Origin of the sequence: Pseudomonas sp. C32 (genome assembly GCF_030417915.1) — a bacterium.
Taxonomy (GTDB): domain Bacteria; phylum Pseudomonadota; class Gammaproteobacteria; order Pseudomonadales; family Pseudomonadaceae; genus Aquipseudomonas.
In genome coordinates, this window is record NZ_JAUHUK010000004.1 from 285430 (window position 1) to 342661 (window position 57232).

Annotated in this window: 54 protein-coding genes (1 of these 54 cut by a window edge); 15 read left to right on the forward strand and 39 right to left on the reverse strand. The window is 59.5% G+C overall.

Translation table 11 applies throughout. The features are described from left to right. Window positions 1-458: 458 nt before the first annotated feature. The 5 genes from QYH43_RS06765 to QYH43_RS06785 all read left to right on the forward strand — a co-directional run bounded on the left by QYH43_RS06765 (window position 459) and on the right by QYH43_RS06785 (window position 7015). Entirely contained in the window at window positions 459-1721 is a 1263-nt protein-coding gene (locus tag QYH43_RS06765) for a TolC family protein (protein WP_301156693.1), read from the forward strand. A gap of 48 nt (window positions 1722-1769) precedes the next feature. After that, window positions 1770-2978 (forward strand): efflux RND transporter periplasmic adaptor subunit, encoded by a 1209-nt coding sequence (locus QYH43_RS06770; RefSeq protein WP_301156694.1) that lies wholly within the window; start codon window positions 1770-1772, stop codon window positions 2976-2978. A gap of 49 nt (window positions 2979-3027) precedes the next feature. Next, window positions 3028-6180 (forward strand): CusA/CzcA family heavy metal efflux RND transporter, encoded by a 3153-nt coding sequence (locus QYH43_RS06775; RefSeq protein WP_301156695.1) that lies wholly within the window; start codon window positions 3028-3030, stop codon window positions 6178-6180. 222 nt (window positions 6181-6402) lie between these two features. Continuing rightward, on the forward strand, window positions 6403-6603 hold the full coding sequence (locus tag QYH43_RS06780; RefSeq protein ID WP_095059551.1) for a co-regulatory protein PtrA N-terminal domain-containing protein: 201 nt from the start codon (window positions 6403-6405) through the stop codon (window positions 6601-6603). A 79-nt stretch (window positions 6604-6682) separates the two neighbouring features. Then, window positions 6683-7015: a DUF2790 domain-containing protein gene (locus tag QYH43_RS06785; protein WP_095151661.1), complete on the forward strand. Its 333-nt coding sequence runs from the start codon at window positions 6683-6685 to the stop codon at window positions 7013-7015. A 132-nt stretch (window positions 7016-7147) separates the two neighbouring features. Here the strand turns inward: QYH43_RS06785 and QYH43_RS06790 are convergent, their stop codons facing one another. From QYH43_RS06790 to QYH43_RS06910, 25 genes are all read right to left on the reverse strand, one after another. Beyond that, window positions 7148-8461, reverse strand: a complete 1314-nt coding sequence (locus tag QYH43_RS06790) for an OprD family porin (RefSeq protein ID WP_301156696.1) — start codon at window positions 8459-8461, stop codon at window positions 7148-7150. Window positions 8462-8744: 283 nt separating this feature from the next. Next, on the reverse strand, window positions 8745-9122 hold the full coding sequence (locus QYH43_RS06795; protein WP_301156697.1) for a type II toxin-antitoxin system VapC family toxin: 378 nt from the start codon (window positions 9120-9122) through the stop codon (window positions 8745-8747). Then, entirely contained in the window at window positions 9119-9400 is a 282-nt protein-coding gene (locus tag QYH43_RS06800) for a type II toxin-antitoxin system Phd/YefM family antitoxin (RefSeq protein WP_256580361.1), read from the reverse strand. The genes QYH43_RS06795 and QYH43_RS06800 overlap by 4 nt, the downstream gene beginning before the upstream one ends. Before the next feature lie 368 nt (window positions 9401-9768). After that, entirely contained in the window at window positions 9769-11232 is a 1464-nt protein-coding gene (gene nuoN, locus QYH43_RS06805) for an NADH-quinone oxidoreductase subunit NuoN (protein ID WP_095059548.1), read from the reverse strand. A gap of 7 nt (window positions 11233-11239) precedes the next feature. Next, window positions 11240-12772, reverse strand: a complete 1533-nt coding sequence (gene nuoM, locus QYH43_RS06810; RefSeq protein WP_095059547.1) for an NADH-quinone oxidoreductase subunit M — start codon at window positions 12770-12772, stop codon at window positions 11240-11242. 39 nt (window positions 12773-12811) lie between these two features. Further along, the gene (gene nuoL / locus QYH43_RS06815; RefSeq protein WP_095059546.1) at window positions 12812-14665 is read right to left on the reverse strand and encodes an NADH-quinone oxidoreductase subunit L; all 1854 of its coding nucleotides are present in this window, start codon (window positions 14663-14665) and stop codon (window positions 12812-12814) included. Next, entirely contained in the window at window positions 14662-14970 is a 309-nt protein-coding gene (gene nuoK / locus QYH43_RS06820) for an NADH-quinone oxidoreductase subunit NuoK (RefSeq protein ID WP_007946416.1), read from the reverse strand. The genes nuoL and nuoK overlap by 4 nt, the downstream gene beginning before the upstream one ends. A 2-nt stretch (window positions 14971-14972) precedes the next feature. Next, the gene (nuoJ, locus tag QYH43_RS06825; protein WP_053161453.1) at window positions 14973-15476 is read right to left on the reverse strand and encodes an NADH-quinone oxidoreductase subunit J; all 504 of its coding nucleotides are present in this window, start codon (window positions 15474-15476) and stop codon (window positions 14973-14975) included. Window positions 15477-15485: 9 nt separating this feature from the next. Further along, window positions 15486-16034: an NADH-quinone oxidoreductase subunit NuoI gene (nuoI, locus tag QYH43_RS06830; RefSeq protein WP_053161452.1), complete on the reverse strand. Its 549-nt coding sequence runs from the start codon at window positions 16032-16034 to the stop codon at window positions 15486-15488. Between the two features lie 9 nt (window positions 16035-16043). After that, window positions 16044-17051, reverse strand: a complete 1008-nt coding sequence (gene nuoH / locus QYH43_RS06835) for an NADH-quinone oxidoreductase subunit NuoH (RefSeq protein WP_053161451.1) — start codon at window positions 17049-17051, stop codon at window positions 16044-16046. After that, window positions 17048-19762: an NADH-quinone oxidoreductase subunit NuoG gene (gene nuoG / locus QYH43_RS06840; protein WP_301156698.1), complete on the reverse strand. Its 2715-nt coding sequence runs from the start codon at window positions 19760-19762 to the stop codon at window positions 17048-17050. The genes nuoH and nuoG overlap by 4 nt, the downstream gene beginning before the upstream one ends. A gap of 136 nt (window positions 19763-19898) precedes the next feature. Continuing rightward, a complete protein-coding gene (gene nuoF, locus QYH43_RS06845; protein ID WP_095059544.1) occupies window positions 19899-21254 on the reverse strand; it encodes an NADH-quinone oxidoreductase subunit NuoF in 1356 nt (451 codons plus the stop codon). Then, window positions 21251-21748 carry an NADH-quinone oxidoreductase subunit NuoE gene (gene nuoE, locus QYH43_RS06850; RefSeq protein ID WP_008020715.1) on the reverse strand — a complete coding sequence of 166 codons (498 nt, stop codon included), beginning with the start codon at window positions 21746-21748 and terminating at the stop codon, window positions 21251-21253. Before nuoE ends, nuoF begins: the two co-directional genes overlap by 4 nt. A 2-nt stretch (window positions 21749-21750) precedes the next feature. Continuing rightward, window positions 21751-23535 carry an NADH-quinone oxidoreductase subunit C/D gene (gene nuoC, locus QYH43_RS06855; RefSeq protein WP_095059543.1) on the reverse strand — a complete coding sequence of 595 codons (1785 nt, stop codon included), beginning with the start codon at window positions 23533-23535 and terminating at the stop codon, window positions 21751-21753. Between the two features lie 72 nt (window positions 23536-23607). Then, the gene (locus QYH43_RS06860) at window positions 23608-24282 is read right to left on the reverse strand and encodes an NADH-quinone oxidoreductase subunit B family protein (protein WP_007946424.1); all 675 of its coding nucleotides are present in this window, start codon (window positions 24280-24282) and stop codon (window positions 23608-23610) included. Between the two features lie 10 nt (window positions 24283-24292). Beyond that, window positions 24293-24706 carry an NADH-quinone oxidoreductase subunit A gene (locus tag QYH43_RS06865; protein WP_003223812.1) on the reverse strand — a complete coding sequence of 138 codons (414 nt, stop codon included), beginning with the start codon at window positions 24704-24706 and terminating at the stop codon, window positions 24293-24295. A gap of 634 nt (window positions 24707-25340) precedes the next feature. After that, window positions 25341-26666, reverse strand: coding sequence for an isocitrate lyase (aceA, locus tag QYH43_RS06870; RefSeq protein WP_034146910.1), 1326 nt, complete (start codon window positions 26664-26666; stop codon window positions 25341-25343). A gap of 475 nt (window positions 26667-27141) precedes the next feature. After that, window positions 27142-27903, reverse strand: a complete 762-nt coding sequence (locus QYH43_RS06875; RefSeq protein WP_301156700.1) for a secretin N-terminal domain-containing protein — start codon at window positions 27901-27903, stop codon at window positions 27142-27144. Between the two features lie 290 nt (window positions 27904-28193). Beyond that, window positions 28194-28619: a GNAT family N-acetyltransferase gene (locus tag QYH43_RS06880; RefSeq protein WP_032829897.1), complete on the reverse strand. Its 426-nt coding sequence runs from the start codon at window positions 28617-28619 to the stop codon at window positions 28194-28196. Beyond that, window positions 28612-29781, reverse strand: coding sequence for a cupin domain-containing protein (locus QYH43_RS06885; protein ID WP_301156701.1), 1170 nt, complete (start codon window positions 29779-29781; stop codon window positions 28612-28614). The genes QYH43_RS06880 and QYH43_RS06885 overlap by 8 nt, the downstream gene beginning before the upstream one ends. A gap of 86 nt (window positions 29782-29867) precedes the next feature. Continuing rightward, on the reverse strand, window positions 29868-31238 hold the full coding sequence (purB, locus tag QYH43_RS06890) for an adenylosuccinate lyase (protein WP_095059539.1): 1371 nt from the start codon (window positions 31236-31238) through the stop codon (window positions 29868-29870). Between the two features lie 124 nt (window positions 31239-31362). Continuing rightward, a complete protein-coding gene (gene hflD / locus QYH43_RS06895; protein WP_301156703.1) occupies window positions 31363-31986 on the reverse strand; it encodes a high frequency lysogenization protein HflD in 624 nt (207 codons plus the stop codon). Next, window positions 31983-33116 (reverse strand): tRNA 2-thiouridine(34) synthase MnmA, encoded by a 1134-nt coding sequence (gene mnmA, locus QYH43_RS06900; protein ID WP_095059537.1) that lies wholly within the window; start codon window positions 33114-33116, stop codon window positions 31983-31985. Before mnmA ends, hflD begins: the two co-directional genes overlap by 4 nt. A gap of 59 nt (window positions 33117-33175) precedes the next feature. Continuing rightward, window positions 33176-33622, reverse strand: a complete 447-nt coding sequence (locus tag QYH43_RS06905) for an NUDIX hydrolase (protein ID WP_095059536.1) — start codon at window positions 33620-33622, stop codon at window positions 33176-33178. A 197-nt stretch (window positions 33623-33819) separates the two neighbouring features. Beyond that, the gene (locus tag QYH43_RS06910; protein WP_095059535.1) at window positions 33820-36045 is read right to left on the reverse strand and encodes an NADP-dependent isocitrate dehydrogenase; all 2226 of its coding nucleotides are present in this window, start codon (window positions 36043-36045) and stop codon (window positions 33820-33822) included. Window positions 36046-36539: 494 nt separating this feature from the next. On the opposite strand from QYH43_RS06910, the gene icd reads away from it, so the two are divergent. Further along, entirely contained in the window at window positions 36540-37796 is a 1257-nt protein-coding gene (gene icd / locus QYH43_RS06915) for an NADP-dependent isocitrate dehydrogenase (protein WP_095059534.1), read from the forward strand. Between the two features lie 80 nt (window positions 37797-37876). Here icd and cspD read toward each other — a convergent pair whose 3' ends face one another. Next, entirely contained in the window at window positions 37877-38143 is a 267-nt protein-coding gene (gene cspD, locus QYH43_RS06920) for a cold shock domain-containing protein CspD (RefSeq protein ID WP_095059533.1), read from the reverse strand. A gap of 224 nt (window positions 38144-38367) precedes the next feature. Here cspD and clpS point away from each other — a divergent pair, with 224 nt between their 5' ends. Continuing rightward, entirely contained in the window at window positions 38368-38730 is a 363-nt protein-coding gene (gene clpS / locus QYH43_RS06925; RefSeq protein ID WP_046032480.1) for an ATP-dependent Clp protease adapter ClpS, read from the forward strand. A 30-nt stretch (window positions 38731-38760) separates the two neighbouring features. Next, window positions 38761-41031 (forward strand): ATP-dependent Clp protease ATP-binding subunit ClpA, encoded by a 2271-nt coding sequence (gene clpA, locus QYH43_RS06930; protein ID WP_095151611.1) that lies wholly within the window; start codon window positions 38761-38763, stop codon window positions 41029-41031. Window positions 41032-41160: 129 nt separating this feature from the next. Here the strand turns inward: clpA and infA are convergent, their stop codons facing one another. The 4 genes from infA to trxB all read right to left on the reverse strand — a co-directional run bounded on the left by infA (window position 41161) and on the right by trxB (window position 43958). Next, entirely contained in the window at window positions 41161-41379 is a 219-nt protein-coding gene (infA, locus tag QYH43_RS06935; RefSeq protein WP_002553999.1) for a translation initiation factor IF-1, read from the reverse strand. A gap of 111 nt (window positions 41380-41490) precedes the next feature. Next, on the reverse strand, window positions 41491-42198 hold the full coding sequence (locus QYH43_RS06940; RefSeq protein ID WP_301156704.1) for an arginyltransferase: 708 nt from the start codon (window positions 42196-42198) through the stop codon (window positions 41491-41493). Window positions 42199-42255: 57 nt separating this feature from the next. After that, window positions 42256-42936: a leucyl/phenylalanyl-tRNA--protein transferase gene (gene aat / locus QYH43_RS06945; RefSeq protein WP_095059531.1), complete on the reverse strand. Its 681-nt coding sequence runs from the start codon at window positions 42934-42936 to the stop codon at window positions 42256-42258. Window positions 42937-42998: 62 nt separating this feature from the next. After that, window positions 42999-43958: a thioredoxin-disulfide reductase gene (gene trxB, locus QYH43_RS06950; protein WP_095059530.1), complete on the reverse strand. Its 960-nt coding sequence runs from the start codon at window positions 43956-43958 to the stop codon at window positions 42999-43001. 305 nt (window positions 43959-44263) lie between these two features. Between trxB and QYH43_RS06955 the strand changes: the two genes are divergently transcribed. The 6 genes from QYH43_RS06955 (at window position 44264) to cysG (ending at window position 51893) form a co-directional block, all read left to right on the forward strand. Then, a complete protein-coding gene (locus tag QYH43_RS06955; RefSeq protein ID WP_095059529.1) occupies window positions 44264-46675 on the forward strand; it encodes a DNA translocase FtsK in 2412 nt (803 codons plus the stop codon). A gap of 66 nt (window positions 46676-46741) precedes the next feature. Continuing rightward, a complete protein-coding gene (gene lolA, locus QYH43_RS06960; RefSeq protein ID WP_095059528.1) occupies window positions 46742-47365 on the forward strand; it encodes an outer membrane lipoprotein chaperone LolA in 624 nt (207 codons plus the stop codon). Between the two features lie 140 nt (window positions 47366-47505). Then, a complete protein-coding gene (locus QYH43_RS06965) occupies window positions 47506-48828 on the forward strand; it encodes a replication-associated recombination protein A (RefSeq protein WP_095059527.1) in 1323 nt (440 codons plus the stop codon). Further along, complete coding sequence (crcB, locus tag QYH43_RS06970; protein ID WP_095059526.1) at window positions 48828-49202, forward strand: fluoride efflux transporter CrcB; 375 nt, start codon at window positions 48828-48830, stop codon at window positions 49200-49202. The genes QYH43_RS06965 and crcB overlap by 1 nt, the downstream gene beginning before the upstream one ends. A 15-nt stretch (window positions 49203-49217) precedes the next feature. Next, complete coding sequence (serS, locus tag QYH43_RS06975; protein WP_095059525.1) at window positions 49218-50498, forward strand: serine--tRNA ligase; 1281 nt, start codon at window positions 49218-49220, stop codon at window positions 50496-50498. Continuing rightward, a complete protein-coding gene (gene cysG / locus QYH43_RS06980) occupies window positions 50499-51893 on the forward strand; it encodes a siroheme synthase CysG (protein WP_301156705.1) in 1395 nt (464 codons plus the stop codon). Window positions 51894-52016: 123 nt separating this feature from the next. On the opposite strand, the gene QYH43_RS06985 is transcribed toward cysG, so the two are convergent. The 9 genes from QYH43_RS06985 to QYH43_RS07025 all read right to left on the reverse strand — a co-directional run bounded on the left by QYH43_RS06985 (window position 52017) and on the right by QYH43_RS07025 (window position 57015). Beyond that, the gene (locus QYH43_RS06985) at window positions 52017-53018 is read right to left on the reverse strand and encodes a glutathione S-transferase family protein (protein WP_301156706.1); all 1002 of its coding nucleotides are present in this window, start codon (window positions 53016-53018) and stop codon (window positions 52017-52019) included. 91 nt (window positions 53019-53109) lie between these two features. After that, complete coding sequence (locus QYH43_RS06990; RefSeq protein ID WP_301156707.1) at window positions 53110-54111, reverse strand: glycosyl transferase family protein; 1002 nt, start codon at window positions 54109-54111, stop codon at window positions 53110-53112. Continuing rightward, on the reverse strand, window positions 54108-54443 hold the full coding sequence (locus QYH43_RS06995; protein ID WP_095059521.1) for a TusE/DsrC/DsvC family sulfur relay protein: 336 nt from the start codon (window positions 54441-54443) through the stop codon (window positions 54108-54110). Before QYH43_RS06995 ends, QYH43_RS06990 begins: the two co-directional genes overlap by 4 nt. Further along, window positions 54440-54733 carry a sulfurtransferase complex subunit TusB gene (gene tusB / locus QYH43_RS07000; RefSeq protein ID WP_095059520.1) on the reverse strand — a complete coding sequence of 98 codons (294 nt, stop codon included), beginning with the start codon at window positions 54731-54733 and terminating at the stop codon, window positions 54440-54442. The genes QYH43_RS06995 and tusB overlap by 4 nt, the downstream gene beginning before the upstream one ends. After that, window positions 54733-55095 (reverse strand): sulfurtransferase complex subunit TusC, encoded by a 363-nt coding sequence (gene tusC / locus QYH43_RS07005; protein WP_095059519.1) that lies wholly within the window; start codon window positions 55093-55095, stop codon window positions 54733-54735. The genes tusB and tusC overlap by 1 nt, the downstream gene beginning before the upstream one ends. Before the next feature lies 1 nt (window position 55096). Further along, window positions 55097-55489, reverse strand: coding sequence for a sulfurtransferase complex subunit TusD (gene tusD / locus QYH43_RS07010; protein WP_095151660.1), 393 nt, complete (start codon window positions 55487-55489; stop codon window positions 55097-55099). 198 nt (window positions 55490-55687) lie between these two features. Next, on the reverse strand, window positions 55688-56392 hold the full coding sequence (locus QYH43_RS07015) for a YoaK family protein (RefSeq protein WP_095061780.1): 705 nt from the start codon (window positions 56390-56392) through the stop codon (window positions 55688-55690). A gap of 24 nt (window positions 56393-56416) precedes the next feature. After that, window positions 56417-56746 (reverse strand): DUF6388 family protein, encoded by a 330-nt coding sequence (locus QYH43_RS07020; protein ID WP_095061779.1) that lies wholly within the window; start codon window positions 56744-56746, stop codon window positions 56417-56419. A gap of 20 nt (window positions 56747-56766) precedes the next feature. Further along, window positions 56767-57015, reverse strand: coding sequence for a hypothetical protein (locus QYH43_RS07025; protein WP_034146936.1), 249 nt, complete (start codon window positions 57013-57015; stop codon window positions 56767-56769). Between the two features lie 147 nt (window positions 57016-57162). On the opposite strand from QYH43_RS07025, the gene QYH43_RS07030 reads away from it, so the two are divergent. Further along, window positions 57163-57232 carry the beginning of a hypothetical protein gene (locus QYH43_RS07030; protein ID WP_301156709.1) on the forward strand. The gene runs 281 nt beyond the window's last position, so the window shows 70 of its 351 coding nt (coding positions 1-70); its start codon is at window positions 57163-57165; the stop codon falls past the right edge of the window.

Genomic DNA, 57232 nt, shown 5'->3' on the forward strand with positions numbered 1-57232 from the left:
ATTTAATGGGTAAGTCACTAAGTCAGTCAGGAAAGTTTGTTGTTTTTGATAGAGCTTCCGAACGGGTTTATTGACGACACTGTGTTGTGGGTTTCAGATTTCCTGTAGAGGATTTCTTTGAGTGAGGGTGCGCAAGGTAAAGGCTGTAGTGGCTACAGAGTCAATGATCGACTGTGTCTCGAGCCCTGAAATCGGCCTTCTGCGACACCCTGACGCAGCGCGCCAGGCCAAAACACTCATTCGATTCATTAGAGGTGAACTGAGGCAAGTGCTGTTTGGCAGATAATGCTCGTGTATTTGTTTCCATGTATTGCTATATCAAGGTGAGCACTTCGCATCCTAGTGCAAAACAACTTCCATAAGCCGTGGATAACGGATTTGTAATCTTCCAGTCACCTTGTCGATAAGTTCAAAACTCTACCGTGGCGACAGTCTTGATTTAAAAAGGAAGTATTCCATTGCCCGGTTTAAGAGAACTGACGGCGCGATCACGCCTGAAAAAAACAGTAAGGGCGGTGACCGCCGGCTGCGCGTTACTGCTGGCGGGTTCGGGACTTGCGCAAGCATCGACACTGACCCTGGAACAAGCCCTGAAAACAGCGTTTGCCGGTAACCCCGACCTCGCGGCAGCCCAGTGGGAAATCGGCATCGCCGAAGGTGACCGCAAGCAGGCCGGGTTGATCCCCAACCCCGAAGTGTCGTGGGAGGCCGAAGACACCCGCCGCGATTCGCGCACGACCACGATGATGCTCAGCCAGCCGATCGAACTGGGCGGTAAACGCGGCGCACGAATCGATGTTGCGAGTCGCGCACAGGACGCGGCCGGAATCGAATTGGAGAACAAGCGCAATGCCCTGCGCGCCGATGTGATCCAGGCGTTCAACAGCGCTCAAACGGCGCAGCAACGCTTGCAGCTGTCCCGCCAATCGCTGCTACTCGCCGAGAACGGTTTGCGCGTGGTCAAGGGGCAGATCGATGCCGGAAAATCATCGCCGGTCGAAGGCACTCGGGCGCAAGTGCAGCTCTCGGAAGTGCGCCTGGAGCTGAGCCGCGCAGAACGTGATCAGGCCAATGCCTATCAGCAATTGGCGCAGGTGATGGGCGCACCGTTGCCGACATCGACCGCCGTGCAAGCCGTCACAAATAGCATGCCCAACGTGCCACCGCCGGCCCGTTTGCTTGCGCGTCTGAATGAAACCGCCGAACTGCGTCTGGCCAAATTGCAGATCGATCAGCGTGAAGCATCGCTGGGGCTGGAGAGGTCGCAACGCATCCCCGATCTGACGGTGAGCGTCGGCAGCCAGTACAGCGAAACCGACCGCGAGCGAGTCAACGTGGTCGGGCTTTCGATGCCGATTCCGTTGTTCAACCGCAATCAGGGCAACATTCTGGCCGCCGCGCGACGCAGCGATCAGGCCCGGGATTTGCGCAACGCCACCGAGCTGCGCCTGCGCACGGAAATTCAGACCACCCTTGAGCAATGGCAGACCGCCAATGACGAAGTCAAAGCGTTCAACCAGACGATTCTGCCCGCCGCACAAAGTGCGGTCGACAGTGCCACCCGCGGATTCGAAATGGGCAAGTTCGGCTTTCTCGACGTGCTCGACGCCCAGCGCACCCTGATCAGTGCCCGCAGCCAATACATCCAGGCAGTCAGTGAAGCGACAGACGCCCGGGTACGCATCGAACGCATCTTCGGCGACCTCGCCGCCAGCCCTTGAATTTCATCTTTTTGATTACTGCGCGGTGATAGGCGCAGAGGAGTTTGCATGGATAAAAAACTGATCGTTGTCGCACTGGCGACAATGGCGTTCGGCATTGGTATCGGTTCGATGTGGCCGGGCAATTCCGCCGTCGACGCCCATGCCGATGAAGCGGCGGAACAGGCGGATCACGCGGATCACGCTGAAGACGGCGCAGCCACTGACGGTGGACATGCCGAAGGCGAAGAAGGGCACCTGGCGTTGAGTGCCGAACAGATCGCTGCCGCCGGCATTCAACTGGTGCAATCGCGGGCGCAGAACATCAGCCTCGGCCTGCCGTTCCCCGGCGAAGTGCGTTTCGATGAGGATCGCACGGCTCACCTGGTGCCGCGCGTTCCTGGTGTTGTCGAGTCGGTATCGGTCAATCTCGGGCAAACCGTGAAGAAAGGCCAGTTGCTGGCAGTCATCAGCAGTCAGCAGATCTCCGATCAGCGCAGCGAACAGGCTGCGGCACAACGGCGCCTGGTGTTGGCTCGCACCACCTACGAGCGCGAGAAGAAACTGTGGCAGGACAAGATCTCAGCCGAGCAGGACCTGCTTCAGGCGCGCCAAGCGCTGGAAGAAGCCGAAATCGCCCTGACCAACGCCCGGCAAAAAATCAGCGTACTCAGCGGAAGCGTGGTTGCCACCGGCGGTAATCGCTACGAATTGCGTGCGCCGTTCGATGGTGTCGTGGTGGAAAAACACCTGACACCGGGGGAGGTCGTCGATGAAACCACCGCTGCCTTTACGCTCTCGGATCTGTCGCGAGTCTGGGTGACTTTCGGCGTTTCGCCCAAGGAACTGAGCAAGGTGCAAGTGGGCAAACCCGTTACCGTCAGCGCTCCGGAATTGAACGCCGAGGTTGCCGGCACCGTCAGCTACGTCGGCAGTCTTTTAGGCGAACAGACCCGCACCGCCACTGTTCGCGTCACCCTGGAAAACCCGCAAGGCTCCTGGCGTCCAGGCCTGTTTGTCACTGCGCTGGTCGCCACCGACAGCCGACAGGCGAACGTCGCCGTACCGGAAACCGCCATCCAGACCATCGAGGACAAACCCACGGTATTCGTGCGCACCGACGACGGCTTCAAAGCGCAAACGGTGGCGCTGGGACGAAGCGCGGCAGGTTTGGTGGAGGTCACCCAAGGGTTGGGGGCCGGCGTGCAAGTCGCGGCTGCCGGCAGCTTCGTTCTCAAGTCGGAAATGGGCAAAGCCTCGGCCGAACACGCTCACTAGCGCCTTCCCGTAAACGCCCACCGATCCGCCCCTCGACGAGACAGTTCTCATGTTCGAACGCCTGATCCAGTTTGCCATTGAGCAGCGCATCATCGTGCTGCTCGCCGTTCTGCTCATGGCCGGCCTCGGCATCGCCAGTTATCAAAAATTGCCGATCGACGCTGTGCCCGACATCACCAACGTCCAGGTCCAGATCAATACCGGCGCCGCCGGGTTCTCGCCCCTGGAAACCGAGCAACGCATCACCTTCCCGATTGAAACCGCCATGGCCGGTTTGCCGGCGCTGGAGCAGACCCGTTCGCTGTCGCGTTCGGGGCTGTCGCAGGTCACGGTGATTTTCAAGGACGGCACAGACCTGTTCTTCGCCCGCCAATTGGTCAACGAGCGTTTGCAGATCGCCAGGGAGCAATTGCCCGAAGGTGCGGAGGCGGTGATGGGGCCGATCTCCACCGGCCTCGGCGAGATTTTCCTGTGGACGGTGGAAGCACAGGAGGGCGCGCTCAAGGACGATGGCACGCCTTACACACCAACTGATCTGCGCGTGATTCAGGACTGGATCATCAAGCCGCAGTTGCGCAACGTCCCCGGTGTGGCCGAGATCAACACCATCGGCGGCTTCGCCAAGGAATACCAGATCGCGCCCGACCCGAAACGGCTGGCGGCGTACAAGCTGACCCTGACGGATCTGGTCACGGCGCTGGAGCGCAACAACGCCAACGTCGGCGCCGGTTACATCGAGCGCAGCGGCGAGCAGTTGCTGATTCGCGCGCCGGGGCAAGTGGCGAGTACCGAGGACATTGCCAACATCGTCATGGCCAATGTCGATGGCACACCGATCCGGGTCCGCAATGTCGCAACCGTGGACATTGGCCGTGAACTGCGCACCGGCGCTGCCACCGAAAACGGTCGTGAAGTGGTGCTCGGCACGGTGTTCATGTTGATCGGCGAAAACAGCCGCACCGTGTCGCAAGCCGTCGCCAGCAAGCTGGAGCAGATCAATCGCTCCTTGCCCAAAGGCGTGATCGCTGTCCCGGTCTACGACCGCACGCACTTGGTCGACAAAGCCATCGCCACGGTGAAGAAGAACCTGGTCGAAGGCGCGATTCTGGTGATCGCGATTCTGTTCCTGTTCCTGGGTAACATCCGTGCGGCGCTGATCACCGCGATGGTGATTCCGCTGTCGATGCTGTTCACCTTCACCGGGATGTTCAGCAACAAGGTCAGCGCCAACCTGATGAGCCTCGGCGCCCTCGATTTCGGCATCATCGTCGACGGCGCGGTGGTGATCGTCGAAAACACCCTGCGCCGATTGGCCCATGCACAGCAACATCACGGCCGATTGCTGACGCGATCCGAGCGTTTCCATGAAGTGTTCGCGGCGGCCAAGGAGGCGCGGCGGCCGCTGATTTTCGGTCAGTTGATCATCATGGTCGTGTACCTGCCGATCTTCGCCTTGAGCGGCGTCGAAGGGAAAATGTTCCATCCGATGGCGTTCACCGTGGTCATCGCATTGCTCGGCGCCATGCTGCTGTCGGTGACCTTTGTCCCGGCCGCGATCGCGCTGTTTGTCACCGGCAAGGTCAAGGAAGAAGAGGGGGCGGTCATGCGCGGCGCACGTCAGGTTTATGCGCCCGCGCTGACCTGGGTGATGTCCCATCGCGCCGTGGCGATGGGCGCGGCACTGGGCGTGATTGTATTGAGCGGCGTGCTGACCAGCCGCATGGGCAGCGAGTTTGTACCGAGCCTCAGCGAAGGCGATTTTGCCCTGCAAGCCTTGCGCGTGCCTGGCACGAGCCTCACACAATCGGTGGACATGCAGCAGCGTCTGGAAACCCTGATCCTCGAAAAAGTGCCGGAGGTCGAGCGGATGTTCGCCCGCACCGGCACCGCCGAAATTGCCTCCGATCCGATGCCGCCAAACATCTCCGACAGCTATGTGATGCTCAAGCCAAAAGACCAGTGGCCGGACCCGGATAAGTCCCGCGAAACCCTGATGGCCGAACTGCAACAAGCTGCCGCGATGCTGCCGGGCAGTAACTATGAGCTGTCGCAGCCGATCCAGTTGCGCTTCAACGAACTGATCTCCGGCGTGCGCAGCGATGTGGCGGTCAAGGTATTCGGGGATGACATGGCGGTGCTCAATGCTACGGCGACGAAAATTGCCGCGGCCATGCAGAAGGTGAAGGGTGCATCCGAGGTGAAGGTCGAGCAAACGACCGGGTTGCCGGTGCTGACCATCAACATCGACCGCGACAAGGCCGCGCGTTACGGGCTCAACGTCGGCGATGTGCAAGACACCATCGCGGTGGCGGTCGGTGGGCAGCAGGCGGGGACGTTGTATGAGGGTGACCGGCGTTTCGACATGGTGGTGCGCTTGTCCGATGCCATGCGCAAGGACATCGACGGCCTGTCGGCGCTGTTGATTCCAGTGCCGGCGCCGCTCAACGCGGCTGCCAACCAGATCGGTTTCATCGCGCTCAAAGACGTCGCCAGCCTCGACCTGGTGCTGGGGCCGAATCAAGTCAGCCGCGAAAACGGCAAACGGCTGGTGATCGTCAGCGCCAACGTGCGCGGACGGGATATCGGTACGTTCGTCGAAGAGGCGGGTGAAAAGATTGAACGCGATGTGCAGATTCCGGCGGGTTACTGGACCAGTTGGGGCGGGCAATTCGAGCAATTGCAGTCGGCGGCCAAGCGCTTGCAGATCGTGGTGCCGGTGGCATTGCTGCTGGTGTTTGGTCTGTTGTTCATGATGTTCAACAACCTCAAGGATGGTCTTCTGGTGTTCACCGGAATCCCGTTCGCGTTGACGGGCGGCGTCATGGCGCTGTGGCTTCGGGACATTCCGCTGTCGATCTCGGCGGGCGTCGGGTTCATCGCGTTGTCGGGGGTGGCGGTGCTCAACGGTCTGGTGATGATCGCGTTTATCCGCAACCTGCGGGAGGAGGGGCGTTCACTCTTTGACGCGATCAACGAAGGCGCGCTGACACGACTGCGGCCGGTGTTGATGACGGCTTTGGTGGCGTCCCTGGGGTTCATTCCCATGGCCCTGGCCACCGGCACCGGGGCGGAAGTGCAGCGTCCGCTGGCGACGGTGGTGATTGGCGGGATTTTGTCTTCGACCATTCTGACGCTGCTGATATTGCCTGCGCTGTATCAGCTCGCCCATCGTCGCGAGGAAGATGAAACCCTCGCCAAATAAGTAATCCGCCTTGTAGGAGCGAGCCTGCTCGCGATAGCGATGGATCAGCCAGCATCATTGTCAGCTGACATTTTGTTATCGCGAGCAGTCTCGTTCCTGCAGTTTTTGTATCCGATCCGTAGAACAGCTCGCACATAACGGATATGTAATTTCGGCGCCACCGTCACGAAAGGTTCAGATTGTTACCTTGATCCCGTTAGTTAATTAAACGAGGAATCAAACATGAAAATTGTACAGATGGGTGCTTTTGTTGTGGCGTTGGCGATGTCTTCCCTGGTCATGGCCGAAGGCGGCGGCGACAGGACGTTCGAAAAAATGATGGCAGCCAATGAGCGTTCGATGGAGCAATTTGTCGCAAGGGAACAGGCGCGAGATTCCGTGGTTTCCAATGAAAAGCAGGACGACAAGAGCAAAGACTTGTAAGCGTGTCGCACTTGAACAAGCCCGTCATTGAGTCTCGATGGTGGGCTTTTTTATGAGCCGGATTTTGCAGGTACAGGGTATGAAGTTGATCAAATTGATTGCGTTCGCAGGGGTGATGTCGATATCCCTGAATGCGCTGGCTGAAGGTGGAGGTGACAGGACGTTCGAGAAAATGCTCGATGCCAACACCAAGGCCATGCAGCAGTACGCCGCCAGCCGGGGCAAGCCGGTACCGGTGGTGCGCGACTATGAATACGGGATGGAACTGGATGTGGTGAAAGTGGTGAGCGTTGTACGGCCTGCGGTGGCGTGTGCTGTGGTGCCGGCGGCGATGACTTATGAGGACTCCCGGGGGCAACTTAATACGATCAAGTACAGCGTGGCGGGAGACTGTCGCAAGCGCGGCGGCTGACACCAAATTTTTGCAGGAGTGTTATTCAGAATGGAATGCGCGAAAAAAAGGCGCCCCGAAGGACGCCAAAAGATTCACCTCTTACCAAAGGAGCCAGGAGCTTCTAAAGGTGAATGGGTATGAACAGCGAAGTCAGAGAACGGCCAACGGATACTCGACAATCACCCGGACTTCATTCAGGTCCGATTCGAACGCCGTGGCGCGGGTAGTGGCCTGACGCAGGCGCAGCGACAGATCTTTCAATGAGCCGCTCTGCACGACGTATTTGACTTCGACGTCGCGCTCCCAGCGCGTCTGATCGGTCAATGGGTTGCCATCGGCATCGCGGCGCATGTACACCGAGTTGGCGTTGGAATAGTCGGCATCGCTGCCACGGGCGTAACGGGTCATGAACGACAGTCCCGGAGTGCCATAGGTGGTCATGTCGAGGTCGTAGCGCGCCATCCAGGAACGCTCTTTGGGCGAGTTGAAGTCGCTGTACTGGATGGAGTTGTCGAGGAAGATCGAATCGGACAGGCGCAGATAGTCGAAGTCGTCATTGCCATTGTTTTGCTGGTGCGACAGCGCGACGGAGTGGGCGCCCAGTTTTACCCCGACCCGGCCGCTCCAGATGTTGTTGTCGAATTCGCCGAGCAGTTGCTTGCCTTCATCGACAGCCTTGTAATAGGTCAAGCCGCCGAACAACGCTAGATCATTGGCAAGCGGGTAAGTCCAAGTAGTGCCTGCGTAATACTGATTCCAGGCATCCTTGAGGCGACTGGAGTACAGGCTGAAGCTGAGGTTTTTGTTCAGCTCGTAGTCGCCACCGAAGTAGGCGATCCAGGGTGAATCGACCGGGCCGCCATAATAGGTCTCGAAATTCTCGTTCATATCACTGGAGTCCGGTTGGCTCATCGCGTGCAGGCGACCGCTCTGTATCGACAATCCATCGATACTGTTGTTGCTCGCGAGGACACCCTGAAAGCTTTGCGGCAACAGCCTGGAATCTCCCGATGCGACGACCGGGGCGGTGGGAAAGACATCACCGATCTTTATTTCCGTATCAAAGGCGCGCACTTTGGCGGCGCCACCCACCTTGGTGTATTCGTCCTGCGCCTGCCCCTCATTATTGACGGGCATAACGTTGCCACCGTTGCGACCGTCGCCGGTATCGAGCTTCATGCCGATCATCGCAAATGCATCGACACCCACCCCGAAAGTGCCTTGGGTATAACCGGATTCGAACTTTGTGATAATCGCGTGCGCCCAGGTTTCGGAATATCCATTACCGGTTGAGGCGGACTGGCCTTTGCGGTAATCACGATTGAAATAGAAGTTGCGGTTGAGCACCGTCAGGCTGCTGCCCTCGATAAAGCCCTCGGCTTTATCTTGCGCAAAGACCATGGACGGCCCGGAGCCGATAACCATCGCTAATGCGGCTATCGACAATTTTGTTCTGTTAACCATCAAACACTCCTTGGGTTCGGCAGAGAGCATGCGTGCCCGGGCGTGAGCTTTATTGTTCGGCGGGAGGCTTGGCACCGCCCACCGGGTCGCCGGGTGACATCGTTGCAATCGGTGGATAACGCCAAGGTGATGAGGGGATTACAATTTCGTCATGTGAGTGGGCGAACTCAGAGGGCAGGGCGGTAACAAATCCCCCAAACGCAAAAACGGCACCCGAAGGTGCCGTTTTGGATGTTTACGCAGTTCCGGAATCGGCAAGCCTCAAATCCATCGGGGCGAGGGGCTAAACCAAAATGGCCAAGGAGGTGTATTGGGTCAATATCGGATCTGCGGTGAGCAACTTCATCGGTTCCGTCATGGCGGTTGCCACAATGAGCCGGTCGAACGGGTCGCGATGATGTGACTCCAGATCTTTCACCGCAATGGCGTGTTCCGCTGAAACAGGCAATTCAATGAATCCGCTTTCAACGCAGTATTGCCGGATTTCCTCCAGATCAACGCTCAGCTTGCCCAGACCTGTCTTTATCGCCATTTCCCAGAAAGAAGCGGTGCTGACATAAACTTCAGCGGCGGTATTAATGAGTTGTCGGGCTTTGCCAGATAATCTCTGATCGTCGGCGAGTGCCCAGAGTAGAACATGGGTATCGAGCAAAATCCTCATGGTTGCTGCCCTTCGAAGGCCTCCAGCAAATCGTCCGGCAGGGCGGTATCGAAGTCGTCGGAAAGGACGAGCTTGCCTTTCATCGCACCAATTCGTTGTCCGCGTGGTCGCTCCACGGGAACCAGTCGGGCAAGTGGCCGGCCGTGTTTGGCGATCGTGATGATTTGGCCGGCGGCAGCGTCATCGACGAGTTTGGACAGATTGTTTTTAGCTTCGGCCAACGGAACGATGATCATGGCTTCTCTCCTGAATTCTGGACAAATATAGCCAGAATTCATGGCGCCGACAAAGGCAAGCTGCTGATAAGTCAAATCGTCATGTGTCGAGTTGGGTGAGTAATCAATCCTGCTGTCACGCAACGTAAAGACTTCCCGTTTCATGGATTGCTCCGAATGGCTTTTCACGCACCATAGCGAACGGTAGCGATGATCGGCAGTCAGCTATTCCATACCGTCGCTCAAGCATTTTCTTAAAATGGGTGGGGAAAAAAGCAAAAAAAATCACAGCCTGCGGCAACTCCTACAGGGTATACACCATCCCGGCGTAGGAGCTTGCCGCAGGCCGCGATCTTTTGATCTTTGATCCCAAACGCAGAAACGGCACCCGAAGGTGCCGTTTCTGTTTGTTACCGAAGTCGCTTAAGCGATCAACCCGCCAGGCCCGATTGCTGAACCAGGGTCAGCAGCGGTTGTGGGTAGACGCCGAGGAAGAACGCGACGAGGGCGATAGCCAGCAGCATCACGCCGCCTGCTTTCTGTTCCCAGTGCAGTTGCGCATCGTGGCGACGCAGGTTCGGTTCGATCAGGAACAGGGTGACCATCACACGCAGGTAGTAGAACACGCCGATGGCGCTGCCCAGTACCAGCGAACCGACCAGCCACCATTGATGCGATTCGACACCGGTGGCGATGATGTAGAACTTGCCGATGAAGCCCGCGGTCAGCGGGATACCGGCCAGGGACAGCATCATCACGGTCAGCACGGCGGTCAGGTACGGACGGCGCCAGAACAGGCCGCGGTATTCGTACAGGGCATCCGCGTCACGGCCGTTGTACGGCGAGGACATCAGGGTGATCACGCCGAAGGCGCCGAGGCTGGTGATCACGTAGGTGACCAGGTACACGCCGATGGCTTCCACGGCCAGACCCTTGCTCGCCACCAGGGCGATCAGCAGGTAACCGAAGTGGGCGATGGACGAGTAACCCAGCAGACGCTTGAGGTTGCTCTGGGTCAGCGCCAGCAGGTTACCGAACAGGATCGACGCGATGGCGATGATGGTCAGCACGTCGCTGAGTACGCCGCTGCTCGCCGCTGGCGAGATCTGGAACAGACGCACCATCACGGCGAACACGGCCACTTTGGATGCGGTTGCCAGGAACGCTGCGACCGGCGCCGGAGCACCCTCGTAAACGTCCGGCGTCCAGAGGTGGAACGGCACCAGCGACAGCTTGAACGCCAGACCGATCAGCATCATGCCCAGGCCCAGTTGTGCCAGCGAGCTTGGCAGACCGGTAGCTGCCAGCGCCTGACCGATACCGACGAAGCTCAGGGAGCCGGAGTCAGCGTAGAGCAGGGCCATACCGAACAACAGGAACGCGGAACCTGCCGCCGACAGCACCATGTACTTGATACCGGCTTCCAGCGAACGCTTGTTGAAGAAGGCGTAAGCCACCAGACCGTAGACCGGCACCGACAGCAGTTCCAGACCGATGAACAACCCGGCCAGGTGCTGCGCGCTGACCAGAACCAGGCCACCGGCGGCAGCCATCAGGATCAGCAGGTACAGTTCTTCACGGTTGCCCGGGTAACCCGAACCGCCATCGCCGAGGTAGGCGTGGGCGAGGGTCACACAGGCGAGGGTGGCGACCAGGATCAGCGCCATGTACAGGCAAGCGAAGGTGTCGATCTGCAGCAATGGCGTCACGGCCAGGGGCGCGACTTTCAGGGCCGGCAGGATCGACAGCAAAGCCAGGTTCAGACCCGCCACCGACAGCAGGAAGGTCTGGGAGTGGTTGCGGCGCCAGGCGATCGCCAGCATCACCACGATGATCGTGGCGCTGGTGATCAACAACGGCGCAAGCGCGATAAAGTGTTGAGTCGTGAATTCCATAGCGCTCTTACCGGGCCGAAGCGAGTTGAGTGAAGGCGGTGCCGAGCCACTGCTGCACGCCATGCATCGTAGCGGCAGAGGTATCGAGGAACGGTTGTGGGTACACGCCGATGTAGATCAGCAGTGCAGCCAGACCGACCACCATGATCAGTTCGCGACCGTCCATGCCATGCAGCACCGCGTCCGATTTGGACGGGCCGAAGTAGGCACGGTGAATCATGATCAGCGAGTAGACCGAACCGAACACCAGGCCGGACGTCGCGATGATGGTGACCAACGGCGCAGCAGGGAAGGTACCGATCAGGATCAGGAACTCACCGACGAAGTTACCGGTGCCCGGCAAGCCCAGCGACGCGGCTGCGAAGAACAGGCTCAGGGCCGGCAGGTAAGCGATCTTCGACCACAGGCCACCCATTTCACGCATGTCGCGGGTGTGGGTGCGTTCGTACAGCTGGCCACTCAGGATAAAGAGTGCGGCTGCCGACAGACCGTGCGCCAGCATCTGCATCACTGCACCTTGCAGTGCCAGTTGGCTGCCGGAGTAGATGCCGATCAGTACGAAGCCCATGTGGGAAACGGACGAGAAGGCAATCAGACGCTTGATGTCGGTTTGCGCGAACGCCAGGAACGCACCGTAGAAGATCCCGATCAGACCCAGGGTCATGGCAATCGGCGCGAACTCGGCCGAAGCGTTCGGGAACAGTGGCAGGGCGAAACGCAGCAGGCCGTAGGCCGCGGTCTTCAGCAAGATACCGGCGAGGTCGACGGAACCTGCGGTCGGCGCCTGGGCGTGAGCGTCAGGCAACCAGGAGTGGAACGGTACGACTGGCAGCTTGACCGCGAAGGCGATGAAGAAGCCGAGCATCAGGATGTACTCGGTGGTCATCGACATCTTGGTCTTCAACAGGTCGGCGTAGTTGAAGGTAATCACGCCGGTGTTGTTGAAGTTGACCAGTACCAGGCCCAGGATCGCCACCAGCATGATCAGGCCGGAAGCCTGAGTGAAGATGAAGAACTTGGTCGCCGCGTAGATCCGGGTTTTCTTGCCGTCCGAAGAACTGTGACCCCAGAGCGCGATGAGGAAATACATCGGCACCAGCATCATTTCCCAGAAGAAGAAGAACATGAACAGATCGAGGGCGAGGAACACGCCGACGACACCGCCCAGGATCCACATCAGGTTCAGGTGGAAGAAGCCAACGTGACGCTGAATTTCTTTCCACGAGCAGAGTACCGACAGGACACCCAGCAGACCGGTCAGCAGGATCATCAGCAGCGACAGGCCGTCGAGGGCCAGGTGCACGCTGATGCCGAAACGCTGGATCCAGACATGCTTGAACTCAAGCACCCAGGTCGGATCGGCGCCAGGCGCCGGAGCAAATGAATAGTCGCCCTGGGCCCACAGCCAGAGGCCGAGTGCGAGTTCCAGGGACATGGTCAACAGCGCAATCCAGCGCGGGAGGGTAGAGCCGAAGCGCTCACCCATCCAGCACAGCAGGCCGCCGATGAAGGGAATCAGGATTAGCCAAGGCAGAATCATGACGGGCTCGTTTCCTTTCGCAAATTCGCAAGGTTCATATCAGACCGCTACCAGCACGACGGCGCCAATGACCAGCACGGCACCCGCAGCCATCGAGGCGGCATACCAACGCAGTTGACCGGTCTCGGTACGGCTCAGGGCGGTGTGACCGCCTTTGGCCATGCGCGGGATCAAACCGATGGTCTGATCGAGCGGGTCATTGCGCAGGATGTGGCTGATCGCCAGGTAAGGTTTGACGAACAGTTTGTCGTAGATCCAGTCGAAGCCCCAGGCAGCGAACCACCAGGCCGAGAGGAAACGGCCGATGCCGCTGTTGGCGATGGCGGTGACGAAGCGACGCTTGCCGAGGAACAGCAGCGCGGCCAGCAGGATACCGGCCAGGGCGATGGCGCCCGAGGCGATTTCCAGACTGTGCTTGGCTTCGCCGCCGGCATGGCCGACGCTTTGCGGCAGCACGCCGTGCAGCGGTGGAACGATCATCGCGCCGATGAAGGTCGACAATACGATCAGCACCGACAGAGGCAGCCAGTGGGCGATGCCGTGACCGGCGTGGGCTTCGGTCTTCGCTTCACCATGGAACGCGATGAAGATCAGGCGGAAGGTGTACAGCGAGGTCATGAACGCGCCGACCAGACCTGCGTAGAGCAGACCGTTGTTGCCGCTGGCGAACGCTTCCCAGAGGATTTCGTCCTTGGAGTAGAAGCCTGCGGTGACCAGAGGCAGGGCCGCTAGGGCCGCGCCGCCGACGATGAAGCTGGCGTAGGCCAGTGGCAGTTTCTTCCACAGACCGCCCATCTTGAAGATGTTCTGCTCGTGGTGGCAGGCAACGATTACCGCACCGGAAGCAAGGAACAACAGCGCCTTGAAGAAGGCGTGGGTCATCAGGTGGAAGATCGCGCCGTCCCAGGCACCAACGCCCAGGGCCAGGAACATGTAGCCGATCTGGCTCATGGTCGAATAGGCGAGGATGCGCTTGATGTCGGTCTGGACCAGGGCAGCGAAGCCCGCCAGAACCAGGGTCACGCCGCCAACGATGCCCACCAGGTGCAGGATTTCCGGCGCCAGGGTGAACAGGCCGTGGGTACGGGCGATCAGGTAGACACCGGCGGTCACCATGGTTGCGGCGTGGATCAGTGCCGAAACCGGGGTAGGACCAGCCATCGCATCCGCCAGCCAGGTTTGCAGCGGCAGTTGTGCGGATTTACCGACAGCACCACCGAGCAGCATCAGGGTGGCCATGACCATCCAGAAGTCGCCGGCCTGGAATTTCTGCGGTGCCAGCACCAGCAGTTCCTGAACGTTCAGCGTGCCCAGCTGGGCAAACAGAATGAACAGGCCGATGGCCATGAACACGTCACCGATACGGGTCACGATGAAGGCTTTGAGTGCGGCGTTACCGTTGTTGCGGTTGCTGTAGTAGAAACCGATCAACAGGTACGAGCACAGGCCCACGCCTTCCCAGCCGAAGTACAGGAACAACAGGTTATCGCCGAGCACCAGGAACAGCATGCTGGCGATAAACAGGTTGGTGTACGCGAAGAAACGCGAGTAACCGTCTTCACCGCGCATGTACCAGGACGCGAACAGGTGGATCAGGAAGCCGACGCCGACAACCACGCCGAGCATGGTCACGGAAAGGCCGTCCAGATACAGCGCGAAGTTCGGCGTGAAGCCTTCCACCGCCATCCACTGCCACAACACCTGGGTGTAGTGACCGCCTTCCGGCGGGGCGACGTTGAATTGCCAGATCACGTAGGCGGTGACGATCGCCGACAGACCGATGGAACCCACGCCGATCAGTGCGGCCAGGTTTTCCGAGATGCGTCCCCGAGAGAACGACAGCAGCAGGAAACCAATGAGAGGGAATACGAAAGTCAGAAAGAGTAGGTTCATCCGCGCATCTCACTGGCAGCGTCGATATCGAGCGTGTGGAAGCGGCGATACAGTTGCAGCAGGATCGCCAGGCCAATACTGGCCTCGGCGGCTGCCAGGCTGATCACCAGGATGAACATGATCTGTCCATCCGGCTGCGCCCAGCGGCTACCGGCCACGATGAACGCGAGTGCAGAGGCGTTCATCATCACTTCAAGACTCATCAGCACGAAGAGGATGTTGCGGCGGACCATCAGGCCGACCAGACCGAGGCAGAACAGGATGCCGGCGACCGCCAGACCATGCTCCATAGGGATAGCAGGCATCGTCATTGCTCCTTGGCTTCGTTGCGGCCCAAGTGGAACGCCGTGACGGCTGCAGCGAGCAGCAGCATCGAGGCGAGTTCGACCACCAGCAGGTAAGGACCGAACAGGCTGATGCCCACGGCCTTGGCGTCTACGGTGGTGTGGCCGATGGCTTCACCGGTCTGGTGGGAGAACAGCACATACAGCAGTTCTACCAGCAGCAGCGCAGCGAGCAGGACCGGGCCACCCCAGATACCGGGCTTGAGCCAGACGCGCTCTTGCTGAACCGAGGCCGGGCCAAGGTTCAGCATCATCACCACGAACACGAACAGCACCATGATGGCGCCAGCGTAGGCGATCACTTCCAGGACACCGGCAAACGGTGCGCCGAGGGCGAAGAACGTCATGGCCACGGCGATCAGCGAAATGATCAGGTAGAGCAGGGCGTGCACAGGGTTGGTGTTGGTGATCACGCGAAGCGTGGACACCACAGCGATACCCGATGCGAAATAGAAAGCGAATTCCATCTTTCTTCCTTAAGGCAGCAAGCTCTTCACGTTGATCGGTTCGGCTTCATTTTGCGCGGAGCCTTTCGGCTTCCCGGCAATCGCCATACCTGCAACACGATAGAAGTTGTAATCAGGGTTTTTGCCGGGGCCGGAGATCAACAGATCTTCTTTCTCGTAAACCAGGTCCTGACGTTTGAACTCGGCCATTTCGAAATCCGGCGTGAGCTGGATCGCGGTGGTCGGGCAGGCTTCCTCGCAGAGGCCGCAAAAGATGCAGCGCGAGAAGTTGATGCGGAAGAAGTCCGGGTACCAGCGACCATCTTCGGTTTCAGCTTTCTGCAGCGAGATGCAACCGACCGGGCACGCCACGGCGCACAGGTTGCACGCTACACAGCGCTCTTCACCGTCGGGGTCGCGGGTCAGGACGATACGCCCACGGTAGCGCGGCGGCAGGTAGACCGCTTCTTCCGGGTACTGCAGCGTGTCGCGCTTGCGGAAGGCGTGGCCGAAAATCATCACCAGGCTGCGAAGCTGGGTGTAGAAGCCATGCACGATGTCAAATATGTACTTCATGATTCTCTATCCTCACTGAGCCGCGACGGCGGGCGTGTTGAGCAACACGATCGCAGCGGTCACCAGCATGTTGACGAGGGTCAGCGGCAAGCAGAACTTCCAGCTGAAATCCATCACTTGGTCATACCGTGGGCGCGGAATCGAGGCGCGCAACAGAATGAAGATCATGATGAAGAACGCGGTTTTCAGTGCGAACCAGATGAACGGGATCTGCGGCAGGATGCCGAACGGACCGTGCCAGCCACCGAAGAACAAGGTCACCAGCAGCGCCGAGATCAGCACGATGCCGATGTACTCGCCGACGAAGAACATGCCCCATTTCATGCCGGCGTATTCAATGTGGTAACCGTCGGCCAGTTCCTGTTCCGCTTCCGGCTGGTCGAACGGGTGACGGTGAGTCACGGCAACGCCAGCGATGAAGAAGGTCAGGAAACCGAAGATCTGCGGAATGATGAACCACAGGTTCTGCGCTTGGTATTCAACGATGTCACGCATGTTGAACGAGCCGACCTGGATCACGATGCCCATCAGCGACAGGCCCATGAACACTTCGTACGACACGGTTTGTGCCGAGGCCCGCAAGCTGCCCAGCAGGGCGAACTTGTTGTTGCTCGACCAACCGGCGAACAGCACCGCGTAGACCGACAGGCCAGCCATGGCGAAGAAGAACAGGATGCCGATGTTGATGTCCGCCACGCCCCAGGTCGGGGTGATCGGGATGATCGCGAAGGCAATCAGCAGGGCGCTCATGGCGACTACCGGTGCCAGGGTGAAGATCATCTTGTCGGCGAATGGAGGCGTCCAGTCTTCCTTGAAGAACATCTTGATCATGTCGGCGGCGATCTGGAACGCGCCGAACGGACCCACGCGGTTCGGACCGTAACGGTCCTGCCAGAGGGCGAGCAAGCGACGCTCGACCCAGCTGAGCAGGGCGCCGCAGACCACCACGGCGAGCAGAATCACCACGGCCTTGAGGACCGCGATGATCACGTCGATCACTTCAGGAGTGAACCAGGTCATTGAGCTGCCTCCTGCAGACCGTCAACGGATTTACCGAAAATCGCTGGCGGAATGCCGGCGATGCCCGCAGGCAGTGCGACCAGACCGGCGCCCAGCTCTTCGTTGATGCGCAGCGGCAGACGCAGGGTCTGGCCAGCCACGTTCAGGCTCAGCATGGCACCGTCGTTGACGCCCAGACGGTCGGCTTCGGACTTGGCCAGTGCAACATAAGCCGCCGGAATGCGTTCCTGAACCGGAGCGGCTTTCGAAGAGTTCTCTTCGCTGCCGAACAGGTGGAAGAACGGCACAACCTGCCAGGTACCTGGAGCAGGGTTGAACGCGCGCGGAACACAGGAGAACCAGTTCAGCGAATCACCAGCGCTTTCGATCAGGCGGGTGCCTGGGTCGCCAGCGCGGATGTGACCACCGACTTCGTCCTGGAACTTGTTCCAGGCTTGCGGCGAGTTCCAGCCCGGAGACCAGGCGAATGGCACTTGCTGACGCGGTTCGGCCGAGCCCGAGTAACCTTCCATCGAGAAGGCAAACGCGGTGTCCTTGTCCTGCGGGGTACGCGGTTCGTGCACGCTGATGTCGGCGCGCATGGCGGTACGACCGGAGTAACGCAGCGGTTCGCGGGCCAGTTTCATACCCTTGATGCGGAACGCGGCGGACGGTGCGGCATCGACAATGCGATTGAGGATCGAAGTGCTCGAAGCAACGGCAGCGGTGACGTGGTCCAGCTGGGTCCAGTCAATCGGCTGGTTCAGCAGGGTGGCGCGCAGGGCATGCAGCCAGCGCCAGCCTTCGTGAACCAGGATGCTCGCGTCCATGTACTTCGGATCGAAGACCTGGAAGAAGCGCTGGGCGCGACCTTCCTGGCTGACCAGAGTGCCGTCGCCTTCAGCGAAGCTGGCGGCTGGAAGAACCAGATGCGCGCGATCGCTGGTGGCGGTCTTCTGATGGTCGGCGACGATCAGCACTTTGGCAGCGGCCAGGGCAGCATCGACCTTGGCTTTATCGGTGCGGGTGTACAGATCGTTTTCCAGCACGACAATGGCGTCGGCACGGCCAGAGATCACGGCTTGCAGCGCGGCATCGACCGATTCACCACCGAGCATGGCCAGGCCGAGGCTGTTGGCCTCCGGCACGATCAGGCTGATGGAACCGTTCTTCTCGCGCAGCTTCAAGGCTTTGGCGATGTTCGCGGCGGCTTCGATCAGGGCTTTGGAGCCCAGGGAAGTACCGGCGATGATCAGCGGGCGCTTTGCCGCGAGCAGGGCGTCGGCGATGCGCTTGGCCAGTTCGAGGGCTTCGGCGTCCAGGCCTTCAACGGCCGGTGCGCTGGCGTCGAGGGCGTGAGCCACGGCGAAACCGATGCGGGCCAGATCGTCTGGAGCGGCGTGAACGCACTCTTCGGCGATGTCGTCGAGCTTGGTTTCAGCCAGGCTGGCGATGAACAGCGGGTTCATCGCGTGCTGACCGATGTTCTTCACCGCAGCGTCGAGCCAAGGCTGAACGCGCATGGCGTCGGCCATGTCTTCAGCTTTGCCTTTGACCGATTGACGCAGGGACAGGGCCATGCGCGCAGCAGTCTGGGTCAGGTCTTCACCGAGGACGAACACGGCGTCGTGGTCTTCGATGTCGCGCATGTTCGGCACTGGCAGCGGGCTGTCTTTGAGCACTTGCAGGACCAGTCGGATGCGCTCCAGTTCGGACGCTTCGATACCGGAGTAGAAGTGCTCGGCACCGACCAGCTCGCGCAACGCGTGGTTGCTTTCGAGGCTGGCGCGAGGCGAACCGATACCGACGATGTTGCGACCGCGCAGCAGATCGGCGGCTTTATCCAGCGCTTCGTCGAGGCTCAGCTTGGCGCCGTTGGCCAGCAATGGCTGACGTGGGCGGTCTTCGCGGTTGACGTAGCCATAGCCGAAACGGCCACGGTCGCACAGGAAGTACTGGTTCACCGAACCGTTGAAACGGTTTTCGATGCGACGCAGTTCGCCGTAACGCTCGCCCGGGGAAATGTTGCAACCGCTGGAGCAGCCATGGCAGATGCTCGGCGAGAACTGCATGTCCCACTTGCGGTTGTAGCGCTCGGAGTGAGTCTTGTCGGTGAACACGCCGGTCGGGCAGACCTCGGTGAGGTTGCCGGAGAACTCGCTTTCCAGGGTGCCGTCTTCAACTCGACCGAAGTACACGTTGTCGTGGGCGCCGTACACACCGAGGTCGGTGCCGCCAGCGTAGTCTTTATAGAAGCGCACGCAGCGGTAGCAAGCGATGCAGCGGTTCATCTCGTGGGAAATGAACGGGCCCAGTTGCTGGTTCTGGTGGGTACGCTTGGTGAAGCGGTAACGGCGCTCATTGTGGCCGGTCATTACCGTCATGTCTTGCAGGTGGCAGTGACCGCCTTCTTCACAGACCGGGCAGTCGTGAGGGTGGTTGGTCATCAACCATTCAACAACACTGGCGCGGAAGGCCTTGGACTCTTCATCTTCGATGGAGATCCAGGTGCCGTCGGTGGCAGGCGTCATGCAGGACATCACGATACGACCACGGGTGTCGTTCTCGTCGGTGTACTGCTTGACTGCGCACTGGCGGCAAGCGCCAACGCTGCCTAGGGCAGGGTGCCAGCAGAAATAAGGAATATCGAGGCCTAGCGACAGACATGCCTGTAACAGGTTGTCTGCCCCATCGACTTCGAGCTCTTTGCCGTCTACGTGGATAGTGGCCATGGTTCAAGTTCTTCGTTGGCCCGGTGTCAGCGGGCGTGGCTAATGGAATCTTGTTATCCGCGTGAATCAACACAGCCGTTAAAGGCGTCATCACACGAAAAGCGAAGGGCACGGACCCTTCGCCTTTTTTAAGCGTTTACGCGCCGACTACGATCGGCCTTGCCAGAGGCGGGACGGCGGCGCTGACAGGCGCGATACCGGCTTCGAACTCTGGACGGAAGTATTTGATTGCGCTGCCCAACGGCTCCACGGCGCCCGGTGCGTGAGCACAGAACGTCTTGCCTGGGCCGAGGAAGCCGACCAGACCCAGCAGGGTCTCGATGTCGCCTGGCTGGCCTTCGCCATTCTCGATGGCCATCAGCAGCTTGACGCTCCATGGCAAGCCATCGCGGCACGGGGTGCAGAAGCCACAGGATTCGCGGGCGAAGAACTGCTCCATGTTGCGCAGCAGGGACACCATGTTGACGCTGTCGTCCACCGCCATGGCCAGGCCGGTACCCATACGGGTGCCCACTTTGGCGATGCCGCCGGCGTACATTTGTGCGTCCAGGTGTTCCGGCAACAGGAAGCCGGTACCAGCGCCGCCAGGCTGCCAGCACTTGAGCTTGTAACCGTCGCGCATGCCGCCAGCGTAGTCTTCGAACAGCTCGCGACCGGTGACGCCGAACGGCAGTTCCCACAGGCCCGGGTTCTTGACCTTGCCGGAGAAGCCCATGAGCTTGGTGCCCATGTCTTCGCTGCCTTCACGGGCCAACGATTTGTACCAGTCCACGCCGTCGGCAATGATTGCCGGCACGTTGCACAGGGTTTCAACGTTGTTCACGCAAGTCGGCTTGCCCCACACGCCAACGGCGGCAGGGAAGGGCGGCTTGGAGCGCGGGTTGGCACGGCGGCCTTCGAGGGAGTTGATCAGCGCGGTTTCTTCACCGCAGATGTAACGCCCGGCACCGGTGTGGACGAACAGCTCGAAATCGAAGCCACTGCCCAGGATGTTCTTGCCCAGCAGGCCTGCTGCCTTGGCTTCTTCCACGGCACGGTTCAGGTGCTTGGCGGCGGTGGTGTATTCGCCACGCAGGAAGATGTAGCCACGGTAGGTTTTCAGTGCGCGGGCACTGATCAGCATGCCTTCGATCAGCAGATGGGGCAGTTGCTCCATCAGCATGCGGTCTTTCCAGGTGTTCGGCTCCATTTCATCCGCGTTGCACAGCAGGTAGCGGATGTTGATGGATTCGTCCTTGGGCATCAGGCCCCACTTCACGCCAGTGGGGAAGCCTGCACCGCCGCGACCCTTGAGGCCGGCGTCTTTCACGGTCTGGACGATGTCGTCCTGAGCCATGTCGGCGAAAGCCTTGCGCGCAGCAGCGTAACCGTTCTTGGCTTGGTACTCGTCGAGCCATACGGCTTCGCCGTCGTCACGCAGACGCCAGGTCAGCGGATGAGTCTCGGCCGAACGCTTGATGCGGTTGGCCGGACCGAAAGAAGTCAGGGTCATACGTAGCCCTCGAGCAATTTGGCAACGCCTGCTGGCTGCACATCACCGAACGTGTCGTCGTCGATCATCAACGCCGGCGCCTTGTCGCAGTTGCCGAGGCAGCAGACCGGCAGCAGGGTGAAACGACCGTCGGCGGTGGTTTGACCCAGGCCGATGCCGAGCTTGCTCTGGATTTCGCTGACCACGGACTCGTGGCCGCCGATGTAGCAGACCATGCTGTCGCAGACGCGAATGATGTGACGGCCGACTGGCTGACGGAAGATCTGGCTATAGAAAGTCGCCACGCCTTCAACGTCGCTCGCCGGGATGCCGAGGATCTCGCCGATGGCGTACAGAGCGCCGTCCGGCACCCAGCCACGTTCCTTCTGGACGATCTTCAAGGCTTCGATCGACGCCGCGCGCGGGTCTTCGTAGTGATGCAGCTCGTGCTCGATGGCCGAGCGCTCGGTTTCACTCAAGGTGAAACGGTCTGTCTGGATAAGCGTGCTGTTCATGCTTAGCGGTCCACGTCGGCCATAACGAAATCGATACTACCCAGGTACGCAATCAAGTCCGCGACCATGCTGCCTTTGATCACCGAAGGGATCTGCTGCAGGTGCGGGAAGCTTGGGGTACGAATCCGGGTGCGGTAGCTCATGGTGCCGCCATCGCTCGTCAGGTAATAACTGTTGATGCCCTTGGTCGCTTCGATCATCTGGAAGGATTCGTTGGCCGGCATGACCGGGCCCCACGAAACTTGCAGGAAGTGCGTGATCAAGGTTTCGATGTGCTGCAGGGTGCGCTCTTTCGGCGGCGGCGTGGTCAGCGGGTGATCCGCCTTGTACGGGCCTTCCGGCATGTTGCGCATGCACTGCTCGATGATCTTGATGCTCTGGCGCATCTCCTCGACGCGCACGATGCAGCGGTCATAGGCATCGCCATTGGCGGCCAGCGGCACTTCGAATTCGAAGTTCTCGTAGCCCGAGTACGGACGCGCTTTACGCAGGTCGAAATCGCAACCGGTCGAACGCAGGCCTGCACCGGTGACGCCCCATTCCAGGGCCTCTTTGGTGTTGTAGGCGGCGACGCCGATGGTCCGGCCACGCAGGATGCTGTTGTCCAGTGCGGCTTTCTGGTATTCGTCCAGACGCTTTGGCATCCATTCGACGAAGTCTTTAACCAGTTTTTCCCAGCCGCGCGGCAGGTCGTGGGCGACACCACCGATGCGGTACCAGGCCGGGTGCAGGCGGAAACCGGTAATGGCTTCGATCACCGTGTACGCCTTCTGGCGGTCGGTGAAGGTGAAGAACACCGGAGTCATGGCGCCGACGTCCTGGATGTAGGTACCCAGGAACAGCAGGTGGCTGGTGATCCGGAAGAACTCGGCCATCATGATGCGGATGACGTCGACCTTCTCGGGCACCTTGATGCCGGCCAGCTTCTCGACCGAGAGCACGTACGGCAGGTTGTTCATCACGCCGCCGAGGTAGTCGATACGGTCGGTGTACGGGATGAAGCTGTGCCAGGACTGACGCTCGGCCATTTTCTCGGCACCACGGTGGTGGTAACCGACGTCCGGCACGCAGTCGACGATCTCTTCACCGTCCAGCTGCAGGATGATGCGGAATGCACCGTGCGCCGAAGGGTGGTTCGGGCCGAGGTTGAGGAACATGTAGTCCTCGTTCGGGCCGGAGCGCTTCATGCCCCAGTCTTCAGGCTTGAAGCGCGCGGCTTCTTCCTCAAGCTGTTGCTTGGCCAGCGTCAGGCTGAACGGATCGAACTCGGTGGCACGGGCCGGGAAGTCCTTGCGCAGCGGGTGACCTTCCCAGGTCGGCGGCATCATGATGCGCGTCAGGTGCGGGTGACCTTTGAAGTCGATGCCGTACATGTCCCAGACTTCACGCTCGTACCAGTTGGCGTTCGGCCAGATGCTGGTAACGGTTGGCAAGCTGAGATCGCTTTCGGACAGCGCGACCTTGATCATGACGTCGCTGTTACGCTCGATCGACATCAAGTGGTAGAACACGGAGAAGTCGGCGCCGCTTGGCAGCCCTTGACGCTTGGTGCGCAGACGCTCGTCCACGCCGTGCAGGTCATAGAGCATGACGTACGGCTTGGGCAGGTTGCGCAGGAAAGTCAGGACTTCGACGAGTTTGGCGCGGGCAACCCAAAGCACCGGCATGCCGGTGCGGGTAGCCTGGGCGGTGAACGCCTCCGGGCCAAAACGGTTGTTCAGTTCGACGACCACATCCTGGTCGTCTGCCTTGTAAGGCGGGATGTACAGAGCACTGCCTGTAGTCATGGTTATTTATCGCTTTCGGTCAACGTAAAGAATGAAGCCAGGTTCTCGTTCTATTAAAGAAGCAGATCTGGATCAGACTTCGTCGGGGCTGCGCAGGTTGGTGACTGCGATTCGCTGTTCGCGGCGCTTTTCCTTCTCGGAAGGCATCTCGGCGCGGTATACGCCTTGATCACCAACGACCCAGGAAAGCGGACGACGCTCCTGTCCAATCGACTCTTGCAACAGCATCAGGCCTTGCAGGAAAGCTTCAGGACGAGGCGGGCAGCCAGGCACGTAGACGTCCACGGGCAGGAACTTGTCCACCCCTTGAACGACCGAGTAGATGTCGTACATGCCACCGGAGTTGGCGCACGAACCCATGGAGATAACCCACTTGGGTTCGAGCATTTGCTCGTAGAGACGCTGAATGATCGGCGCCATCTTGATGAAGCAGGTACCGGCGATAACCATGAAATCCGCCTGGCGCGGCGATGCCCGGATAACCTCGGCGCCAAAGCGCGCGATGTCGTGGGGCGCCGTGAAGGCGGTGGTCATTTCCACGTAGCAGCAAGAAAGACCGAAGTTATACGGCCACAGGGAGTTCTTGCGCCCCCAGTTGATCGTGCCGTTAAGCACGTCTTCGAGCTTGCCCATGAAAATGTTTTTGTGGACTTGATCTTCTAACGGATCGGAAACGGTTTCCCGTTCGCCGATCGGATACTGCTCGTTAGGAGCATCGGGGTCGATCCTGGTGAGATTGTATTGCATTGCCAAAGCCTCATTGTTTCAGCTTCGCTTGCCGCTTGCGCCGAGCTTCCGGAGCCCAGTCAAGGGCGCCCACTCGGAATAGGTAGACAAGGCCTGCCAACAGAATTGCTATGAAAACGAGAGCTTCGACGAATCCGGTCCAGCCGCTTTCGCGGACGGACACAGACCATGCAAAGAGAAAAAGGGCTTCGATATCGAAGATCACGAAGAGCATCGCGACCAGATAGAATTTGGCTGAGAGCCGCAAGCGGGCGCCACCTGTAGGTAGCATGCCGGACTCGAACGGTTCGTTTTTGCTGCGGCCCCAGGCTTTTGACCCAAGGAGGCTGGAGACGCCCAGCATGAAGGCGCAAAGGCCGACGACGCCTAGAAGGAAAATGGCAAAGCCCCAGTTGTGGGCCATGAGTCCTGTCGCTTCGGGCATGCTGGTAATCCTTAACAGAGAGCAAAGGTCTCTGAGCTTGAAAAAGTAACAACGCAGTGACGATATGTCGCAGCAATCAATCCCGCTGATTTTATGGCTAAACACCCGGCAAGTAAAATTCCTATAGCGAAATTTATTATAGGAATAAGGACATAGCGCACTGGAAACCCCCCACAGGCCTTGCCCCTTGGGCATTAGCCGGCATTTCGTGAATTATGTTTTGTTGGGAATGTAACGAACATAGTTTGCGCTAAATGATAATCAATATTGTTTGGCGTGATTTTTAAAGTGTTTATCCGGCAAGTGCGCAGGAAGTTGCCTTATATGCGCGTTACTGCAAGTAGAGGCGGTGAGCGTCTTAGTGGATTTTTCTGACAGTCGCAGCGCTCTGGATCAAAGATTTCGACCAGGCAGTGATCGTGATTGTGACGCATAACCCGTAGGAGCTGGCTTGCCAGCGAAAGCGTCCGTTCATTCAGTGCATGGCTTTCGGGCCTCTTCGCTGGCAAGCCAGCTCCTACAAGGGACGGTGAAATCCCAGGCAAAAAAACGCCCCGAACCAGTCGGGGCGTCAGATGTGCGGCGTTGCGGTTTCTAATCGGTCCGCAGCGGCCGTTTACTCAAGCGAAGCAGATCAGTGGAACTGTTCTTCTTCAGTCGAACCGGTCAGTGCGGTTACCGAAGACGAGCCACCCTGGATCACGGTGGTCATGTCGTCGAAGTAGCCGGTGCCCACTTCCTGCTGGTGAGCCACGAAGGTGTAGCCCTTCGACGCGTCAGCGAATTCCTGCTCTTGCAGCTTCACGTAGGCAGTCATGTCGTTGCGGGCGTAGTCGTGCGCCAGGTTGAACATGCTGTGCCACATGTTGTGAATGCCGGCCAGGGTGATGAACTGGTGCTTGTAGCCCATGGCGGACAGTTCGCGCTGGAACTTGGCGATGGTCGCGTCGTCCAGGTTTTTCTTCCAGTTGAAGGAAGGCGAGCAGTTGTACGACAGCAGTTGGTCCGGGTATTCCTTTTTGATCGCTTCAGCGAAGCGACGAGCCTCGTCCAGGTCTGGCTTGGCAGTTTCGCACCAGATCAGGTCGGCGTACGGAGCGTAAGCCAGGCCACGGGCGATTGCCTGGTCCAGGCCGGCGCGTACTTTGTAGAAGCCTTCCTGGGTGCGTTCGCCAGTCACGAATGGCTGGTCGTACGGGTCGCAGTCCGACGTCAACAGGTCGGCGGCGTTAGCGTCGGTACGAGCCAGGATGATGGTCGGAGTACCGGCAACGTCAGCAGCCAGACGGGCAGCGGTCAGCTTCTGTACAGCTTCCTGGGTAGGAACCAGTACCTTGCCGCCCATGTGGCCGCATTTTTTCACGGAAGCCAGTTGGTCTTCGAAGTGAACGCCGGCGGCGCCAGCTTCGATCATGCTCTTCATCAGCTCGTAAGCGTTCAGTACGCCGCCGAAACCGGCTTCAGCGTCAGCAACGATTGGAGCGAAGTAGTCGATGTAGCCGTCATCGCCCGGGTTCTTGCCGGCTTTCCACTGGATCTGGTCGGCACGACGGAACGAGTTGTTGATGCGCTTGACCACGGTTGGAACCGAGTCCACCGGGTACAGCGACTGGTCCGGGTACATCGATTCGGCGGAGTTGTTGTCCGCAGCAACTTGCCAGCCCGACAGGTAGATCGCCTGGATACCAGCTTTGACTTGTTGTACAGCCTGGCCGCCGGTCAGGGCGCCCATGCAGTTGACGAAATCTTTCTCTGGACGGAAGGCTGGCTTGGCACCCTGGGTGACCAGGTTCCACAGCTTCTCGGCGCCCATTTTTGCAAAGGTGTGCTCAGGTTGAACCGAGCCACGCAGACGGACGACGTCAGCAGCGGAGTAAGTGCGTGTCACGCCTTTCCAGCGCGGGTTTTCAGCCCAGTCTTTTTCGAGGGCTGCAATTTGCTGTTCGCGTGTCAGTGCCATGGAGATAAACCTCGTCGCGTCTTTTATGAAAAGTTGTACTGCGGTGGAAAATTCCTGCGCTCGCTGACCAGAAGCTTAGTGGGTCAGGTCGGGTCCGGCGGGGAGGGCGACGGGATGAACGATGGGCTCGAGGGGAAGTGAGCAGGTAAAGGCGAACTGCGGGCGCATTCGGGCGTCGTGGGCCTTGGTACGAACATCAGTGTGGTGCCGGGTTACCTATTACGCTTCCGTCCCTCGGGACAACTTCGTTCCAGTCGACAACCTCGTCAAACACACCTTGTGGGCGGTATAGACACGAAGCGGTTCGCGGGGGGTAGATGCGAACATCGCCTCGAAGGCCCTTGCCAGGGCCTCTGATTAGCGGGAGCGAGGCCATCATGCCTTTGCTTTTTTGGCTCGTCAAACGTTTTGTAGTGCTTTTTTTCAGGCACTACATCTTTGGTCTAATACGACTCCTCAGTCAGTTTTTGGTGCTTTAGTCCAGGGTGTCGACTTTCACCCGCAGTGTCATGTCGTCGCGGCTTTGGGTCGAGTAGCTGCGGGCTGTGCCTTGTTTGTCGGCCTGTGTCTGGCCATTCACCCCGGCCAGCAGGATCCAATCGCCAAGGCGACCGGTGACGGTTGTGTCGGTACTTTGCACGTTCACTACATCGGGACGTTCCTGGCTCATGCGGTCACGGTTGGTGCTGATCGACAGGTGAACGATGTCGCCGGTGACGTTGGCGGTGACGTAGAAGCCTTGAGTGACGTTGCGGTATTCAGTCTGGCTGCGCAGATCGCCGTAGGAGTCGGACTGCGAGCTGGTCAGCGGCACGCTCTGGCCGACCTGGATCAGTGCGGGGGTGCCTTCACTGGCCTGCACTTGCTGAGTGCCGCCGTCACGACTATCGGTGCTGTAACTGATGATGCGGGTCTGGTTTGGCTTGGCGCCGTTCATCGAGTAACCCTGATCACCCTGAGCGTTGCTGTCGCTGGTGTCGACCGTAATCAACAGGCGTTTGGGTGCGGTGTCGAGTTGTGAGATCAGGGTTTTAAGTTCGTCGATCTTGCGTTGATCGGCGTTAACAATGAGCTGATTGCCGTAGGCGCTGACCTGCCCATCCTTGCCGATGAAGTCCTGTGCCACCGGCAGCAGATCGGCGCTGGTGCGGTTGTTCAGGGGCACGATTTCGGTGGCTGCCATGACCGAAAAACTGCAGGTCACCAACAGGGTGGTGAGCAGGGTGCGTAGGGACATATCCGTTATCTCCGCCAAATAAACAAAGCCCGTAGGAGCTGCCGAAGGCTGCGATCTGTTGATCTTGCCGTTGGTTTTTACTGATAGTGCCAGTTTGTCGGCCTTGGGTGGGTTTAGTTGAATGGTAGACAGCAAAACGCCCCGGCATCCGGAGATGGCGGGGCGTTTTGTGATGTTTGCATGCAGCTTTTGTGGCGAGGGAGCTTGCTCCCGCTGGGGCGCGAAGCGGCCCTTAGATTTTCAGGACTGCTGCGCAGCCCGGTGGGAGCTTGCTCCCTCGCCACAAAGTCTTAAGCAGAATGGCGAACCATGTCTACGTGCGGAATCCCTGCTTCCAGGAACTCTTCACTGACCATGTGAAAACCCAGGCGCTCATAGAACGCCGTGGCTTGCACCTGAGCGCTGAGCATCTGCTGCTTCAGTCCGCGCTCTTCGGCTTCACCGATCACCGCTTGCATCAGGGCGTCGCCAACCTTCAAACCGCGCCAGTCCTTGAGCACCGATACCCGGCCGACGTGACCGTCGGGCAGCAGGCGGGCGGTGCCAATCGGAAAGTCGCCTTCGTAGGCGAGGAAATGCACTGCATCAATGTCGTCAGCGTCCCATTCCAGTTCTGGTGGTACGGACTGCTCGGCGACGAACACCGTCTCACGAATGCGCCGGATCTCGGCGTTGTCCTTTTGCCAGTCTGCGACACGTACGTGAATCTTATTCATCGGCAAACCCCAGGCTTCCTTGCTTGACCAGTTCGCACAACAGGCCGCGGCCGTCTTCGTCGCTCAGCCAATCGCCAAGGTTGTCGGTGTGCAGTGCGTCGGCGGCGCAGATCAACTTCAGCAGCTCGCGCAGTTTGCCCGGCAGATAACGGCTCTGGCCGCTGGCGAACAGCAGCAGATCGTCATCAACTTCCGACCAGGCCAGGCGTGCGCTTGGGTTGCGGATCAGCACCGCACCTTCTTCCAGTGCGCTGAGGACGTCTTCTTCTGCGATGTCTTCCGGACCGGCCACCAGCTCCGGATAACGCGGCTCGGTCATGAACTGGCCGAACCAGGTCAGCAGCAGGCGTTCGTCGCTCATGTGCTCGGCCAGCAGGCTTTTCAGGCGATCGAGGGCGTCATGCTGGATCTGGTGTGGATCGGCTACAGGCTGGGCGTCGGCGTCGGTGTAGCGCTCTTCGTCCGGCAGGAACTGGCTGAGGAAGTCGGTGAAGTGGGTCAGCACTTCAGCGGCGCTCGGTGCGCGGAAGCCGACGGAGTAGGTCAGGCAGTCGTCGACGGCTACGCCGCAGTGAGCCAGACGTGGCGGCAGATAAAGCATGTCGCCCGGTTCCAGTACCCACTCATCGGTGGCTTCGAATTCGGCGAGGATGCGCAAGTCCGCGTGTTGCAGCAGCGGGCTTTCGGAGTCGCACATCTGGCCGATTTTCCAATTGCGCTTGCCGTGGCCTTGCAGCAGGAATACGTCATAGTTGTCGAAGTGTGGGCCGACACTGCCACCCGGGGCGGCGAAGCTGATCATCACGTCGTCGATGCGCCAGCTCGGCAGGAAACGGAAATTTTCCAGCAGTTCACTGACTTCCGGCACGAACTGGTCAACGGCTTGAACCAGCAAGGTCCAGTCACGTTCCGGCAGCTTGCTGAATTCATCTTCGGCGAACGGGCCGCGACGCAGTTCCCATGGGCGCTCGCCATTCTCGATGATCAGGCGCGATTCGACTTCTTCTTCCAGCGCCAGGCCGGCCAATTCGTCGGCGTCGATCGGGCTTTCGAAATCAGGAATGGCCTGGCGGATCAGCAGCGGTTTTTTCTGCCAGTAGTCGCGCAGGAACTCGCGTGCCGTGATGCCGCCCAGAAGTTGCAGAGGAATGTCAGGATTCATGTGTAACCTATTGAAAAAAAGCACTTTCCATACGGGAATAAAAACGCCCGGCGCGGCCGGGCGTCTTAAAGGGGTCTAGCGGTCGATCAGATGCGTTTGGCTTGCTCTACAGCGTTACCGATGTAGTTGGCCGGGGTGAGCAATTTCAGCTCAGCCTTGGCGGCGGCCGGCATATCCAGGCCGTCGATGAAAGTTTGCAACGCTTCAGGGCTGATGCCCTTGCCGCGGGTCAGTTCTTTCAGCTTTTCATACGGGTTTTCGATGTTGTAGCGACGCATCACGGTCTGGATCGGCTCGGCCAATACTTCCCAGCAAGCGTCCAGGTCAGCGGCAATCTTCTGCGCGTTGAGCTCCAGCTTGCTGATGCCTTTGAGGCTGGCTTCGTACGCGATCACGCTGTGGGCGAAGCCGACACCGAGGTTGCGCAGGACGGTGGAGTCGGTCAGGTCGCGCTGCCAGCGGGAGATCGGCAGCTTGCTTGCCAGGTGCTGGAACAGTGCGTTGGCGATACCCAGGTTGCCTTCGGAGTTTTCGAAGTCGATCGGGTTGACCTTGTGCGGCATGGTCGACGAGCCGATTTCGCCAGCGATGGTGCGCTGTTTGAAATAACCCAGGGAGATGTAGCCCCAGATGTCGCGGTCGAAGTCGATCAGGATGGTGTTGAAGCGTGCGATCGCGTCGAACAGCTCGGCAATGTAGTCGTGCGGTTCGATCTGCGTGGTGTACGGGTTGAAGCCCAGGCCCAGCTCGTCTTCGATGAAGGCGCGGGCGTTTTCTTCCCAGTCGATCTCAGGGTAGGCCGACAGGTGGGCGTTGTAGTTGCCGACAGCGCCGTTGATCTTGCCCAGCAGCGGAACGGCAGCGACTTGAGCGATTTGACGCTCCAGACGGTAAACCACGTTCGCCAGTTCTTTGCCCAGGGTGGTCGGCGAGGCCGGTTGACCGTGGGTGCGCGACAGCATTGGCACGTCGGCGAAGCGGATGGCCAGTTCGCGGATGGCGTTGGCGGTCTGGCGCATCAGCGGCAGCATCACGTCATCACGGCCTTCGCGCAGCATCAGAGCGTGGGACAGGTTGTTGATGTCCTCGCTGGTGCAGGCAAAGTGGATGAACTCGCTGACCTTGGCCAGTTCCGGCAGCTTGGCCGCTTGCTCTTTGAGCAGGTACTCGATGGCTTTGACGTCGTGGTTGGTGGTGCGCTCGATCTCTTTGACACGCTCGGCGTGCTCCAGAGAGAAGTTTTCCGCCAGGGTGTTCAGCACAGCGTTGGCTTCGGCGGAGAACGCCGGCACTTCGCTGATGGCAGGGTGAGCGGCCAGGCGCTGGAGCCAGCGCACTTCAACCAGAACGCGGGCACGGATCAGGCCGTACTCGCTGAAAATTGGGCGCAGGGCCTGGGTTTTGCCGGCGTAGCGGCCGTCAACAGGGGAAACCGCAGTGAGCGAAGAGAGCTGCATGGGGTGTTCTCGGACAGTCGGGCAACGAAATGGGGCGCGTATCATACATGAAAAAATCCGCCGGTCCGTCGCCAACTGACCGGCGTATTACGCGTATTGCTAAGTTCGGTTCCGTCGATGCGGGTTATTCGTTACGCATCAAGGGGTAAAGCTCTTTCAGCAGTTTGCGGCGGCTGATCACCAGCTGCCACCGATGCCCGCCCAACTGCCGCCACAGGCGTGCCGAACGAATGCCGGCGAGCAGCAGGGCACGAATTTTCGAGGCGTTGCTCGGTTGTTGCAGATTGCGCATGTCGCCGTGCACCTGGATGCGTTGGCGCAGGGTGCTCAGGGTGTCCTGGTACAGCGCGCCGCACGCGGCGATCACGTTTTCGTGGGCCGGGCCGAAGTGTTCGACCTGTGACTGGATCTGCGGCAGGCGTTTGCCGATCACGTCCAGCATTTCGCCGCGCTTGGCCAACTGACGCTCAAGGCCCAGCATGGCCAGCGCATAGCGCAGCGGCTCGCGCTGGAGGGTGCTCGGGTCGCGTTCGAGGGCGCCGATCAATGCGCGATAGCCTTCGCGCAGATTGAGGTCGTCGCCGCCGTAGACTTCCAGTGTGTCCTTGGGGTCGCGGATCAACAGGCTGCCGAGCATGCAGGTCAGGCCGGCTTCACTGGTCTGGCCGGTCTTGGCGATCTTGTCGACCAGCACGGCGGCGAGGAATACGCCGCCCAGCGCCGTCAGTTGCTCCTGAATCGGATTCATAGGGCCTGGCCCTTGCTCGTCCACGGCTCTGCCACTTCAATCACGCCGCCGCCGAGGCAGATTTCGCCGTCGTAGAACACCACGGACTGGCCTGGGGTAACCGCGCGTTGCGGATCATCGAAGGTCGCGCGATAACCGGTGGCGGTCTTTTCCAGGATGCACGGCTGGTCGCTCTGGCGATAACGAACCTTGGCGGTCAGTTTGCGCGGCTGGCTCAGGTCGACCGGGTTGACCCAATAGATGTCTGAAGCGAGCAGGGCGCGGGAAAACAGCCATGGATGGTCATTGCCCTGGCCGACGATCAGCTCGTTGTGTTCCAGGTCTTTGATCAGCACGTACCACGGCTCGTCACTGGCGTCTTTCAAGCCGCCAATGCCCAGGCCCTGACGCTGGCCGATGGTGTGGTACATCAAGCCGTGGTGACGGCCGATGATCTCGCCTTCGGTGGTCTTGATTTCGCCCGGTTGCGCCGGGAGGTACTGCTTGAGGAAGTCGCTGAAGCGGCGCTCGCCGATAAAGCAGATTCCGGTGGAGTCCTTTTTCTTGGCGGTCGCCAGTTCGTATTTCTCGGCAATCGCGCGTACTTGCGGTTTTTCCAGCTCACCGACCGGGAACAGGGTCTTGGCGATCTGTTCACCGCCGACGGCGTGCAGGAAGTAGCTCTGATCCTTGTTCGGGTCCAGGCCTTTGAGCAGTTCGGTGCGGCCGTCGATGTCGCGGCGACGCACGTAGTGGCCGGTGGCGATCAGGTCGGCGCCGAGCACCATGGCGTAGTCGAGGAACGCCTTGAACTTGATCTCGCGGTTGCACAGGATGTCCGGGTTCGGCGTGCGACCGGCCTTGTATTCGGCCAGGAAATGCTCGAACACGTTGTCCCAGTACTCTGCCGCGAAGTTGGCGGTGTGCAGCTTGATGCCAATCTTGTCGCACACGGCTTGCGCATCCGCCAGGTCGTCCATGGCGGTGCAGTATTCCGTTCCATCGTCTTCTTCCCAGTTCTTCATGAACAGGCCTTCCACCTCATAACCCTGCTCGATCAGCAGGAGGGCAGAAACGGAGGAGTCCACGCCGCCGGACATGCCGACAATGACGCGCTTCTTTTGTGTGTCAGAAGGGGCTGGATCACGCATAGGAATTTAATGAGTGTCTTGAAAAAGGACGCGATTCTATCAGGCTGGAGCCTGCATGGCTAAAGAGAAGGACGGATCAATTCGAGGCCGAAGTGAATGCCTGCCAGATAGTCGTCGATGCAGTGGATGATCAGCTCGCTGCGCCAGTTGTCGCGCTGCTCGATTAATTCTTCGCGGGTCAACCACTTGGCGCCGACGATGCCGTCGTCCAGTTGATAATCCGGGTGGTGTTTGAGCGGTTTGGCGATAAAGCAGACCCGCTGGTAGGTCACGCCGTTGCTCGGGGCGGTGTAGAGGTAAATGCCCAGAACGCCGGTCGCTTCGACGTCCCAGCCGGTTTCTTCGAGGGTTTCGCGCACGGCGGCCTCGGTGAGGGTTTCGTTCGGGTCCAGGTGGCCGGCGGGCTGATTGAGCACCACGCGCCCGTGCTTGAGCTCCTCGACCATCAGGAAGCGGCCGTTGTCTTCGACGATGGTGGCGACGGTGATGTGGGGTTTCCAGTCCATGAGATGTCCTCAATTCTGATGTTGAAATACAAACCTGTAGGAGCCGGCTTGCTGGCGATAGCGGCGTATCAGTCAACGAAGATATGAATGATAAACCGCTATCGCCAGCAAGCCGGCTCCTACAAGGGGGGTAGCGTAGATCCCCACAAACACAAACCCCGGCACGGGGCCGGGGTTTGTGATGTTCCCTTACAACCTTACACCAGCGCAGCAACGGCCGCGTTGAAGGTTGCGCTTGGGCGCATGGCCTTGCTGATCAGCTCGGCGTCGGCGTGGTAGTAACCGCCGATGTCGACTGGCTTGCCCTGAACGGCGTTGAGTTCGGCAACGATGGTCGCCTCGTTCTCGGTCAGGGTTTTGGCCAGGGTCGCGAACTGCGCTTGCAGTGCAGCGTCTTCGGTCTGGGCAGCCAGGGCTTGAGCCCAGTACAGCGCCAGGTAGAAGTGGCTTCCGCGGTTGTCGATGTTGCCGACTTTACGCGATGGCGACTTGTTGTTGTCCAGGAACTGGCCGGTGGCCTGATCCAGGGTCTTGGCCAGAACCAGCGCCTTGGGGTTGTTGTAGTTCACGCCCAGGTGCTCAAGGGAAGCGGCCAGGGCCAGGAACTCACCCAGGGAATCCCAGCGCAGGAAGTTTTCTTCCAGCAGCTGCTGAACGTGCTTCGGTGCCGAACCGCCAGCGCCGGTTTCGAACAGGCCGCCGCCGTTCATCAGCGGTACGATCGACAGCATCTTGGCGCTGGTGCCCAGTTCCATGATCGGGAACAGGTCAGTCAGGTAGTCGCGCAGAACGTTGCCGGTCACCGAGATGGTGTCCTTGCCGTCGCGGGTGCGTTGCAGAGTGAATTTCATTGCGTCGACCGGCGCCATGATCTGGATGTCCAGACCGGCGGTGTCGTGATCCTTCAGGTAAGCCTGAACTTTCTCGATCACTACGCCGTCGTGGGCGCGCATCGGGTCCAGCCAGAAAATCGCTGGAGTAGCGCTTGCGCGAGCACGGTTGACGGCCAGTTTGACCCAGTCCTGGATCGGCGCGTCTTTGGTCTGGCACATGCGGAAGATGTCGCCGGCTTCAACCGACTGTTCCATCAGCAGGTCGCCCTTGCTGTCGGTGACGCGAACAACGCCGTCAGCCTTGATCTGGAAAGTCTTGTCGTGGGAACCGTATTCTTCGGCTTTCTTCGCCATCAGGCCGACGTTCGGCACGCTGCCCATGGTGGTCGGATCGAACGCACCGTTGGCTTTGCAATCTTCGATCACGGCCTGGTAGATGGTGGCGTAGCAGCGATCCGGGATCACGGCCTTGGTGTCGTGCAGCTGGCCGTCGGTGCCCCACATCTTGCCGGAGTCACGGATCATGGCTGGCATCGAGGCGTCGACGATGACGTCGCTCGGCACGTGCAGGTTGGTGATGCCTTTGTCGGAGTTGACCATCGCCAGCGATGGGCGAACAGCGTAGACCGCTTGAATGTCAGCTTCGATCTGCGCTTGCTGCTCGGCCGGAAGGGCCTTGATGCGAGCGTACAGGTCGCCGATGCCGTTGTTCAGGTTGAAGCCGATCTGTGCCAGCACGTCAGCGTGCTTGGTCAGTGCGTCTTTATAGAACTCGGCAACGATCTGGCCGAACATGATCGGGTCGGAGACCTTCATCATGGTGGCTTTCAGGTGAACCGACAGCAGCACGCCTTGGGCCTTGGCGTCTTCGATTTCGGCTGCGATGAAGCTGCGCAGGGCGTTTTTGCTCAGTACCGCGCAATCGAGGATCTCACCGGCTTGTACGGTGGTTTTTGCTTTCAGGACGGTGGTGGTGCCGTCTTGAGCGATCAGCTCGATTTTCACAGCGTCAGCGGCTTCGATCAGGGCAGCTTTTTCGCTGCCGTAGAAATCACCGGTGCTCATGTGCGCGATGTGGGACTTGGAGTCATTGGCCCAGGCGCCCATTTTGTGCGGGTGCTTGCGAGCGTAATTCTTCACCGACAGCGGGGCGCGGCGGTCGGAGTTGCCTTCGCGCAGAACCGGGTTCACGGCGCTGCCCTTGATTTTGTCGTAGCGGGCCTTGGCTTCTTTGTCGGCCTCGCTGGTGACGGTCTCAGGGTAGTCCGGCAGTGCGAAGCCCTGGGCTTGCAGCTCTTTGATCGCGGCTTGCAGTTGCGGAACCGAGGCGCTGATGTTCGGCAATTTGATGATGTTGGCTTCAGGCGTAACGGCCAGGGCGCCGAGTTCGGCGAGGTGGTCGGCTACGGCTTTGTCACCCAGTTGCTCGGGGAAGCTGGCCAGGATGCGCCCTGCAAGAGAGATATCGCGGGTTTCAACGGCGATATCAGCCGAGGCGGTGAACGCCTCTACGATAGGCAACAGTGAATAGGTGGCGAGGGCAGGAGCTTCGTCGGTGAAGGTATAGATGATCTTCGAGCGGGTGGGCATATTCGGATTAACTCTCTCTTCTTTGCTAAAGCGTGCGCAGAAACTCGAGGTGCGCCGGGTAAGCGCGTTCGTTCAAAGTCATCCATGAGCCGAATATCGAGGTTTCGTTGCTGTGATGTTGGGTGCATCAGTAGGGCGTCAAGTAGCCGGACTGCGATAACAGACCGGCTCGTCGGGCCGAAACACTCGTCGTAGAGCTGTTCAGTCCGGCGTGACCCTTTAGTCAGCGGCGGCATTATACATAGGTTGCTGGCAATCTGCCGATGGTTCACACGCGACAAATGTCGTCCATTGGTCTAAAGGTCGCAGGGGCGAGTCAGGCGTAGGGTGATTTGTCGTGCTTGGTTTTGGCGCTTTTCCCTTTGCTTTCAGGCTTGTAGCGCGCGAGTTATGCGGCTTTGGTGCAGATGGGCCGAACATAGGGTTTGCGCGCCGATTTAACTGGGTTACGCTCGAACCAGGCCAGATGTTCAATCCAATCAATGGAGTTCAGCATGGGTTACAAGAAGATTCAGGTTCCAGCCGTCGGCGACAAAATCACCGTCAATGCAGACCATTCTCTCAATGTTCCTAATAACCCGATCATTCCCTTCATCGAAGGCGACGGCATTGGTGTCGACATCAGTCCGGTCATGATCAAGGTTGTCGATGCTGCTGTGAAAAAGGCTTACGGCGGCGAGCGCAAGATTTCCTGGATGGAAGTGTACGCCGGGGAAAAAGCGACCCAGGTTTATGATCAGGACACCTGGCTGCCTCAGGAAACCCTGGATGCGGTCAAGGATTACGTAGTTTCCATCAAGGGCCCTCTGACCACGCCGGTTGGTGGTGGTATCCGTTCCCTCAACGTGGCCCTGCGCCAGCAACTCGACCTGTACGTCTGCCTGCGCCCGGTGCGCTGGTTTGAAGGCGTGCCGAGCCCGGTCAAGAAGCCAGGCGATGTCGACATGACGATCTTCCGTGAGAACTCCGAGGACATCTACGCCGGTATCGAGTGGAAGGCCGGTTCGCCGGAAGCGACCAAGGTCATCAAGTTCCTCAAGGAGGAAATGGGTGTCACCAAGATCCGTTTCGACGAAAACTGCGGCATCGGCGTCAAGCCGGTCTCGCTGCAAGGCACCAAGCGTCTGGCGCGCAAGGCTCTGCAATATGTGGTCGACAACGATCGCGATTCGCTGACCATCGTGCACAAAGGCAACATCATGAAGTTCACTGAAGGTGCCTTCAAGGAATGGGCCTACGAAGTGGCGGCTGAAGAGTTCGGCGCGACCCTGCTCGACGGTGGTCCGTGGATGCAGTTCAAGAACCCGAAAACCGGCAAGAACGTCATCGTCAAGGATGCCATCGCCGATGCCATGCTCCAGCAGATCCTGCTGCGCCCGGCTGAATACGACGTCATCGCAACCCTCAACCTGAACGGCGACTACCTCTCCGACGCCCTCGCGGCAGAAGTGGGTGGTATCGGTATTGCGCCAGGTGCCAACCTGTCCGACACCGTGGCCATGTTCGAAGCCACTCACGGCACCGCGCCGAAGTACGCCGGCAAGGACCAGGTCAACCCTGGTTCACTGATCCTGTCTGCGGAAATGATGCTGCGCCACATGGGCTGGACCGAAGCGGCTGACCTGATCATCAAGGGTACCAATGGCGCAATTTCCGCCAGAACTGTGACCTATGACTTCGAACGTCTGATGGAAGGCGCCACGCTGGTGTCCTCTTCCGGCTTCGGTGATGCGCTGATCTCGCACATGTAACAAAGCAACAGTCACACAAAAACCGCCCGACTCAGTTGATTGATTCGGGCGGTTTTTTATGACTGGATGACGGCGTGGTCTTAGGCCGTCACGGTCTGTTGCTCGGCATGCGTCGCGATTGTCGAAGCCTCTACAGGGTTGCCGATGTTGACGGCGTGCAGACCTTTTGGCCCCTGGATGATTTCGAAAGAGACAGCCTGGCCGGCTTTCAGTGTCTTGTAACCATCCATTTGAATGGCCGAGTAGTGGGCAAACAGGTCTTCTGTTTTGTCGTCCTCATTAATGAAACCGTAACCCTTGGCGTTGTTGAACCATTTGACCTTACCGCTGACCTTGACACCTGACATACCCAACTCCCTCTGCAACAGACTCCATCACTGGAGTATCATCCAGTACATCCGCAGTCGAATCAGTAAATAAGATTGACTCCGCGGACCTTTTTTACCCACTGTGGGCTCTATTGGTTGTAACACCGTTTTGCCGATAGTCAAGCAGACCTGGCACTCGGAGTTGAAAACGCTGATAGCCGCCCCCACCACTGTAATCGAACAACTGACGAACCTTTCTTTCCATGCATGCAATCAGCCAGATTCGACTAACATTCAATCAGGATCGCCCTGATTCACACGACGACGATTCCGCAGGCATTGCTGTTCAGGAGGCCAAGCCTGCACTCCAGGCGCCGCCGATGTACAAGGTGGTTTTGTTTAATGATGACTACACACCGATGGATTTCGTCGTCGAAGTGCTCGAGGTGTTTTTTAACCTGAATCGCGAGCTGGCGACCAAGGTCATGCTAGCCGTCCATACAGAAGGACGGGCAGTATGTGGAGTGTTTACCCGCGACATCGCCGAGACCAAGGCCATGCAGGTCAACCAGTACGCCAGGGAAAGCCAGCATCCGCTACTCTGTGAAATCGAGAAGGACGGTTAATCGCCGACCACTTGGGTATGAGGTGAAGCTATGTTAAACCGCGAGCTCGAAGTCACCCTCAATCTTGCCTTCAAGGAGGCCCGTTCGAAGCGTCATGAGTTCATGACCGTCGAACACCTCCTGCTGGCCCTATTGGATAATGAGGCTGCCGCCACCGTTTTGCGTGCGTGCGGTGCAAACCTCGACAAACTCAAGCATGACCTGCAGGAGTTCATCGACTCCACCACGCCATTGATCCCTGTCCATGACGAGGATCGTGAAACCCAGCCAACCCTGGGCTTCCAGCGTGTACTGCAACGTGCTGTGTTTCACGTACAGAGCTCGGGCAAGCGTGAAGTGACTGGCGCCAATGTGCTGGTCGCGATCTTCAGTGAGCAAGAGAGTCAGGCGGTGTTCCTGCTGAAACAGCAGAGCGTTGCGCGCATTGATGTCGTCAATTACATCGCCCATGGCATTTCCAAAGTGCCGGGGCATGGCGATCACTCTGAAGGTGAGCAAGATATGCAGGACGACGAGGGCGGTGAGTCTTCTTCTTCAGGCAATCCTCTGGATGCTTATGCCAGCAACTTGAACGAACTCGCGCGCCAGGGTCGTATCGATCCGCTGGTGGGGCGTGAGCTGGAAGTCGAGCGCGTCGCGCAGATCCTGGCGCGTCGTCGCAAAAACAATCCTCTGCTGGTGGGCGAGGCGGGCGTGGGTAAAACCGCGATTGCCGAAGGCCTGGCCAAGCGCATTGTCGACAATCAAGTGCCGGATTTGCTGGCCAACAGTGTGGTGTATTCCCTCGACCTGGGTGCCTTGCTGGCCGGTACCAAATACCGCGGCGATTTCGAGAAGCGCTTCAAGGCGTTGCTCAATGAGCTGAAAAAACGCCCGCAGGCGATCCTGTTCATCGACGAGATTCACACCATCATCGGTGCGGGTGCCGCGTCCGGTGGCGTCATGGATGCCTCGAACCTGCTCAAGCCGTTGCTGTCGTCTGGCGATATTCGTTGCATCGGTTCGACCACTTTCCAGGAATTCCGCGGGATCTTCGAGAAGGACCGTGCCTTGGCTCGTCGCTTCCAGAAGGTCGATGTGTCGGAGCCATCGGTAGAAGACACCATTGGCATTCTGCGCGGCTTGAAGGGTCGTTTCGAGAGCCATCACAATATCGAATACAGTGATGAAGCCCTGCGCGCGGCTGCCGAACTGGCTTCGCGTTACATCAATGACCGTCACATGCCGGACAAGGCCATTGACGTCATCGACGAGGCGGGTGCCTATCAGCGCCTGCAACCGGTCGAGAAGCGTGTGAAGCGCATCGAAGTACCTCAAGTTGAGGACATCGTTGCGAAAATCGCGCGAATTCCGCCAAAACACGTCACCAGCTCCGACAAAGAACTGCTGCGTAACCTTGAGCGTGATCTGAAGTTGACCGTGTTTGGCCAGGATGCCGCAATCGATTCCCTGGCGACCGCGATCAAGCTGTCTCGTGCCGGTCTCAAGTCACCTGACAAGCCTGTCGGTTCGTTCCTGTTCGCAGGTCCCACCGGTGTCGGTAAAACCGAAGCGGCGCGTCAGCTGGCGAAGGCGTTGGGCGTCGAGCTGGTTCGTTTCGACATGTCCGAGTACATGGAGCGCCACACCGTATCGCGTCTGATCGGTGCGCCTCCAGGCTATGTCGGATTCGATCAGGGCGGTCTGCTGACCGAAGCCATCACCAAGCAGCCTCATTGCGTGCTGCTGCTCGATGAAATCGAGAAGGCGCATCCGGAAGTCTTCAACCTGCTGCTGCAGGTCATGGACCACGGTACGCTGACCGACAACAACGGGCGCAAGGCGGATTTCCGTAACGTAATCGTCATCATGACGACCAACGCCGGTGCCGAGACCGCAGCTCGTGCTTCGATCGGTTTCACCTATCAGGATCACTCTTCCGATGCGATGGAGGTGATCAAGAAGAGCTTCACGCCGGAATTCCGTAACCGTCTGGACACCATTATCCAGTTTGGTCGCCTCAGCCATGAGGTCATCAAAAGCGTGGTGGACAAGTTCCTTACCGAGCTTCAGGCGCAACTGGAAGACAAGCGTGTGCTGCTGGAAGTGACCGATGCCGCTCGCGGCTGGCTGGCGGCGGGTGGTTACGACGCGGCAATGGGGGCTCGACCTATGGCTCGCCTGATCCAGGACAAGATCAAGCGTCCGCTGGCGGAAGAGATTCTCTTTGGCGAACTGGCCGAGCATGGCGGTGTGGTGCACATCGACATCAAGGACGGAGAACTGACGTTCGAGTTCGAGACGACAGCCGAGATGGCCTGACGTTTAGAAGCTAATCAAAAAGGCGCCGAAAGGCGCCTTTTTGTTGTCCGCCGCTCCTACAGGATTGTCGTGTAAACAATCTGCAAACAAAAACGCCCGGCATAAGCCGGGCGTTTTGTATTGACTTGATTAGCGAGCGCGGTAAGTGATGCGCCCTTTGCTCAAGTCATAGGGCGTCAGCTCGACGCGCACTTTGTCGCCGGTAAGAATGCGGATGTAGTTCTTGCGCATCTTGCCGGAAATATGCGCGGTTACGACGTGCCCATTTTCCAACTCCACACGAAACATGGTGTTGGGCAGGGTGTCGACGACAGTGCCTTCCATTTCGAAGCTGTCTTCTTTCGACATGCAGTAAAGCCCTCGGTGTCCAATGAATGGCCCGGTGCAACTGCGCCAGGCAAAAGCGGCGTGCATTGTGCCCGAAAAAGGGGGTTTAAGCCAAGGGGTTTAGGGTTTGCCCTAATTTAGAACCACCCAGCGCTGGTTAATCAGCAGTTCAATGGGTCGATATTGCGTCTTGTAGTTCATTTTTTTGCAGTTTTTGATCCAGTAGCCCAAATAAACCGCCTCCAGACCCAGCCGCTGGGCCTCGGTGATTTGCCAGAGAATCGCATAGCGCCCGAGGCTGCGGCGTTCTTCCGCGGGCTCGTAGAAGGTATAGACCGCGGACATTCCGTTTGGCAGCAGATCGGTCACGGCAATGGCCAGCAGCCGGCCATCGAGGCGGAACTCATAGAAACGGGAAAACGGCAGGTCGCGCACCAGGAACGTCGAAAACTGATCGCGGCTCGGCGGGTACATGTCGCCATCGGCGTGACGCTGTTCGATATAGCGCTGGTAGAGGCTGAAATACTCTTCGCTGAATCCGGGCTTGGCCGGCCGTACCTGTAAATCGGCATTGCGCTTGAAAATGCGTTTTTGCTGCCGGTTGGGCGTGAATTGCGCCACGGGAATGCGCGCCGGTACGCATGCATTGCAATTCTGGCAATGCGGCCGATAGAGATGATCGCCACTGCGACGAAAACCCATCTCTGACAGATCTGCATAGACATGCACATCCATGGGCTGGCTAGGGTCGAGGAACAAGGTTGTGGCCTGCTCCTCTGGCAGATAACTGCAAGAGTGCGGCTGAGTGGCATAGAACTTCAAACGCGCCAACTCGGTCATGATCAACCCTCGGGATAGTGCTTTGGATTAAGTGTAAGCCACACGCGCAAAAGTCGCTCAGCAAACCCAATTGGCGCTGCTGGGCTGGTCCAGATACTGCGCAAGGTAATTGGCAAACTCGCGGCGTGGAATCGCCCGGGCGCCCAGGCTATGCAGGTGATCGGTAGGCATCTGGCAATCGATCAGTACAAAACCCGAGTCTTTCAGATGCTTGACCAGTGTGGCAAAGCCGAATTTCGAGGCGTTGTCAGCGAGGCTGAACATGGACTCGCCGAAAAACAACCGGCCCATCGCCAGGCCGTACAGGCCGCCGACCAATTCGTCCCCGTCCCAGACTTCCACCGAGTGCGCGTGCCCACGCTTGTGCAGTTCGATGTAGGCGTTCTGCATGGCTTCGGTAATCCAGGTGCCATCGGCGTAATCCCGAGGCGCGGCACAAGCGCGGATGACGGCCGCAAAATCTTCGTCGAAGGTCACTTGATAGCGTTGTTGGCGCAGCAGTTTGTTAAGGCTGCGGGAAACGTGCAATTCGTCGGGAAACAGAACGGTGCGCGGATCCGGCGACCACCAGAGGATCGGCTGGCCTTCGGAAAACCATGGGAAACAGCCGTGGCGATAGGCCGAGATCAGCCGATCGGCGGACAGATCGCCACCGGCGGCCAGCAGCCCGTTGGGGTCGCGCATGGCTTTTTCCAGCGGTGGGAAGTGCAAGGTATTGCGTTGTAACCAGGTCAGCATGGCATCCGGACTTACAGAAGGGGAGGGCAATGGCGGGTTTTGGCCCGCCATAAAGTTTGCCTTCAAACGGTTGGAATGTCGTCGAGGTATTTTTCGGCGTCCAGCGCCGCCATGCAACCGGCACCGGCCGAAGTGACGGCCTGGCGATAGACATGGTCAGCCACATCACCGGCGGCAAACACGCCGGCGATGGCCGTGGCCGTGGCATCGCCCTCGCTGCCGCCCTTGACCACCAGATAGCCGTCACGCATTTCCAGTTGGCCTGTGAACAGGTCGGTATTGGGTTTGTGCCCGATGGCGATAAACACGCCGGCCAGCGGTAACTCCCGGGTTTCACCGGTATGACTGTCGCGCAGGCGGGCGCCGGTCACGCCGCTGGCATCACCCAGTACCTCGTCCAGATTCTGGTTCCAGTGCAGGCGAACATTACCGTTGGCGGCTTTTTCGAAGAGTTTGTCCTGGAGGATTTTCTCCGAGCGCAGTTTGTCGCGGCGGTGAATCAGATGCACTTCTTTGGCAATGTTCGACAGGTACAGCGCTTCTTCGACGGCCGTATTGCCACCGCCCACCACCGCGACCACCTGATTGCGATAAAAGAATCCGTCACAGGTTGCGCAAGCCGAAACGCCTTTGCCGGCAAACGTTTCTTCCGACGGCAACCCAAGGTATTGCGCCGAAGCGCCGGTGGCGATGATCAATGCGTCACAGGTATACGTGCCGCCATCGCCAATCAGTTCGAACGGGCGTTGCTGCAACTTGGCGGTATGGATGTGGTCGTAAACGATCTCTGTGGCAAAGCGCTCGGCGTGCTTTTGCATGCGCTCCATCAGGACCGGGCCGGTGAGGCCTTCGACATCCCCTGGCCAGTTATCGACTTCGACAGTGGTGGTGAGCTGGCCCCCGGCCTGTATGCCGGTAATGACAACGGGTTTGAGGTTGGCGCGGGCGGCATACACGGCCGCGCTGTAACCGGCGGGGCCGGAGCCTAGAATGATCAGGCGGTGATGCTTCGCTTCACTCATAAAAACACCTCATAAGCCTTTGTCACAAAAGAGAATGCATGCTCAAATTGCTCTGCATGTCATGTGCCGTTGACTATGCTGCACACAAGGGGCTCAGGCATGGTGTAGTGCGCACAAACCCGTACAATGCCTTGCGTGTTACATATATTCAGTACGCACCGTGTTTATAAAAACCGGAGCGTAGTGTTAAAAGTAGTCCCGGTTACGCGTGTTAACTTTTTTACCCGCCTGGATTGGGCGGTTTTTGGCAGTTTTCATAGTCATTCAACAGATGGACGCGCCGTTGGCGCAGGAAAAGAAGCGTTTTGAAGAAATCCACCGCAGCACCTAAACCAGCCGTCGTTCCGCTCTGGCGCCAGCACTTGCACTACCGACTCAAGGAAGGTGCGCTGATCGCCATCGGTGCCTTGTGCCTGTTCCTGATGATGGCCTTGCTGACCTACGGCAAGGACGATCCGGGTTGGAGCCATAACAGCAAGATTGACGATGTTCAGAATTTCGGTGGGCCGGCAGGCTCCTACAGCGCCGACATCCTGTTCATGGTGCTGGGTTATTTCGCCTACATCTTCCCGTTGCTGCTGGCGATCAAGGCGTATCAGATCTTCCGCCAGCGCCACGAGCCGTGGCAGTGGAGCGGCTGGCTGTTCTCCTGGCGCCTGATCGGCCTGGTGTTCCTGGTGCTGTCGGGCGCGGCCCTGGCCCATATCCATTTCCACGCCGCGACCGGTCTGCCGGCCGGTGCGGGCGGTGCGCTGGGTGAAAGCCTCGGCGACCTGGCCAGGAACGCGTTGAATATCCAGGGCAGCACATTGCTGTTCATTGCACTGTTCCTGTTTGGCCTGACCGTGTTCACTGATCTGTCGTGGTTCAAGGTGATGGACGTCACCGGGAAAATCACCCTCGACCTGTTCGAGCTGTTCCAGAGCGCCGCGAATCGCTGGTGGGCTGCCCGTACCGAACGCAAGCAACTGGTCGCACAATTGCGTGAAGTCGACGATCGCATGGATGAAGTGGTCGCCCCGAGCGTCACCGACAAGCGCGAGCAGGCCAAGGTCAAGGAGCGTTTGATCGAACGTGAGCAGGCCTTGAGCAAGCACATGTCCGAGCGCGAGAAGCAGGTTCCGCCGGTCATCGCGCCAGCCCCGCCAAAGCCCGCAGCGCCGAGCAAACGCGTCGAGAAAGAGAAACAGGCGCCGCTATTTGTAGACAGCGCCGTGGAAGGCACTTTGCCGCCGATCTCGATTCTCGATCCCGCGGAAAAGAAACAACTCAACTATTCGCCTGAATCCCTGGCCGCGGTCGGCCATCTGCTGGAAATCAAGCTCAAGGAATTCGGCGTCGAAGTCACGGTGGATTCGATCCATCCTGGCCCGGTCATTACCCGTTACGAGATCCAGCCTGCTGCCGGAGTCAAGGTCAGCCGTATTTCCAACCTGGCAAAAGACCTGGCCCGTTCCCTGGCCGTCACCAGCGTGCGTGTGGTGGAAGTGATTCCGGGCAAGACCACGGTCGGTATCGAGATTCCCAACGAAGACCGGCAGATCGTGCGTTTTTCAGAAGTTCTATCGACCCCCGAGTACGACAACTTCAAATCCCCGGTCACCCTGGCGCTGGGCCATGACATCGGCGGCAAACCGGTCATCACCGACCTCGCGAAGATGCCGCACTTGCTGGTGGCCGGTACGACCGGTTCCGGTAAGTCGGTGGGTGTGAACGCGATGATCCTGTCGATCCTGTTCAAGTCTGGCCCGGAAGACGCCAAATTGATCATGATCGACCCGAAAATGCTCGAGCTGTCGATCTACGAAGGCATTCCGCACCTGCTGTGCCCGGTGGTGACCGACATGAAGGACGCCGCCAACGCCTTGCGCTGGAGCGTTGCCGAAATGGAACGCCGCTACAAGCTCATGGCGAAGATGGGTGTACGGAACCTGTCCGGCTTCAACGCCAAGGTCAAGGAAGCCCAGGACGCCGGCGAGCCGTTGAGCGATCCGCTGTACAAGCGTGAAAGCATCCACGACGAAGCGCCGTTGCTGCAAAAGCTGCCAACCATCGTGGTGGTGGTGGACGAATTCGCCGACATGATGATGATCGTCGGCAAAAAGGTTGAAGAGCTGATTGCCCGTATCGCCCAGAAGGCGCGGGCAGCCGGTATCCACCTGATCCTCGCGACCCAGCGTCCGTCGGTGGATGTGATCACCGGTCTGATCAAGGCTAACATTCCGACCCGCATGGCGTTCCAGGTGTCGAGCAAGATCGACTCGCGGACCATCATCGACCAGGGCGGCGCCGAACAATTGCTGGGGCACGGTGACATGCTGTACATGCCGCCAGGCACCAGCCTGCCGATTCGTGTCCACGGTGCGTTTGTTTCCGATGATGAGGTTCACCGCGTGGTGGAAGCCTGGAAACTGCGGGGTGCGCCGGAGTACAACGACGACATTCTCAACGGTGTCGAAGAGGCCGGTAGCGGCTTTGAAGGCAGTAGCGGTGGCGGCGACGGCGATGATCCAGAGGCTGACGCGCTGTATGACGAAGCGGTTCAGTTTGTCCTGGAAAGCCGTCGTGCTTCCATCTCCGCGGTTCAGCGCAAGCTGAAGATCGGCTACAACCGCGCCGCGCGCATGATCGAAGCCATGGAAATGGCCGGGGTCGTGACGTCCATGAACACCAACGGTTCGCGTGAAGTCCTGGCCCCGGGCCCGGTGCGCGACTGACCTGATTTTGAAAGGGGCGGCGTCCCTGACGCCGCCCGCACTCCCACGAATGTTATGAGGACTCCCATGCGTCTGATCCGCATGCTGTTGCTGCCGGTACTGGCTTTGACCACGCTCTCGGCCCACGCTGATGACAAGGACGTGGCACGCCTGACCCAATTGCTGGAAAAATCCCAGACCCTGACCGCGCGCTTCTCGCAGTTGACCCTCGATGGCACCGGCACCCAGTTGCAGGAAACCGCCGGCGAGATGTCGTTGCAGCGTCCAGGCCTGTTCTACTGGCACACCAAAGCCCCAGCGGAGCAGACCATGGTCTCCGATGGCAAGAAAGTCACCCTGTGGGACCCGGACCTGGAACAGGCCACCATCAAGAACCTCGACCAGCGCCTGACCCAGACCCCAGCCTTGCTGCTGTCCGGTGACGTGTCCAAGATCAGCCAGAGCTTCGATATCAGCGCCAAGGAAGCCGGCGGTGTGATCGACTTCACGCTCAAGCCGAAAACCAAGGACACCCTGTTCGACAGCCTGCGCCTGTCGTTCCGCAACGGTCTGGTCAATGATATGCAACTGATCGACAGCGTTGGCCAGCGCACCAATATCCTGTTCACCGGCGTCAAGGCCAACGAGCCGATTCCCGCGTCCAGATTCAAGTTCGACATCCCGAAGGGTGCGGACGTGATCCAGGAATAATACGCAAAACCCTTGTAGGCGCCGGCTTGCTGGCGATGGCGGTTTGTCATTCAACATTAGCGTCGACTGACCCACCATCGCCAGCAAGCCGGCTCCTACAGGGGGATACGGTGTTCATAGCGAGGTTTTAAAAGTACGTGATGGACCTGTTTCGCAGCACCCCCATCGCCCAGCCCCTGGCCGCTCGTTTGCGTGCGGCCAACCTGGACGAGTACGTCGGTCAGGAACACGTGCTCGCTCGCGGCAAGCCTTTGCGCGAAGCGCTGGAGCAGGGTGCCCTGCACTCGATGATTTTCTGGGGGCCGCCCGGTGTGGGTAAAACCACGTTGGCGCGATTGCTGGCGGAAGTCTCGGACGCGCACTTCGAAACGGTCTCGGCGGTACTGGCCGGGGTCAAGGAGATCCGTCAGGCGGTGGAAATCGCCAAGCAGCAGGCCGGGCAATACGGCAAGCGCACCATCCTGTTCGTCGATGAAGTGCACCGCTTCAACAAGTCGCAGCAGGACGCGTTCCTGCCTTATGTCGAAGACGGCACACTGATTTTCATCGGCGCAACCACCGAAAACCCTTCGTTCGAACTCAACAACGCCTTGCTGTCCCGGGCTCGCGTCTATGTGCTCAAAAGCCTCGATGAAGCGGCCCTGCGCAAGCTGGTGCACCGCGCATTGACCGAAGAGCGTGGTTTGGGCAAACGCAACCTGACCCTCAGCGATGAAGGTTTTCAGATGCTGCTGTCGGCCGCCGATGGCGATGGCCGGCGTTTGCTCAACTTGCTGGAAAACGCCTCGGACCTCGCCGAAGACAACAGCGAAATGGGTGTGGACCTGCTGCAAAGCCTGCTGGGTGATACCCGTCGGCGTTTCGACAAGGGTGGCGAAGCGTTTTACGACCAGATTTCCGCGCTGCATAAATCGGTGCGCGGCTCCAATCCCGACGGCGCATTGTACTGGTTCGCGCGGATGATCGACGGCGGTTGCGATCCGCTGTACCTGGCCCGCCGCGTGGTGCGCATGGCCAGCGAGGACATCGGCAATGCCGACCCTCGCGCCCTGAGCTTGTGCCTGGCGGCGTGGGAGGTGCAGGAACGTCTCGGCAGTCCCGAGGGCGAATTGGCGGTGGCTCAGGCCATTACGTATCTGGCCTGCGCACCGAAAAGCAACGCGGTGTACATGGGCTTCAAGACTGCCTTGCGGGCCGCCGCCGAGCACGGTTCGCTGGAAGTGCCGCTGCACCTGCGCAACGCGCCGACCAAACTCATGAAACAACTGGGTTACGGCGATGAATACCGTTACGCCCACGACGAACCTGATGCTTATGCAGCAGGCGAAGACTATTTCCCGGAAGAACTCGACCCGATCCCGTTCTATCAGCCGGTGCCGCGAGGCCTGGAGCTGAAGATCGGCGAGAAGCTCAATCACCTGGCGAAACTCGACCGTTTAAGCCCTCGGCAGCGGAGAAAGTAGTGGTTCCCTTGATCATTGCAGTGTCCATCGGTGGCGTGGCCGGCACGTTGTTGCGCTTTGCCACGGGCAACTGGATCAACGCTAATTGGCCGCGGCACTTCTATACCGCGACGCTCGCCGTTAATATCGTGGGCTGTTTGCTGATCGGCGTTCTATACGGTCTGTTTTTGATACGCCCGGAAGTGCCCTTCGAGGTGCGCGCCGGGCTGATCGTCGGCTTCCTCGGGGGGCTGACGACTTTTTCATCCTTTTCACTGGATACGGTGCGCCTGCTGGAAAGCGGGCAAGTGCCGCTGGCCCTGGGCTATGCTGCCATCAGCGTATTCGGCGGGCTGCTCGCCACCTGGGCCGGCCTGTCCTTGACCAAACTTTAATAACGAGAGACCGACATGCTCGATTCCAAACTGTTACGTAGCAACCTTCAGGACGTAGCGGACCGCCTGGCATCCCGTGGCTTTACCCTGGATGTTGCGCGCATTGAAGCGCTGGAAGAACAGCGCAAGACCGTCCAGACCCGCACCGAAGCACTGCAGGCTGAACGTAATGCACGCTCCAAATCCATCGGTCAGGCCAAGCAGCGCGGCGAAGACATCGCACCGCTGATGGCAGACGTCGAGCGCATGGCGGGCGAATTGAGTACCGGTAAGGTCGAACTGGACGCGATCCAGACTGAACTGGACTCGATCCTGCTGGGTATTCCCAACCTGCCGCACGAATCCGTGCCGGTTGGCGAAGACGAAGACGGCAACGTCGAAGTGCGCCGCTGGGGTACGCCTGCGGTGTTCGATTTCCCGGTTCAAGACCACGTGGCCCTGGGTGAGAAGTTTGGCTGGCTGGACTTCGAAACTGCCGCCAAGCTGTCCGGCGCCCGTTTCGCCTTGTTGCGCGGCCCGATCGCCCGCATGCACCGCGCCCTGGCGCAGTTCATGATCAACCTGCACGTCACCGAGCACGGCTATGAAGAGGCCTACACGCCTTATCTGGTCCAGGCACCGGCGCTGCAAGGCACCGGTCAGTTACCGAAATTCGAAGAAGACCTGTTCAAGATCACACGCGAAGGCGAAGCCGATCTGTACCTGATCCCGACGGCCGAAGTGTCGTTGACCAACATCGTTGCCGGCGAAATCGTCGACGCCAAGCAACTGCCGATCAAGTTTGTTGCCCACACTCCGTGCTTCCGCAGTGAAGCCGGTGCGTCGGGTCGCGACACCCGCGGCATGATCCGTCAGCACCAGTTCGACAAGGTAGAGATGGTGCAGATCGTCGATCCGTCGACGTCGATGGAAGCGCTGGAAGGCCTGACCGCCAACGCTGAAAAAGTCCTGCAGCTGCTGGAACTGCCGTATCGCACCATCGCGCTGTGCACCGGCGACATGGGCTTCAGCGCGGTCAAGACTTACGACCTGGAAGTGTGGATTCCGAGCCAGGACAAGTACCGCGAAATCTCGTCGTGCTCCAACTGCGGTGACTTCCAGGCCCGCCGCATGCAGGCGCGTTTCCGCAACCCGGAAACCGGCAAGCCTGAGCTGGTGCACACCCTGAACGGTTCCGGCCTGGCGGTCGGTCGTACCCTGGTGGCGGTAGTGGAGAACTATCAGCAGGCCGACGGTTCGATCCGTGTGCCCGAAGTGCTCAAGCCGTACATGGGTGGCCTTGAGGTCATCGGCTAAATGAACTATCTGCCGCTGTTTCACAACCTTCGCGGCAGTCGTGTGTTGGTCGTCGGCGGGGGGGAGATTGCCTTGCGCAAATCCCGCCTGCTGGCCGATGCCGGTGCGCTGCTGCGGGTGGTTGCACCTGAAATCGAACCACAACTGCGTGAACTGGTTGCCGGCAGCGGTGGCGAGTGCCTGTTGCGTGGCTACGCCGAGGATGATCTTGACGGTTGCGCGCTGATCATTGCCGCCACCGACGACGAAGCGCTGAACGCACAAGTCTCCGCCGATGCCCATCGGCGTTGCGTGCCGGTCAACGTGGTGGACGCGCCAGCCCTGTGCAGCGTGATCTTCCCGGCCATCGTCGACCGCTCGCCACTGATTATTGCGGTGTCCAGCGGCGGTGATGCGCCGGTGCTGGCACGCTTGATTCGCGCCAAGATCGAAACCTGGATTCCGTCCACTTACGGCCAACTGGCCGGGCTGGCGGCCGGTTTCCGCCATCAGGTGAAAAAGCTGTTTCCGGATGTGCAGCAGCGCCGGGCGTTCTGGGAAGATGTTTTCCAGGGGCCGATCGCCGACCGACAACTGGCCGGGCAGGGCGGTGAAGCCGAGCGTCTGCTACAAGCAAAAATCGAAGGCGAAGCTCCAGTGGCGACCGGTGAGGTTTATCTGGTCGGTGCCGGCCCCGGTGATCCTGATCTGCTGACGTTCCGTGCCTTGCGCCTGATGCAACAAGCCGATGTGGTGTTGTACGACCGCCTGGTGGCGCCGGCGATTCTGGAGTTGTGCCGCCGTGATGCCGAGCGTGTCTACGTCGGCAAGCGTCGCGCCGATCATGCGGTGCCGCAGGACCAGATCAATCAGCAATTGGTGGATTTGGCCAAGCAAGGCAAGCGTGTGGTGCGGTTGAAGGGCGGCGATCCGTTCATTTTCGGTCGTGGCGGTGAAGAAATCGAAGAATTGGCGGCCCATGGCATCCCGTTCCAGGTGGTGCCGGGTATCACGGCAGCCAGCGGTTGCGCGGCGTATGCCGGGATCCCGCTGACCCACCGCGACTACGCGCAGTCGGTTCGCTTTGTCACCGGTCACTTGAAGGACGGTTCCACCGATTTGCCGTGGGCCGACCTGGTTGCGCCAGCGCAAACCCTGGTGTTCTACATGGGGTTGGTCGGCCTGCCGAGCATCTGTGAGCAGTTGATCAAGCATGGTCGCGCTGCCGATACCCCGGCGGCGTTGATCCAGCAGGGCACCACGGTCAATCAACGGGTGTTTACCGGTACGTTGGCCAACCTGCCGCAACTGGTGGCGGAGCATGAAGTGCATGCGCCGACGCTGGTGATCGTGGGCGAGGTGGTGCAACTGCGCGAGAAACTGGCGTGGTTTGAAGGGGCTCAGGGGCAGGTCTGAAACCGGGTGCCCCAATCGCTGGCAAGCCAGCTCCCACAGGTTTTGTGTTGAAGCTGCAATTTTCAACATCACATAGATCACTGTGGCTTGCCAGCGATGGGGCCCTCAAAAGCCGCAAAAGCTTCAAGACCTGCGCCAAACCCCTTTCCCGCTCCACCGCTCCCGATCATGGGCGGCGGTGAAATCCTGGGCCGGGCCTTTCGGTACCACACCTGTCGGGTTGATGGTGCGGTGGCTGGCGTAGTAGTGGTTCTTGATGTGGGTGAAATCCACCGTCTCGGCAACCCCGGGCCACTGGTAAATCTCCCGCAGCCAGTTCGACAGGTTCGGATAATCGGCAATCCGCCGCAGGTTGCACTTGAAGTGCCCGTAATACACCGCATCAAAACGAATCAGCGTGGTGAACAGACGAATGTCCGCTTCGGTCAGGTACTCGCCCGCCAGATATCGGTTGGCGCTCAGTATCTGCTCCAAATGATCCAGCTCGGCAAACACGTCATCGAAGGCTTCTTCATACGCCTGTTGCGACGTGGCAAACCCGGCGCGGTACACGCCGTTGTTCACGGCCGGGTAAATCCGCTCGTTCAGCGCATCGATTTCACTGCGCAGCGGTGCCGGGTAGAAGTCCAGGTCATTGCCGGTAAGGTCATCGAAGGCGCTGTTGAACATGCGGATGATTTCCGATGATTCATTGTTGACGATGCGCTTCAGTTTTTTGTCCCACAGCACCGGCACGGTCACGCGGCCGGTGTAGTCGGCGGTATCGGCGGTGTAGCGCTGGTGCATGAAGTCGAAGTGATCGAGTTTGTCGCCGGTCGAGCCCAGCGTCTGGTCGAAGGTCCAGCCGTTTTCCAGCATCAGCCAACTGACGACCGAGACATCGATCAGGCTTTCGAGGCCCTTGAGTTTGCGCAGGATCAGTGTGCGATGCGCCCACGGACAAGCGAGGGAAACATAGAGGTGGTAGCGACCTGGCTCGGCCGCAAAGCCACCGACGCCGCGCGGGCCGGGTTGGCCGTCAGGGGTGAGCCAATGGCGGCGTTGCGCCTGTTCGCGCTGAAACGCGCCGTCCTTGCTGCTTTCGTACCACTTGTCCTGCCAGCGGCCATCGACTAACAAACCCATGTTCAAGACTCCCGAAACCAATAATCGTTGGAGTCGAGTCTATGCCCATGGGTTCGAACAAAAAGCGCAAAGATCGGGCGTAAATGATCGGTTAAATCGATTTGTCCCGTGCGGCCCAATATTGCTCGGCGGTTTCGAAGGCCTGTTCACGGGTCTGACCGAGGCCGCGCAAGGCCAGGGCCATGGTCGAAATCAGGGCCATTTGCGGGTAGCTGTCGACCACATCGCCACGCCACACCGCTTTCAAATGCTCAGGATCGAGCGCAGCGGGTTTGACGTGACGCTGCGCGGACATCTGCGGCCATTCCTCGTCCCAGCTTTCGCCACCCGTGGTGCCGTAGAGATGGCTGTCGGCATCCGGGTTGATCTCGATCTCGCCGCCATCGCCTTTGACGACGATGGCCGTGTCGCCCAGCAGGCCACTGGCATCGCGATGCACCGCCTGATAACCCGGGTGGAAAATGCTCTGCAGGCCACAGCGCGCGCCCAGCGGATTGAGAATCCGCGCCAGCGAGTGAATCGGCGAACGCAGGCCCAGGGTGTTGCGCAGGTCGATCATCCGTTGCAGCTGTGGCGCCCAGTCCATCAGCGGCATGAAGGCCAGGCCGCCGTTATCCAGCGCCTCGCCAACCTGCTGCCAGTTGCGGCACAGCGGGATGTTCAACTCGCCCAGCAATTGCTCGCTGTACAGCCGACCGGCCGTGTGCGCGCCGCCGCCGTGCATGAAGATTCGCACGCCGTTCTGCGCAAGGCACTTGGCTGCCAGCAGATACCACGGCAGATGGCGCTTCTTGCCGGCATAGGTCGGCCAGTCCAGGTCCACCGCCAGCTTCGGTGCGTCAAGACGTTCACGCAACGCTTCGGTGAAACCGGCCATTTCCTCGGCGCTTTCTTCCTTGTGCCGCAGCAACATCAGGAATGCGCCGAGCTGGGTTTCCTCGACCTTTTCATCGAGGACCATGCCCATGGCCTCGCGAGCCTCGGTTCGGGTCAGGTCGCGGGCACCGCGTTTACCCTTGCCGAGAATGCGCACGAACTGGGCGAACGGGTGTTCGGCAGGTGTTTCGAGGGTCAGCGCTGGGTAGTCGGTCATAAGCAATTCGTCGGTTTGGGCAGACCCGCCAGTTTCGCGGCGAGTTTGGCGGGGGTGCCTTTGAACAGTCGGTTCAGGTGCAGGCTGTTGCCTTTTTCCGGACCGAGCTTCAATGCGGTGTATTTGATCAGCGGGCGAGTGGCCGGCGACAACTGGAATTCGGCGTAGAAACTGCGCAGCAACTCGAGGATTTCCCAGTGTTCCGCAGTCAGCGCGATGTCTTCGGCGGCGGCCAGGGCACTGGCCACGTCGGCCGACCAGTCGTTGAGCTCGACCAGAAAACCGTCTTTGTCCAGCTCGATGGCGCGGGCGCCGACGGTCAATGCATTCATAGCCAACTGTTGACCTTGTCGTGGTGAATCGACAGCTCGACGAAGGCCGGGTAGTCGATGGCTTCAACCCAATCCGCAACGCTGATGGCGCGGGCCTGGGCATCTTCGGCGAGGACGTAGAGTTTCAAACCGCGCGTTTGCAGTGCAGCGAAAGGTGCGGTGCCCGGCTGCAAGGCATAAGCCGCGTCGCCGGACAGCAGCAACGCGTCGGCAGCGCCGATCACGCGCAGGCAACTGGTCAGGCGATCGTCGCCGAACGGGGAATGAGACAACACATGCAGAGTCGACATCAGAGGGTGATCACCTGGTCGTAACGGTCAATAAGGGCGGTGATTTCGTGGGCGGCCAACACTTGGGCTTCTTCCAGTGACAGGCCGTTCGGCTCCAGACCGCGTTGGGACACACTGTCGGCGCAGGCAAACAGTTCTTCCACACCGAACATCGGCAGCGCTTGCAGGTTGGCGCTCAGGTCTTTCTGTTGCAGGGCCTTGGCGTTCTGGTTCGCGGCGAGCTGGAACACGCCATCGTCGAGAAACAACAGGCCAATCGGCAAATCGAAAGCGCCGCCGGCCAGCACGATGTCCAGCGCTTCCCTCGCACCCGGTCCGGACCAAGGCGCCTGACGGCTGATGACTAGCAAGGATTTGGCCATGTTATGCGCCTCCAAAACAGATCAGACGGTCGGCGTCTTGCACCGCGTCGTGTAACTGACCGAGGCCGGACAGTTCCCATGGCGCGCTGACGGCAACCGCTTCGCGCTGATAGCGTTTCGCTTCTTCCTCGTTCAACACCCCACGGCGCAGGGCGGCGGCGATGCAGACTACGCCATCGAGTTGATGGTCGCTGACAAAGGCGCGCCACTGCTTGGGCACGTCCAGCTCGTCCTGAGGCGTGACCACACTGCCGGACGCGTTGTTGACGCCATCCTGATAGAAAAACAACCGGACAATTTCATGCCCACCGGCCAGTGCCGCCTGGGCAAACAGCAGGGCGCGGCGCGAGGAGGGCGCGTGGGCGGCGGAAAACACGGCGATGGCGAACTTCATGGCGGACTCGATCAGCAAAACTGCGGCCATGATAATGCTTTCTGGGCGGGGCGGCTAAATCGATGTTGCTTGTGCGGGCCTCATCGCGGGCAAGCCCGCTCCCACAGGGTTATTAGGTGTACTCGACATTGGCGTACAACCAAGATACCTGTGGGAGCTGGCTTGCCAGCGATGACGGTCTCACAGGTCACTCCAGACTCAGCGTGGCATATACCCTAACTGCCAGCGCCGCGGGATCCTCAACGACAATACCCCGAGCAAAGCGGCCAGCAGGCCGCTGGCAAACAGCGCCTTGAGCCCCAGGTGATGCTCCAGCACCGCGCCGAGTACCGCTCCGGCAAACATGCCGGCCCATGGGATCAGTTGCACGCGCCAGCCATCACGGCGTTCACCGAGCATCCAGCGGCCCAGTCCGCGACCGAAGCGCGACAGGGCGCCGGTGACGTAGGTCAGGCCGACCGGCAGGCCGTTCACTTGCTCGACTGCGGCATTGAGCATGCCCATCGCAATGATGGCGGCCAGCAGGGCCGGCAGTTGCGCGTCATAAGGCCAGGCTGCGGCGGCGCACAGCAGAGTGGCGATGCACAACAGCAACGGCAGCGCCCGACGTCCGCCCAGCCGACTGACGATAATGCCCAGCGCATTGCCGAGGACGAAGGTGGCGACGAGGATCACCAGGCGCAGGGTCAAGCCCAGGTCGCCGGTGCTGATGGCAACGGCCATGCGGGTGGTATTGCCGCTCATGAATGAAACGAAGTCACCGCTGGCCATGAAGCCGATGGCATCGGTCATGCCCGCCAGTACCGAGAGCAAGGCCACCAGGGTCAGGCCGATGCGTCCGCGCCATTTTTGCGTGTGCAGGTGCCCGGGGCTGGCGTGGGTCTTGGCGGTGTTGGGTAGCATGGGCGATGGCGTCCTTGAGCAGGGTCAGGGTTTTATCCCATACAAGTCGCAATACTCCAACCAGTCCATGCCAGCCATTTCCGCCACTTCCCGGTGCACGTCAAGACGTTGAGCTTCGTAGTCCTGCGGCGTGGCGGCCGTCAGTTTCAGGGTCAGCTCCCAGGCGAACAATCCCAGGCGCTCGGCTTCTTCCTCAAAAGCTTCATGCAAGCGCTCCTCGCGATACTGCGCTTGTGTTTCACCCTTGGCCTGAGCCAGCAGCGGGTTGAGGTTATCGAGTTGATGGAGCAACTCGGGGCGCTCATCGAGAAACCGCTTCAGCGCTTGTTCGTGTTGCAGCTCGGATGCCGCCATGGTCGCTCCTTGAGATCGGATTACGAAGATTGTTTCTTGCTGGCTTTGGCCGCTGCCGCCAGGCATTCGAGGGCAAACTGTTCGGTGTAGGTCATCTGGATCGGCGTGGTTTCGCCTTTGACGGTTCTTTCGCCGTCGAGGATGTAGCGAATGCGCTTGTCGGTGACGCCGATGCGCTTGGCAATCCAGGAAGGCGTCTGGCCGATCTGGCTGATCAGCTTGTCGGCATATTCAGTGGTCGGTTTGTAAAACTCGGCATTGGGTGTCATGGGGTTTCCAGTCAGGGAGCGATACGCTGTTAAAGGCGCGACAGGGTGCTCGAATCGTTGCGCGATGTCGCGTTATAAATGCAGTAAAGCAGAACGAAACGCCCTGCCACGGTGATACAGTCCGCTTTTTCCTGATGAGTGAATGCAATGCGAATTCTGATGGTGGCGCTGGCCGCGACCTTGCTGGCGGGATGCGCGAGCTCGGCGATGAACGATG

Bases quoted from the DNA above. Each gene is read 5' to 3' on its own strand.
- QYH43_RS06865 (WP_003223812.1), bottom strand. From the start codon at position 24,706: ATGCCCGAAGCGACAGGACTCATGGCCCACAACTGGGGCTTTGCCATT.
- tusB (WP_095059520.1), bottom strand. From the start codon at position 54,733: ATGTCGACTCTGCATGTGTTGTCTCATTCCCCGTTCGGCGACGATCGC.
- icd (WP_095059534.1), top strand. From the start codon at position 36,540: ATGGGTTACAAGAAGATTCAGGTTCCAGCCGTCGGCGACAAAATCACC.
- QYH43_RS07025 (WP_034146936.1), bottom strand. From the start codon at position 57,015: ATGACACCCAATGCCGAGTTTTACAAACCGACCACTGAATATGCCGAC.
- QYH43_RS06990 (WP_301156707.1), bottom strand. From the start codon at position 54,111: ATGACCGACTACCCAGCGCTGACCCTCGAAACACCTGCCGAACACCCG.
- QYH43_RS07020 (WP_095061779.1), bottom strand. From the start codon at position 56,746: ATGGCGGCATCCGAGCTGCAACACGAACAAGCGCTGAAGCGGTTTCTC.
- clpS (WP_046032480.1), top strand. From the start codon at position 38,368: ATGCATGCAATCAGCCAGATTCGACTAACATTCAATCAGGATCGCCCT.
- hflD (WP_301156703.1), bottom strand. From the start codon at position 31,986: ATGAATCCGATTCAGGAGCAACTGACGGCGCTGGGCGGCGTATTCCTC.
- nuoC (WP_095059543.1), bottom strand. From the start codon at position 23,535: ATGACTACAGGCAGTGCTCTGTACATCCCGCCTTACAAGGCAGACGAC.
- nuoE (WP_008020715.1), bottom strand. From the start codon at position 21,748: ATGAACAGCACGCTTATCCAGACAGACCGTTTCACCTTGAGTGAAACC.
- nuoK (WP_007946416.1), bottom strand. From the start codon at position 14,970: ATGCCTGCTATCCCTATGGAGCATGGTCTGGCGGTCGCCGGCATCCTG.
- nuoN (WP_095059548.1), bottom strand. From the start codon at position 11,232: ATGGAATTCACGACTCAACACTTTATCGCGCTTGCGCCGTTGTTGATC.
- nuoG (WP_301156698.1), bottom strand. From the start codon at position 19,762: ATGGCCACTATCCACGTAGACGGCAAAGAGCTCGAAGTCGATGGGGCA.
- QYH43_RS06800 (WP_256580361.1), bottom strand. From the start codon at position 9,400: ATGAATTCTGGCTATATTTGTCCAGAATTCAGGAGAGAAGCCATGATC.
- cspD (WP_095059533.1), bottom strand. From the start codon at position 38,143: ATGTCAGGTGTCAAGGTCAGCGGTAAGGTCAAATGGTTCAACAACGCC.
- mnmA (WP_095059537.1), bottom strand. From the start codon at position 33,116: ATGCGTGATCCAGCCCCTTCTGACACACAAAAGAAGCGCGTCATTGTC.
- QYH43_RS06965 (WP_095059527.1), top strand. From the start codon at position 47,506: ATGGACCTGTTTCGCAGCACCCCCATCGCCCAGCCCCTGGCCGCTCGT.
- QYH43_RS06940 (WP_301156704.1), bottom strand. From the start codon at position 42,198: ATGACCGAGTTGGCGCGTTTGAAGTTCTATGCCACTCAGCCGCACTCT.
- QYH43_RS06770 (WP_301156694.1), top strand. From the start codon at position 1,770: ATGGATAAAAAACTGATCGTTGTCGCACTGGCGACAATGGCGTTCGGC.
- clpA (WP_095151611.1), top strand. From the start codon at position 38,761: ATGTTAAACCGCGAGCTCGAAGTCACCCTCAATCTTGCCTTCAAGGAG.
- QYH43_RS06905 (WP_095059536.1), bottom strand. From the start codon at position 33,622: ATGGACTGGAAACCCCACATCACCGTCGCCACCATCGTCGAAGACAAC.
- QYH43_RS06995 (WP_095059521.1), bottom strand. From the start codon at position 54,443: ATGAATGCATTGACCGTCGGCGCCCGCGCCATCGAGCTGGACAAAGAC.
- QYH43_RS06780 (WP_095059551.1), top strand. From the start codon at position 6,403: ATGAAAATTGTACAGATGGGTGCTTTTGTTGTGGCGTTGGCGATGTCT.
- purB (WP_095059539.1), bottom strand. From the start codon at position 31,238: ATGCAGCTCTCTTCGCTCACTGCGGTTTCCCCTGTTGACGGCCGCTAC.
- nuoL (WP_095059546.1), bottom strand. From the start codon at position 14,665: ATGAACCTACTCTTTCTGACTTTCGTATTCCCTCTCATTGGTTTCCTG.
- QYH43_RS06860 (WP_007946424.1), bottom strand. From the start codon at position 24,282: ATGCAATACAATCTCACCAGGATCGACCCCGATGCTCCTAACGAGCAG.
- QYH43_RS06785 (WP_095151661.1), top strand. From the start codon at position 6,683: ATGAAGTTGATCAAATTGATTGCGTTCGCAGGGGTGATGTCGATATCC.
- QYH43_RS06910 (WP_095059535.1), bottom strand. From the start codon at position 36,045: ATGCCCACCCGCTCGAAGATCATCTATACCTTCACCGACGAAGCTCCT.
- QYH43_RS06775 (WP_301156695.1), top strand. From the start codon at position 3,028: ATGTTCGAACGCCTGATCCAGTTTGCCATTGAGCAGCGCATCATCGTG.
- infA (WP_002553999.1), bottom strand. From the start codon at position 41,379: ATGTCGAAAGAAGACAGCTTCGAAATGGAAGGCACTGTCGTCGACACC.
- nuoF (WP_095059544.1), bottom strand. From the start codon at position 21,254: ATGACCCTGACTTCTTTCGGTCCGGCCAACCGCATCAAGCGTTCGGCC.
- trxB (WP_095059530.1), bottom strand. From the start codon at position 43,958: ATGAGTGAAGCGAAGCATCACCGCCTGATCATTCTAGGCTCCGGCCCC.
- nuoM (WP_095059547.1), bottom strand. From the start codon at position 12,772: ATGATTCTGCCTTGGCTAATCCTGATTCCCTTCATCGGCGGCCTGCTG.
- nuoJ (WP_053161453.1), bottom strand. From the start codon at position 15,476: ATGGAATTCGCTTTCTATTTCGCATCGGGTATCGCTGTGGTGTCCACG.
- aat (WP_095059531.1), bottom strand. From the start codon at position 42,936: ATGCTGACCTGGTTACAACGCAATACCTTGCACTTCCCACCGCTGGAA.
- QYH43_RS07015 (WP_095061780.1), bottom strand. From the start codon at position 56,392: ATGCTACCCAACACCGCCAAGACCCACGCCAGCCCCGGGCACCTGCAC.
- QYH43_RS06795 (WP_301156697.1), bottom strand. From the start codon at position 9,122: ATGAGGATTTTGCTCGATACCCATGTTCTACTCTGGGCACTCGCCGAC.
- QYH43_RS06880 (WP_032829897.1), bottom strand. From the start codon at position 28,619: ATGAATAAGATTCACGTACGTGTCGCAGACTGGCAAAAGGACAACGCC.
- QYH43_RS06885 (WP_301156701.1), bottom strand. From the start codon at position 29,781: ATGAATCCTGACATTCCTCTGCAACTTCTGGGCGGCATCACGGCACGC.
- QYH43_RS06985 (WP_301156706.1), bottom strand. From the start codon at position 53,018: ATGGGTTTGTTAGTCGATGGCCGCTGGCAGGACAAGTGGTACGAAAGC.
- lolA (WP_095059528.1), top strand. From the start codon at position 46,742: ATGCGTCTGATCCGCATGCTGTTGCTGCCGGTACTGGCTTTGACCACG.
- tusD (WP_095151660.1), bottom strand. From the start codon at position 55,489: ATGAAGTTCGCCATCGCCGTGTTTTCCGCCGCCCACGCGCCCTCCTCG.
- tusC (WP_095059519.1), bottom strand. From the start codon at position 55,095: ATGGCCAAATCCTTGCTAGTCATCAGCCGTCAGGCGCCTTGGTCCGGA.
- serS (WP_095059525.1), top strand. From the start codon at position 49,218: ATGCTCGATTCCAAACTGTTACGTAGCAACCTTCAGGACGTAGCGGAC.
- cysG (WP_301156705.1), top strand. From the start codon at position 50,499: ATGAACTATCTGCCGCTGTTTCACAACCTTCGCGGCAGTCGTGTGTTG.
- nuoH (WP_053161451.1), bottom strand. From the start codon at position 17,051: ATGACCTGGTTCACTCCTGAAGTGATCGACGTGATCATCGCGGTCCTC.
- QYH43_RS06790 (WP_301156696.1), bottom strand. From the start codon at position 8,461: ATGGTTAACAGAACAAAATTGTCGATAGCCGCATTAGCGATGGTTATC.
- QYH43_RS06875 (WP_301156700.1), bottom strand. From the start codon at position 27,903: ATGTCCCTACGCACCCTGCTCACCACCCTGTTGGTGACCTGCAGTTTT.
- aceA (WP_034146910.1), bottom strand. From the start codon at position 26,666: ATGGCACTGACACGCGAACAGCAAATTGCAGCCCTCGAAAAAGACTGG.